The organism is Shewanella sp. KT0246, assembly GCF_019654955.1.
GTDB lineage: Bacteria > Pseudomonadota > Gammaproteobacteria > Enterobacterales > Shewanellaceae > Shewanella > Shewanella goraebulensis.
The window spans coordinates 1-57,671 of sequence record NZ_BPEV01000019.1 but is presented as its reverse complement, the minus strand read 5'-3'; the positions used below and the strand labels follow the sequence as shown (position 1 = coordinate 57,671).

Annotated in this window: 54 protein-coding genes (1 of these 54 running past the window's edge); 16 read left to right on the top strand and 38 right to left on the bottom strand. The window is 42.1% G+C overall.

Translation table 11 applies throughout. The features are described 5' to 3' along the window. The 12 genes from K5Q58_RS11150 to K5Q58_RS11095 form a co-directional block, all read right to left on the bottom strand. On the bottom strand, positions 1–187 hold the beginning of the coding sequence (locus K5Q58_RS11150; protein ID WP_220754003.1) for a formate dehydrogenase subunit gamma. 803 nt of this gene lie to the left of the window's left edge; 187 of the gene's 990 nt are visible here — the first part of the coding sequence; its start codon is at positions 185–187; its stop codon lies off the left edge, out of view. A gap of 74 nt (positions 188–261) precedes the next feature. Next, positions 262–831 carry a formate dehydrogenase FDH3 subunit beta gene (fdh3B, locus tag K5Q58_RS11145; RefSeq protein WP_220754002.1) on the bottom strand — a complete coding sequence of 190 codons (570 nt, stop codon included), beginning with the start codon at positions 829–831 and terminating at the stop codon, positions 262–264. A 28-nt stretch (positions 832–859) separates the two neighbouring features. Next, entirely contained in the window at positions 860–3,715 is a 2,856-nt protein-coding gene (locus K5Q58_RS11140; protein WP_220754001.1) for a molybdopterin-dependent oxidoreductase, read from the bottom strand. Between the two features lie 17 nt (positions 3,716–3,732). Continuing rightward, positions 3,733–3,930, bottom strand: a complete 198-nt coding sequence (locus K5Q58_RS11135; RefSeq protein ID WP_102527589.1) for a twin-arginine translocation signal domain-containing protein — start codon at positions 3,928–3,930, stop codon at positions 3,733–3,735. An 861-nt stretch (positions 3,931–4,791) separates the two neighbouring features. After that, positions 4,792–5,802 (bottom strand): formate dehydrogenase subunit gamma, encoded by a 1,011-nt coding sequence (locus tag K5Q58_RS11130; RefSeq protein ID WP_220754000.1) that lies wholly within the window; start codon positions 5,800–5,802, stop codon positions 4,792–4,794. A gap of 50 nt (positions 5,803–5,852) precedes the next feature. Further along, on the bottom strand, positions 5,853–6,449 hold the full coding sequence (gene fdh3B / locus K5Q58_RS11125) for a formate dehydrogenase FDH3 subunit beta (protein WP_220753999.1): 597 nt from the start codon (positions 6,447–6,449) through the stop codon (positions 5,853–5,855). Between the two features lie 26 nt (positions 6,450–6,475). Beyond that, positions 6,476–9,325, bottom strand: coding sequence for a formate dehydrogenase subunit alpha (locus K5Q58_RS11120; protein WP_220754057.1), 2,850 nt, complete (start codon positions 9,323–9,325; stop codon positions 6,476–6,478). 17 nt (positions 9,326–9,342) lie between these two features. Beyond that, positions 9,343–9,543: a twin-arginine translocation signal domain-containing protein gene (locus K5Q58_RS11115; RefSeq protein WP_153912917.1), complete on the bottom strand. Its 201-nt coding sequence runs from the start codon at positions 9,541–9,543 to the stop codon at positions 9,343–9,345. Positions 9,544–9,681: 138 nt separating this feature from the next. Next, entirely contained in the window at positions 9,682–10,371 is a 690-nt protein-coding gene (locus K5Q58_RS11110) for a molecular chaperone (RefSeq protein ID WP_220753998.1), read from the bottom strand. A 10-nt stretch (positions 10,372–10,381) separates the two neighbouring features. Then, on the bottom strand, positions 10,382–12,055 hold the full coding sequence (locus K5Q58_RS11105; protein ID WP_259651321.1) for a 4Fe-4S binding protein: 1,674 nt from the start codon (positions 12,053–12,055) through the stop codon (positions 10,382–10,384). 160 nt (positions 12,056–12,215) lie between these two features. Beyond that, positions 12,216–12,845, bottom strand: coding sequence for a DUF3306 domain-containing protein (locus K5Q58_RS11100; RefSeq protein ID WP_220753996.1), 630 nt, complete (start codon positions 12,843–12,845; stop codon positions 12,216–12,218). Further along, positions 12,845–13,309, bottom strand: coding sequence for a DUF3305 domain-containing protein (locus K5Q58_RS11095; RefSeq protein ID WP_220753995.1), 465 nt, complete (start codon positions 13,307–13,309; stop codon positions 12,845–12,847). The genes K5Q58_RS11100 and K5Q58_RS11095 overlap by 1 nt, the downstream gene beginning before the upstream one ends. A gap of 415 nt (positions 13,310–13,724) precedes the next feature. Between K5Q58_RS11095 and K5Q58_RS11090 the strand changes: the two genes are divergently transcribed. After that, on the top strand, positions 13,725–14,573 hold the full coding sequence (locus tag K5Q58_RS11090) for a formate dehydrogenase accessory sulfurtransferase FdhD (protein ID WP_259651323.1): 849 nt from the start codon (positions 13,725–13,727) through the stop codon (positions 14,571–14,573). Between the two features lie 133 nt (positions 14,574–14,706). On the opposite strand, the gene rlmF is transcribed toward K5Q58_RS11090, so the two are convergent. Both rlmF and K5Q58_RS11080 read right to left on the bottom strand, forming a co-directional pair. Further along, positions 14,707–15,837 carry a 23S rRNA (adenine(1618)-N(6))-methyltransferase RlmF gene (rlmF, locus tag K5Q58_RS11085; RefSeq protein WP_220753993.1) on the bottom strand — a complete coding sequence of 377 codons (1,131 nt, stop codon included), beginning with the start codon at positions 15,835–15,837 and terminating at the stop codon, positions 14,707–14,709. Next, on the bottom strand, positions 15,837–16,238 hold the full coding sequence (locus K5Q58_RS11080; RefSeq protein WP_220753992.1) for a flagellar basal body-associated protein FliL: 402 nt from the start codon (positions 16,236–16,238) through the stop codon (positions 15,837–15,839). The genes rlmF and K5Q58_RS11080 overlap by 1 nt, the downstream gene beginning before the upstream one ends. A gap of 78 nt (positions 16,239–16,316) precedes the next feature. On the opposite strand from K5Q58_RS11080, the gene K5Q58_RS11075 reads away from it, so the two are divergent. Next, entirely contained in the window at positions 16,317–16,880 is a 564-nt protein-coding gene (locus K5Q58_RS11075; RefSeq protein ID WP_220753991.1) for a chorismate lyase, read from the top strand. Positions 16,881–16,978: 98 nt separating this feature from the next. Here K5Q58_RS11075 and K5Q58_RS11070 read toward each other — a convergent pair whose 3' ends face one another. The 3 genes from K5Q58_RS11070 to K5Q58_RS11060 form a co-directional block, all read right to left on the bottom strand. Beyond that, on the bottom strand, positions 16,979–19,858 hold the full coding sequence (locus K5Q58_RS11070) for an immune inhibitor A domain-containing protein (protein WP_220753990.1): 2,880 nt from the start codon (positions 19,856–19,858) through the stop codon (positions 16,979–16,981). Positions 19,859–19,860: 2 nt separating this feature from the next. Then, positions 19,861–20,130 carry a hypothetical protein gene (locus K5Q58_RS11065; RefSeq protein WP_220753989.1) on the bottom strand — a complete coding sequence of 90 codons (270 nt, stop codon included), beginning with the start codon at positions 20,128–20,130 and terminating at the stop codon, positions 19,861–19,863. Between the two features lie 243 nt (positions 20,131–20,373). Continuing rightward, positions 20,374–20,967, bottom strand: a complete 594-nt coding sequence (locus K5Q58_RS11060; protein WP_220753988.1) for a YhgN family NAAT transporter — start codon at positions 20,965–20,967, stop codon at positions 20,374–20,376. Between the two features lie 226 nt (positions 20,968–21,193). Between K5Q58_RS11060 and K5Q58_RS11055 the strand changes: the two genes are divergently transcribed. Further along, a complete protein-coding gene (locus tag K5Q58_RS11055) occupies positions 21,194–22,768 on the top strand; it encodes a metal transporter (protein WP_220754056.1) in 1,575 nt (524 codons plus the stop codon). Positions 22,769–22,958: 190 nt separating this feature from the next. Next, positions 22,959–23,726 (top strand): NRDE family protein, encoded by a 768-nt coding sequence (locus K5Q58_RS11050; RefSeq protein ID WP_220753987.1) that lies wholly within the window; start codon positions 22,959–22,961, stop codon positions 23,724–23,726. Positions 23,727–23,760: 34 nt separating this feature from the next. Here K5Q58_RS11050 and K5Q58_RS21150 read toward each other — a convergent pair whose 3' ends face one another. Next, a complete protein-coding gene (locus K5Q58_RS21150) occupies positions 23,761–24,183 on the bottom strand; it encodes a DUF4440 domain-containing protein (protein WP_259651322.1) in 423 nt (140 codons plus the stop codon). 657 nt (positions 24,184–24,840) lie between these two features. Between K5Q58_RS21150 and K5Q58_RS11040 the strand changes: the two genes are divergently transcribed. After that, positions 24,841–25,422 (top strand): lysophospholipid acyltransferase family protein, encoded by a 582-nt coding sequence (locus K5Q58_RS11040; protein ID WP_220753986.1) that lies wholly within the window; start codon positions 24,841–24,843, stop codon positions 25,420–25,422. A 108-nt stretch (positions 25,423–25,530) separates the two neighbouring features. Here the strand turns inward: K5Q58_RS11040 and K5Q58_RS11035 are convergent, their stop codons facing one another. Then, complete coding sequence (locus tag K5Q58_RS11035; protein ID WP_220753985.1) at positions 25,531–26,799, bottom strand: mechanosensitive ion channel family protein; 1,269 nt, start codon at positions 26,797–26,799, stop codon at positions 25,531–25,533. Positions 26,800–27,031: 232 nt separating this feature from the next. Here K5Q58_RS11035 and K5Q58_RS11030 point away from each other — a divergent pair, with 232 nt between their 5' ends. Beyond that, positions 27,032–27,577, top strand: a complete 546-nt coding sequence (locus K5Q58_RS11030) for a TonB-dependent receptor (RefSeq protein WP_220753984.1) — start codon at positions 27,032–27,034, stop codon at positions 27,575–27,577. Positions 27,578–27,648: 71 nt separating this feature from the next. Here K5Q58_RS11030 and hutH read toward each other — a convergent pair whose 3' ends face one another. The 3 genes from hutH to hutC form a co-directional block, all read right to left on the bottom strand. Beyond that, positions 27,649–29,193, bottom strand: coding sequence for a histidine ammonia-lyase (gene hutH / locus K5Q58_RS11025; RefSeq protein WP_220753983.1), 1,545 nt, complete (start codon positions 29,191–29,193; stop codon positions 27,649–27,651). Then, positions 29,193–30,866, bottom strand: a complete 1,674-nt coding sequence (hutU, locus tag K5Q58_RS11020; protein WP_220753982.1) for a urocanate hydratase — start codon at positions 30,864–30,866, stop codon at positions 29,193–29,195. The genes hutH and hutU overlap by 1 nt, the downstream gene beginning before the upstream one ends. A gap of 93 nt (positions 30,867–30,959) precedes the next feature. After that, a complete protein-coding gene (gene hutC / locus K5Q58_RS11015; RefSeq protein ID WP_220753981.1) occupies positions 30,960–31,667 on the bottom strand; it encodes a histidine utilization repressor in 708 nt (235 codons plus the stop codon). 218 nt (positions 31,668–31,885) lie between these two features. On the opposite strand from hutC, the gene hutI reads away from it, so the two are divergent. Together hutI and K5Q58_RS11005 are read left to right on the top strand one after the other, a co-directional pair. Next, entirely contained in the window at positions 31,886–33,112 is a 1,227-nt protein-coding gene (hutI, locus tag K5Q58_RS11010) for an imidazolonepropionase (RefSeq protein WP_220753980.1), read from the top strand. Positions 33,113–33,316: 204 nt separating this feature from the next. Continuing rightward, entirely contained in the window at positions 33,317–33,688 is a 372-nt protein-coding gene (locus K5Q58_RS11005; protein ID WP_220753979.1) for a metalloregulator ArsR/SmtB family transcription factor, read from the top strand. 109 nt (positions 33,689–33,797) lie between these two features. On the opposite strand, the gene arrB is transcribed toward K5Q58_RS11005, so the two are convergent. The 3 genes from arrB to K5Q58_RS10990 form a co-directional block, all read right to left on the bottom strand. Next, positions 33,798–34,502: an arsenate respiratory reductase iron-sulfur subunit ArrB gene (gene arrB, locus K5Q58_RS11000; RefSeq protein ID WP_220753978.1), complete on the bottom strand. Its 705-nt coding sequence runs from the start codon at positions 34,500–34,502 to the stop codon at positions 33,798–33,800. Between the two features lie 11 nt (positions 34,503–34,513). Then, the gene (gene arrA / locus K5Q58_RS10995; protein ID WP_259651320.1) at positions 34,514–37,078 is read right to left on the bottom strand and encodes an arsenate respiratory reductase molybdopterin-containing subunit ArrA; all 2,565 of its coding nucleotides are present in this window, start codon (positions 37,076–37,078) and stop codon (positions 34,514–34,516) included. A 370-nt stretch (positions 37,079–37,448) separates the two neighbouring features. Then, positions 37,449–37,892, bottom strand: coding sequence for a dCMP deaminase family protein (locus tag K5Q58_RS10990; RefSeq protein ID WP_220753977.1), 444 nt, complete (start codon positions 37,890–37,892; stop codon positions 37,449–37,451). A 207-nt stretch (positions 37,893–38,099) separates the two neighbouring features. Between K5Q58_RS10990 and mtnC the strand changes: the two genes are divergently transcribed. Further along, on the top strand, positions 38,100–38,780 hold the full coding sequence (mtnC, locus tag K5Q58_RS10985) for an acireductone synthase (protein WP_220753976.1): 681 nt from the start codon (positions 38,100–38,102) through the stop codon (positions 38,778–38,780). A gap of 94 nt (positions 38,781–38,874) precedes the next feature. Here mtnC and K5Q58_RS10980 read toward each other — a convergent pair whose 3' ends face one another. Next, on the bottom strand, positions 38,875–39,885 hold the full coding sequence (locus K5Q58_RS10980) for a Solitary outer membrane autotransporter beta-barrel domain (RefSeq protein ID WP_220753975.1): 1,011 nt from the start codon (positions 39,883–39,885) through the stop codon (positions 38,875–38,877). After that, the gene (locus K5Q58_RS10975) at positions 39,885–41,141 is read right to left on the bottom strand and encodes a hypothetical protein (protein ID WP_220753974.1); all 1,257 of its coding nucleotides are present in this window, start codon (positions 41,139–41,141) and stop codon (positions 39,885–39,887) included. Before K5Q58_RS10975 ends, K5Q58_RS10980 begins: the two co-directional genes overlap by 1 nt. A 153-nt stretch (positions 41,142–41,294) precedes the next feature. Between K5Q58_RS10975 and K5Q58_RS10970 the strand changes: the two genes are divergently transcribed. After that, positions 41,295–41,726 carry a thioesterase family protein gene (locus tag K5Q58_RS10970; protein ID WP_220753973.1) on the top strand — a complete coding sequence of 144 codons (432 nt, stop codon included), beginning with the start codon at positions 41,295–41,297 and terminating at the stop codon, positions 41,724–41,726. 111 nt (positions 41,727–41,837) lie between these two features. Here K5Q58_RS10970 and K5Q58_RS10965 read toward each other — a convergent pair whose 3' ends face one another. The 7 genes from K5Q58_RS10965 to K5Q58_RS10935 all read right to left on the bottom strand — a co-directional run bounded on the left by K5Q58_RS10965 (position 41,838) and on the right by K5Q58_RS10935 (position 48,493). After that, on the bottom strand, positions 41,838–42,251 hold the full coding sequence (locus K5Q58_RS10965; protein WP_220753972.1) for a thioesterase family protein: 414 nt from the start codon (positions 42,249–42,251) through the stop codon (positions 41,838–41,840). Positions 42,252–42,363: 112 nt separating this feature from the next. Beyond that, positions 42,364–43,152 carry an Mbeg1-like protein gene (locus tag K5Q58_RS10960; RefSeq protein ID WP_220753971.1) on the bottom strand — a complete coding sequence of 263 codons (789 nt, stop codon included), beginning with the start codon at positions 43,150–43,152 and terminating at the stop codon, positions 42,364–42,366. An 84-nt stretch (positions 43,153–43,236) separates the two neighbouring features. Continuing rightward, positions 43,237–43,848, bottom strand: a complete 612-nt coding sequence (locus tag K5Q58_RS10955) for a GyrI-like domain-containing protein (RefSeq protein WP_220753970.1) — start codon at positions 43,846–43,848, stop codon at positions 43,237–43,239. 148 nt (positions 43,849–43,996) lie between these two features. Continuing rightward, positions 43,997–45,790, bottom strand: coding sequence for a long-chain fatty acid--CoA ligase (locus K5Q58_RS10950; protein ID WP_220753969.1), 1,794 nt, complete (start codon positions 45,788–45,790; stop codon positions 43,997–43,999). 117 nt (positions 45,791–45,907) lie between these two features. After that, positions 45,908–47,233, bottom strand: coding sequence for a hypothetical protein (locus tag K5Q58_RS10945; protein ID WP_220753968.1), 1,326 nt, complete (start codon positions 47,231–47,233; stop codon positions 45,908–45,910). Then, on the bottom strand, positions 47,230–48,075 hold the full coding sequence (locus tag K5Q58_RS10940; protein ID WP_220753967.1) for an ABC transporter ATP-binding protein: 846 nt from the start codon (positions 48,073–48,075) through the stop codon (positions 47,230–47,232). The genes K5Q58_RS10945 and K5Q58_RS10940 overlap by 4 nt, the downstream gene beginning before the upstream one ends. A gap of 43 nt (positions 48,076–48,118) precedes the next feature. Further along, a complete protein-coding gene (locus tag K5Q58_RS10935; RefSeq protein WP_055024132.1) occupies positions 48,119–48,493 on the bottom strand; it encodes a GntR family transcriptional regulator in 375 nt (124 codons plus the stop codon). 92 nt (positions 48,494–48,585) lie between these two features. Between K5Q58_RS10935 and K5Q58_RS10930 the strand changes: the two genes are divergently transcribed. The 4 genes from K5Q58_RS10930 to K5Q58_RS10915 all read left to right on the top strand — a co-directional run bounded on the left by K5Q58_RS10930 (position 48,586) and on the right by K5Q58_RS10915 (position 52,384). Continuing rightward, positions 48,586–50,136, top strand: a complete 1,551-nt coding sequence (locus K5Q58_RS10930; protein WP_374758497.1) for an alpha/beta hydrolase — start codon at positions 48,586–48,588, stop codon at positions 50,134–50,136. A 2-nt stretch (positions 50,137–50,138) separates the two neighbouring features. Then, positions 50,139–50,873, top strand: coding sequence for an ATP-binding cassette domain-containing protein (locus K5Q58_RS10925; RefSeq protein WP_055024131.1), 735 nt, complete (start codon positions 50,139–50,141; stop codon positions 50,871–50,873). Beyond that, a complete protein-coding gene (locus tag K5Q58_RS10920; RefSeq protein ID WP_220753966.1) occupies positions 50,873–52,021 on the top strand; it encodes an ABC transporter permease in 1,149 nt (382 codons plus the stop codon). The genes K5Q58_RS10925 and K5Q58_RS10920 overlap by 1 nt, the downstream gene beginning before the upstream one ends. A gap of 126 nt (positions 52,022–52,147) precedes the next feature. Continuing rightward, on the top strand, positions 52,148–52,384 hold the full coding sequence (locus K5Q58_RS10915) for a hypothetical protein (RefSeq protein ID WP_220753965.1): 237 nt from the start codon (positions 52,148–52,150) through the stop codon (positions 52,382–52,384). Between the two features lie 29 nt (positions 52,385–52,413). On the opposite strand, the gene K5Q58_RS10910 is transcribed toward K5Q58_RS10915, so the two are convergent. Beyond that, positions 52,414–53,421: a GlxA family transcriptional regulator gene (locus K5Q58_RS10910; protein ID WP_220753964.1), complete on the bottom strand. Its 1,008-nt coding sequence runs from the start codon at positions 53,419–53,421 to the stop codon at positions 52,414–52,416. Between the two features lie 117 nt (positions 53,422–53,538). On the opposite strand from K5Q58_RS10910, the gene K5Q58_RS10905 reads away from it, so the two are divergent. Beyond that, positions 53,539–53,718, top strand: a complete 180-nt coding sequence (locus tag K5Q58_RS10905) for a hypothetical protein (protein WP_220753963.1) — start codon at positions 53,539–53,541, stop codon at positions 53,716–53,718. A gap of 227 nt (positions 53,719–53,945) precedes the next feature. Here K5Q58_RS10905 and mog read toward each other — a convergent pair whose 3' ends face one another. Together mog and K5Q58_RS10895 are read right to left on the bottom strand one after the other, a co-directional pair. Further along, on the bottom strand, positions 53,946–54,479 hold the full coding sequence (mog, locus tag K5Q58_RS10900) for a molybdopterin adenylyltransferase (protein WP_220753962.1): 534 nt from the start codon (positions 54,477–54,479) through the stop codon (positions 53,946–53,948). 214 nt (positions 54,480–54,693) lie between these two features. Further along, a complete protein-coding gene (locus tag K5Q58_RS10895) occupies positions 54,694–55,191 on the bottom strand; it encodes an NlpC/P60 family protein (protein ID WP_220753961.1) in 498 nt (165 codons plus the stop codon). Between the two features lie 364 nt (positions 55,192–55,555). Between K5Q58_RS10895 and K5Q58_RS10890 the strand changes: the two genes are divergently transcribed. Continuing rightward, positions 55,556–56,488 carry a LysR family transcriptional regulator gene (locus K5Q58_RS10890; protein ID WP_220753960.1) on the top strand — a complete coding sequence of 311 codons (933 nt, stop codon included), beginning with the start codon at positions 55,556–55,558 and terminating at the stop codon, positions 56,486–56,488. Positions 56,489–56,660: 172 nt separating this feature from the next. Here the strand turns inward: K5Q58_RS10890 and K5Q58_RS10885 are convergent, their stop codons facing one another. After that, positions 56,661–57,626, bottom strand: coding sequence for a LysR family transcriptional regulator (locus tag K5Q58_RS10885; protein ID WP_220753959.1), 966 nt, complete (start codon positions 57,624–57,626; stop codon positions 56,661–56,663). Positions 57,627–57,671: the final 45 nt, after the last annotated feature.

The following is a 57,671-nucleotide window of genomic DNA, read 5'->3' as shown; positions in this document are numbered from 1 at the left end:
GTTGTGCATGGAACTCACTGGTAGATGTGGTACGTCCCTCTACACCGTCTTTAAGCTGTGCCCATAATTGCGCATTGCCATCTTGAACGGTAAGAGATTCTTCACCACTTCCACTAGCGTGTGCGAATGTCATAACACTGAACATCAGTGCGATAACAACGCCAATTTGTTTGAACCACTTGTTCATAATACATCCTCTATGCTATTCGATGCCCGAGTTGCCTCAGGCATCATAGCTAAGCTGACTAACTTAGGCGGAGATTAACCCCAAACACCTTTGTTAGCACCGCGATAAGCAACACGCTCACGGAAGATGGCAGAAACGATTTCTGCATCACCAGCAAGTAGCGACTTAGTTGCACAAAGCTCAGCACACATTGGAAGCTTACCTTCAGCGACACGGTTTGCACCGTACTTCTCACGCTCAGCGTGTGAATGATCTTCTTCAGGGCCACCGGCACAGAAAGTACACTTGTCCATTTTGCCACGGCTACCAAAAGCACCAGACTGAGGGAACTGAGGAGCTCCGAACGGACATGCATATAAACAGTAACCACAACCGATACAAGTATCTTTGTCGTGAAGAACGATACCGTCTTCTGTTTTGTAGAAACAATCTGCAGGACATACAGCCATACAAGGTGCATCACTACAGTGCATACAAGCAACAGAGATAGACGCTTCGCCTTTAACACCATCATTGATGGTTACTACGCGACGACGTTGAATACCCCACTCTAGAGCAGAGTCGTTTTCGTTTTTACAAGCTGTGACACAACCATTACATTCAATGCAGCGCTTGGTATCACATAAAAATTTCATTGTAGCCATTTGGCAATTCTCCTAGCTTAAGCTGCAATTACGCTTTTTCAATTTGACAAAGCGACGCTTTGGTTTCCTGCATTTGTGTTACAGGGTCATAACCATAGGTCAGTGCAGTGTTAGCTGATTCACCTAATACGTAAGGTACAGTGCCTTCTGGATAGTTAGGTGCAAGGCTTTCGCCGTGCATTTCACCCGCGAAGTGGTATGGCATCCAAGTTACACCAGGCTTAACGCGTGGAGTGACCATTGCTTTAATCTTGATGCGTCCGCCTTCAGCACCTTCTAACCAAACTGTATCGCCATCACGTAGACCACGATCAGCTGCATCTGCAGGGTTAATTTCAACAAACATTTCTTGTTGAAGTTCTGCTAACCAAGGGTTAGAACGAGACTCTTCACCACCACCTTCGTACTCAACCAGACGGCCTGACGTTAATGCAAGTGGGTACTTAGCAGAGTTGTCATTGTCTTGAATTGACTTGTACAGTGTTGGTAAACGATGTACTTGCATATCAGCGTACGTTGGGTACTTAGATACTAAGTCACGACGAGGCGTGTATAACGGCTCACGGTGAACAGGTACTTCATCAGGGAATGTCCATACAATACAACGAGCTTTAGCATTACCGTAAGGGATACAGCCGTGCTTCATTGCAACGCGTTGGATACCACCAGAGATATCAGTTTTCCAGTTTTTACCTTCTGCGTGAACTTTTTCTTCAGCAGTCAGTTCGTCAAACCAGCCAAGCTGTTTAAGCATGTCTGCAGTGAACTCTGGGTAACCGTCAGTGATTTCAGCGCCTTTAGAGAAGCTGCCTTCCGCTAACAAGTTTTTACCTTTGTATTCAATACCGTAACGGGCACGGAAGTTACCGCCGCCGTCAAGCACGTGCTTATGCGTATTGTAAAGAATTTGAGTACCTGGATGCTTCTGCTCCGGAGTACCCCAACAAGGCCAAGGTAAACCGTAAGTTTCGCCTTTAGCAGGTCCGCCAGCAGCTTCAAGAGTCTTGTTGCTGAACGTGCCCCAGTTTTGAGTGTGTTCTTTGATACGCTCAGGGCTTTGACCTGACATACCAATAGTCCACATACCGCGGTTAATTTCGCGAGTAATGTCTTCAATGACTAGTACATCATTTGCATCTTTAGCGATACGCTTAGTGTACTCATCAGCAAAACCAAGCTTTTGAGATAGACGATACATAATCTCAAGGTCAGTTTTTGATTCAAATAATGGCTCAACAATCTTTTCACGCCATTGTTGTGAACGACCAGAGTTAGATACTGAACCTTCAGTTTCAAACTGAGTACAAGCTGGTAGCAAGTACACGCCGTTTTGACGACGGTGCATAACACCAGCCATTGTTGGGAAAGGATCCACAACAACTACTGTGTCCATCTTGTCTAGTGCTTCACGAACATCATCTTGACGAGTTTCAGTGTTAACTGATTGACCCCAGAAGAAGCCCATACGTACACGGTCTTTTTGAGCTAATTTTTCAGGCGTTTCTAAAACACCATCATGCCAGCGAGAACAAGGGATACCCGGAGTGTTCATTGGAACACGGCCAAGGTATTCATTTTGGTCAAAACGGCTAGAAACCCAATCTCTATCTAGGTCCCAAACGTTTGTCCAGTGATCCCATGCGCCAGAAGTCAGGCCGTAGTAACCAGGTAAGTTATCGAATAACAAACCTAAGTCAGTTGCGCCTTGAACGTTATCGTGACCACGGAAAATATTTGTTCCGCCGCCTTTAACACCCATGTTACCTAGTGCTAATTGAAGGATACAGTAAGCACGAGTGTTCGCATTACCGACGTGATGCTGAGTACCACCCATACACCAAACAACAGTACCTGGACGGTTATCTGCCATCATTTTCGCAGCTTGGTAAACTTCTTCTTCGCTACAACCAGTGATGTCAGCAACTTCTTTCGGTGGGAACTTTTTCACTTCTTCGCGAATTGTTTCCATTTCGAAAACACGTTCTTGGATGAACGTTTTGTCTTCCCAACCATTTTCGAAGATGTGCCAAAGCATACCGTAGATGAATGGAATATCAGTACCAGGACGAAGACCACAATGTAGGTCAGCGTGCGCTGCAGTACGAGAGAAACGAGGGTCAACAACGATAATCTTAGCGTTGTTTTTCTCTTTCGCGATTAAGATATGCTGCATTGCAACTGGATGCGCTTCAGCCGGGTTTGCACCGATGAAGAAGATTGCATTTGCATTCTGGATATCATTGAAAGAGTTAGTTTGCGCACCGTAGCCCCAAGTGTTAGCAACACCAGCTACCGTGGTAGAGTGACAAATACGTGCAGAGTGATCGACGTTGTTCGTGCCCCACATTGCCGCAAATTTACGATACATGTAGCAGCCTTCGTTCGAGAACTTAGCACTACCCATAAAGTAAACTGAATCAGGACCTGACTCTTCACGAATATCAAGCATTTTGTCGCCGACTTCGTTGTAAGCTTGTTCCCAAGATAATTTTTTCCACTTGCCATCAACAAGTTTCATTGGGTACTTAAGACGCTTTTCACCGTGACCATGTTCACGTAATGCAGCACCTTTAGCACAGTGGCCACCAGCATTAAATGGGTGATCGAAAGCTGGTTCTTGACCAGTCCAAACACCATTTTGTACTTCTGCGTATAAACCACAACCAACAGCACATGCAGAACATACAGTGCGTTTGATTTCAGTAGGTGCATCATGCGGTACATCATGAGCTTCAGCTCTACGCATCATACCTGTGCCCATTAATGAAGCAGCGGCGATACCACCAGTTGCAATACCTGCATTCTTCATAAATTGACGACGGTTGATACCGAGCGACTTGGTAGCAGCTTTAGGAGCTGCGGTAGACTTGCGAGTTAACTTCATCGCTTATTTCTCCTGAATTATCCGCGTAAGCTATCGTAGTAGCTACGAATATGCGCAGTTTCTTTGTAACCTTTAGCATTTTTGCTGCTAACGTTACTCTCGGTTGCTTGAGCCACACTCACACCTGATACAGCGATAGCTGCAGTAGCAGCGCTACCTACGGTGATGGCTTTCAGCAAAGATCTGCGGTTCAGATCAGGCTGTTGCTTCTTCATCTTTACTCCCGGTTTAAATCACATCAACTCTTTGGTTGATGCCCTCATAGGCCTTTTCGACTTTTCAAAACAGTTGTTAACAACAAGTTAATGAAAGTAGACCGAAAAGGTAAAAACACTTCTAAATGAATAATGTTCCAAAATTTACCGGGCTAATATATAGAGAGATAAGTTGAAATAAATTGATCTGACCCCTGTTCATATTCCAAAAAACGACACAAAATCGACAAAGCGTTAACTGAGTCATACTTTGAAATGGGTATCTCTCAATAGTCCTCGAACGGGCCTTGAAGCAGGGAGGAAACGATTGTTAAAAACCTTAACATCTCATCAAGTTAGCACTGTTTGTCATACTTTATTGGTAGTGATAACTCTTCCTATTTACATATAGCATTTAGTGCTTAAAACTAGATAGAATAGTACTTTTAGCTATTAAAAATAAACAGAGAATAGGGTTAATTACCTTTAATGAATCCATTAACAATCAAATGACGTTCTTGTTTAAATGAAGCTAAATCGAGAGAGGTTATATGTCTTAGTTCAAAGCCAGAAACAACAATATTTTTGTGCCTGCACTTCTGATGAAAAACATCAATCTAGATAAAGGTCACTTTTTGAAATAAAGTCAATGAGAGATATGCCCAAAGCATATTTATCGGGAGTCTTTTGCTCATGAATATGGGCCGTTGAAAGACAGTCTGTTTACAAAGTAAAAACTTAATCAGTAATACTCACCATTAGCTGTACTTGAAAGCTTATCGACACTTCCACAAAAAAGAAGCTTCCAAATAAAAACACCCCAACGAGATAATCTCAGTTGAGGTGTTTTTTACTGCTTAAACGTTAAAGGCTTTAGCTAATTTACTTTTGGTATTTCAACGTACCATTGGCTTTGATTTCATCGTACCAAAGATTATGATGCTGGATTGCCCAGTTTTCATCACAATACCCAGATACCATAGATTCCATACCGCCTTCACTTAATGCCGTTGCCATCCAGATGTGCACAATCGTAAATGCAATCAAAATAGCAGCGCTCACACCGTGAACGAGTAATGCAACCATCGAGGCTTCACGTGGTAAATCCAAACCAGGTAACACTAACATCATGCCAGATACACTGATAAATAGACCGAACAAGACTAATGTCCAGAACCACATTTTTTCACCCGCGTTAGCAAAACCGCTATCAGGGTGCTTACCTTTAAATGGACCAAAGTTGATGTAACCACCCACCACTAAGAACCATTTGATGTCATACATTTTAATGGTTTGAAGTGGCATCCACTTAACGATACACAGTAACCAAGATACGATAAATACCGGACCAACCCAATCATGTACAAACTTACAAAAGGCAATCACTCCCGCCCAAATGCTGTCGCTTACGTACGGTTGAATTGCAAATTTACCCAGTATGATCACTAAGCCTGTCAGCATTAAGGTTAGACAAGCAATGGCCATAATCCAATGTAGCCAAATGTCTGCTTTTGACCAACGCTCGACCATCTTGCCAGAGAAGCCTTTGCTTAATTTTGCCGGGCCATTAACAAAGTAAAATATTAAAAAGGCACCAAATACACCAACCAGAGCAAGTGCTACTCCTGGAGTAATGTAGTTATCCCTAATTAATCGACCTTCGTTGCCGCCAACATTAATCAATACACCTGGTTCAATACCTTGAGCTGTCGTAAAACCGCTGTCTCCAGCCTTAACTGCTCGCCATAAATCTGCCGGGTTTTCTTTCCCTGCCTGCTGCTTACTTGATTGTTCATCTGCCGCTAAAGTTGTGGTTGAAAACCCTAACCCCATCACCAGAACCAACAGAGCAAACAAGCTACGCAGTGATTTGTTTAACTGTTTGTTCAACATTGTCACTCCTTGCTTGGTTACGGACCAAAGCCCGCAACCTTTTGCACTGCCTATACCAAATCACCTGTTTTAGGATCATAGCCCCAAATGGTATTCGGGTTACCACGTTTCGCCATACGCTCGCGATAAATGGTCGATACAATCTCAGCATCACCAGCTAACAATGCTTTGGTTGAACAAAGCTCTGCACACATAGGTAATTTACCTTCAGCAATACGGTTCGCACCGTATTTCAGGCGTTCAGCTTCTGAATGGTTCTCTTCTGGGCCACCGGCACAGAAAGTACACTTATCCATTTTGCCTCGGCTACCGTATGCAGTCTTTTTCGGGAACTGTGGAGCACCGAAAGGACAAGCATAAAAACAGTAACCACAACCGATACAAGTATCTTTGTCATGCAGCACAATGCCGTCGTCAGTTTGATAAAAACAATCTGCAGGACAAACGGCCATACAAGGTGCATCTGTACAGTGCATACATGCAACTGAGATTGATGCTTCGCCTGGTTCACCATCATTGATAGTAACCACACGTCGACGTTGAATTCCCCACTCTAGAGCGGAATCGTTTTCGTTCTTACAAGCTGTGACGCAACCGTTACACTCGATGCAGCGTTTTGTGTCACACAAAAATTTCATGACTGCCATAGTGGCTTATCTCCTCATCAAGTTAATTAGGCTTTGCTGATCTGACACAAGCTAGACTTAGTCTCTTGCATCTGAGTCACAACATCATAACCGTAGGTCATTACGGTATTGGCAGATTCACCAATCACATAAGGAACCGTTCCTTCTGGGTAACTCTTCTCTAGGCTCTTGCCTTCGAAAACACCCGCGAAGTGGTATGGCATGAAACATTCACCAGCAATGACTCGTGGAGTCACCATAGCTTTAACTGTGATTTTAGCGCCTTCTGGACTGTGAACAAATACGTCATCACCATCACGTAAGCCGCGATCTGCTGCATCAGCAGGGTTAATCTCAATAAACATTTCTTGCTGTAATTCTGCAAGCCATGGATTTGAGCGCGTTTCTTCACCACCACCTTCGTACTCAACTAAACGACCCGTTGTGACTGCTAATGGGAAGTCTTTAGCAAAGTCTTTATCTTGAATAGACTTATACAGAGTAGGAAGACGTGCAACCATACGGTCTTCGTAGGTTGGGTACTTAGACACTAAGTCACGACGAGGGGTATATAAAGGCTCGCGATGGATTGGGATATCATCTGGGAAGTTCCAAACAATAACACGCGCTTTCGCGTTACCGTAAGGGATACAACCGTGATTAATCGCTACGCGTTGGATACCACCAGAAATATCTGTTTTCCAGTTTTTGCCTTCTGCGTGAACTTTTTCTTCAGCGGTTAAATCATCCCACCAACCAAGCTGCTTAAGCATGTCTGCGGTAAATTCAGGATAACCGTCTTGAATTTCACTGCCTTTCGAGTAAGAACCTTCTGCAAGAATGTTATTACCTTCATGCTCAACACCGTAACGTGCACGGAAGTTACCGCCACCATACTTAACTTCACGTCCAGTACGATAAAGGATCTGTGTACCTGGATGTTTGTTTTCTGGTGTGCCCCAACAAGGCCAAGGTAAACCGTAAGTTTCACCTTTAGCTGGGCCGCCTGGTGCTTCTAAGCTCTCGATATCGAACGTGCCCCAGTTTTCTTGGTGCATTTTCAAACGCTCAGGGCTTTGGCCTGTGTAACCAATGGTCCACATACCTTTGTTGAACTCTCGAGTCATATCTTCAATCAACGGCTCATCACCATTCACTTTGATATGTTTACAGAATTCGCCTTCGATACCCCATTTTTTCGCCAGCTTATACATAATAATGTGGTCAGCTTTTGACTCAAATAATGGTTCGATAACCTGTGTACGCCACTGTAGTGAGCGGTTTGAAGCCGATACAGAACCGTAAGTTTCAAACTGAGTTGCTGCTGGCAATAAGTAAACGCCATCAGTACGCTCGTGCATAACACCCGCCATTGTTGGGAAAGGATCCACAACAACTACTGTGTCCATTTTGTTCAATGCTTCACGCACTTCACGACCACGAGTTTCAGTGTTTACAGATTGGCCCCAGAAGAATGACATGCGAATGTTATCTTTCTGAGCAATCTTAGATTTGTCTTCAAGTACACCATCATGCCAACGAGAACAAGGGATACCTGTTGAGGTCATAGGATCTTGACCTAAACGTTGCTCTTGATCGAAACGGTTTTTAACCCAGTCATATTCAAGATCCCACACATTACACCAATGTTTCCAAGAGCCTGTTTTCAGGCCGTAGTAACCAGGTAATGTATCGAATAATAAGCCAAAGTCAGTCGCACCTTGAACGTTATCGTGACCACGGAAAATGTTAGTACCACCACCTTCAACACCCATGTTACCAAGGGCTAATTGCAGGATACAGTATGCACGCGTGTTAGCATTACCAACGTGATGCTGAGTACCACCCATACACCAAACCACAGTACCTGGTTTAGTTTCAGCTAGTAATTTAGCCACACGATGCATTTGCTTTTCAGGTACACCGGCAACATTCTCAACTTCTGCAGGATTCCACTTTTTCACTTCCTCACGGATACGTTCCATACCGTATACACGTTGGTCGATGAAAGTTTGGTCTTCCCAACCGTTTTCAAAAATATGCCACAACAAACCATAAATGTAAGGAATATCCGTACCAGGACGAATATGCACGAACTCGTCAGACTTAGCTGCAGTTCGGGTGAAACGAGGGTCGACTACGATAATTTTCGCGCCGCGCTCTTTACCTTCAAGGATGTGTTGCATTGAAACTGGGTGAGCTTCACAAGGGTTCGAACCGATGAACATCATCGCTTTCGATTTACGAATGTCATTAAATGAGTTCGTTTGCGCACCGTAACCCCAAGTGTTTGCAACACCGGCTACAGTGGTAGAGTGACAAATACGTGCAGAGTGGTCGACGTTGTTCGTGCCCCACATTGCCGCTAATTTGCGGTACATATAAGCTTGTTCGTTAGAGAACTTAGCACTACCCATGAAAAATACTGAATCTGGACCAGATTCTTGACGGATATCTAAGGCTTTTTGGCCAACCTCTTCAATCGCTTGTTCCCAAGAAAGTTTTTTCCACTTTCCGCCTTCCAGCTTCATTGGGTATTTAAGACGTTTTTCACCATGACCATGCTCACGTAATGCAGCACCTTTTGCACAGTGGCCACCAGCGTTAAATGGATGATCGAATGCTGGCTCTTGACCAGTCCAAACACCATTTTGTACTTCAGCATAAATACCACAGCCCACTGAACAGTGAGAACAAATAGTACGTTTTACTTCAGTTGGTGCATCATGTGGTACATCTTTGGCTTCTGCTTTACGCATCATTCCAGCACCAAGCATTGATGCCGCAGCAATACCGCCTGTAGCGAATGTAGCTGACTTCAAAAATTGGCGACGATTCAGTCCAAGTGCAGGTTTATCTGCTACTTCAACTTTCTCTGTTTTGCGGGTTAATCGCATCACATATTCTCCTTTAATTACTTACTACGTAACGTATCGTAGTAACTACGTACATGGCTTGTTTCTCTATAACCATCACTTTTACCCACAACTGGTGTGGCTTCTGGTGAGGCGGCTAGAGCTTGTCCGCTAACAGTAGCAACTGCGCCAGCGGCACTACCGACAGCCAATGCTTTTAGCATTTGACGACGATCCATGACGGAAGCTTGCTTCTTCATAGTCTCTCCTTAATAAACGCTTAAATAACAGGGTGGTGACACCCTAGATTGAGTGGGAGTTGCCTCCCGTTTCGGTCTATGCCACTGAATTAACATTCAGCGGCATAAATCTTTGCACCTGCAATAACTAAGGCTAAATTAAGATGCCAATTCGTTAGTTGAAGGTTCAATTTTTTCAACACTTTCTGATGCTGCAGCTTCTGCTTCACTACCAGGGCAGTTCACAGGAATGTCTAAGCTTAATTGCTCAAATTCATTTGCTTCAATTTCAAAAAATGCTTTTGCTAACTGTGCAACAGGTGCGTAAAACGCAGCACTTGGAGTTTTTTCCAATGTGTCACAGAAACGTGCAATCCAACTGCCAATATGACGTTGGTAAAAAGCTAACTGGCGGTAACCAGGCGCTTCTAAAATCAAGGTACCCATGACTTCACATAATGCAGCAACATGATCTTCAGGCTCTTTAACTTCATCTTCACGAGCAAAACCTAATTGCAGTAGGTCTTGACGTAATAATGCTAAAGGCTTGTCCATTAATGAACCTGTCATGAACCAACTACCATAAGGCAGTACTTCACCACGACCCACACCATAGAAAATGTTGAAGTATTCTTCTTCAAGTTCTTTTTCTGTGTATTTGGTTGCAGCAACTTTCAATGCAGCCCAAGCCGCTGTGATGTCACTTTCTTCTTCTGCATCAATTTCAAGTTCTGCTAAAAACGCAAGCAGTTCAGCACTTGGATGACGACGTAATAAGGCTGCTAATATTTGGTAAATATCTGCCCGTAGCTGATCGTTTTCTGAAATTTCTCTAACTAATTCGGTCATATCGGGTCTCTTATCGAAGTTGCTTCTCAGGGTCTTCAAGAATGTCTTCAAACATATCTTTTACGCGGCAATCACCACACATTTTCAAACGCTCAATATTGGCGTTAAATGCTGAGTGACCTCCAATCATATCAATCATGCGATGAACCATAGATTGAGTTGCAAACGCGGTACCACAGCGAATACATTCAAACGGAGGCTCTTCTTTTAGCGTTTGACGTTGCTGACGTGATGCTTGGTCTAAATTGATTTGCGAGGTAATGCTAATCACATCTTCAGGACAAGAACTTTCACATAAGCCACACTGAACACAGTCTTGCTCAACAAAATGAAGCGCAGGTTTATCACCGCCATCAGTCAATGCTTGAGTAGGACAAGTCGCAACACACGACATACACAAGGTACATTTGTCAGCGTTAACTTCGACTTTACCGTATGGGACATTGCTAATCGCAATGCAGGTCTCAGTCGCTGCAGCTTGTTCATTTAAATGATCAATTGCAGCGTATAAGGTTTCACGCTTAGTGCTTGGTGTGAACGCAGCAGGAACGATTAATGGCCAATCTAGGCTAATAGCCAATTTGTCATTCAACGATGCCAATGTTTGGGTATCAATTAAGCTAATGCGTTGAGGCTGACCCATTTCATCTAAAATGGTGTTAGCTAATGACAATTCACCGTTAAGCATTTGCGTCAATGTCGGCGCTGTCGCATCAGTATTTAGAATTAATACCTGACGTGCCCCCCACGCAAGTGCTGACATCCAGTGATCGATACTCGCAACGGTGATTTCTTCCAGTTCCACCGGAATGATATCACCCACTAAATCAGCGGTAATGAGCTCTGCACCGACGGCACTGTCATGGAATAAGATGACAGGCGCAGCTTGTGCTTGCTCAAGGTAACGACTAACTAATTTTTGAATGTAGCTATGAAGTGCTTGTGGCGTTGGTAAATCAAATGCTATGGCACCCGTTGGACAAGCATTAGTGCAACTGCCTGCGCCATGACATAGGTAAGGATCGATTTCGATTTTTTGCTCAATGCTGCTAATAGCATCAGCAGGACAGAAATTCAGACAACGGTTACAACCATTGACGCCATTACGGTTATGAGCACAGATATCACTGTTCACTTTTACATAACGCGGTTTATCAAATTCACCGACTAAATCTGGAATTTGATCCAATGCGTCCGCTAGTTTTTCAGCATCTTGACCAACGTAAAAGTAACCAGGTGGCAGCATTTCAAGGTTTAAACATGGGCTCATGCTCAAATCGAGTACAATATCAAAGTGTGGCTTGCGGATAGCAACTAGGCTCAATTCAGCAGCGTTGCTGTCTTGACCTTCACTTTCAACCGTGACTTGGAATTGCCCTAGAAAGCCTTTTACTGAGATAAGTTTGTTGTAATAGCTTTCGCTATTCACGGCAGCATTCATTACCGCTTCAAGATGCGCTTCATCTTGGCTAGTAATGGCTTCATTGGCCAAAATCACAGTATTGGCCATAGTAGACAATTTGTCTGCAGCTAATCGAGCCAAATCTTCTGGACCGATGACTAACACATTACCTTCAGTTGTGTAACTCACTGTCGGTGGAATCAAGTTTTGAATCACTTGAGTCTGTGCTAATACCTGCTGACGAACTTGTTGTAGTTCAAGCGGGGTTTGACTATTGCTCACATTGCGTTCCTGAACAGTTTTAGTGTGCAAAAGACTTATACTGTGCTGTAAATCCATTAGTCATTGAGGCTTTCATCTTTAAGCATCAATCACATCAGCTCGAAATCTATAAGTTCTTAATCTGACACTAAATAGTGGACATAAAATTATTTGCTTATAACTAAACTTTAGTTTGGGCTTGAAGCGGTTGTTCCGCATTCTGTGCCATAACCAGATCATCACTCTGATTAACTAAGTCAGTCTCTGCGACTAATTCACTCTTCTCATTTAATACTTGCGGGGCTTCAGTTGCATCACCAACTGAGTCATCTCCCTCGCTTGCTAATAACGTTTCATCTTCAGCAGTTTCTTCTTCGTCTTTCATCACGTTTCGGAATACTTTTTTAGCCAACTCAGCTGAGACTTCTGCGCTCAATTTAGGTTGGTTGCTGTAATCAAGAGCATACTCAAGTAGGCCATCAATTTCGTTATACTGCGGTTGTTTCCAGAGCGCCTTTAATGCTGCTGATTTAGCTTCAGGAGAGACATTTGCTCCCATGAAAGAAGCAAAACTGCCACCCACTTCAATTTTCTCTGGATCCGGTAAATCTTCTGCTTCAAGTATTTTGTCTGCTTGATCAGCATCTGATGCTACCGTCTGGGTCTCAAGATGTTCACTGCCATCTGTTGACTCAGTTTGCGCTGACTCAGCGAGTAACTCTTTATCAGCTTGCTCTTGTGCTGCTTCAGCTTCAACTTGCTCTCTACGTTCACTCCAACGCGAGAAAAAACCTCTAGGCTTATCGCTCATTAATGACTCCGAAGGTGATCTACGCTTGGGCCTTGCCCTTTACGACGATTTACATGCTTACGTCGCTTAGCTGATATCTCAACTTCTCCATGACGAGTAATAAATGCTTCGACCCAGCAAGCTAATGCTTCTGGCATAGGTACATTCAGCACAGGGGTTTCTGACTCCAAACAACCTGCTGCCACGTTTTGGTCGCAAGAGATTGCTGCTGGAACTAACGATTCATCAGCTAATTCATCACAAACGATATATAACATGGTGTTGTCCATATCGAGATTGATTCGGTAACTGCCACGCTCATCTTTATGTAATTCAAATAAAACTAATTTCGCCCCTTCAGGAGCTTCATGTGTCGCAGGAAGTAATTGGTCAACTTCCCAAGTGACAGAGGGCCAGCGACCAACCATCTTCTCGACTTTCTTTAGCGAAACATACATAGGCCAAACATCTTCAGTGTGTTGCATAAAAGCTTTGCCCTTAAAAACATGAACCAACGAGGAATAAACAAAAATACAATAAATACATCAAGTTGATTAACAACTGTGTGACTTAAAATATTGAAATAAACAGGCTTATTCTTCTAATTAGTGATTAAAATGCAAAAATGATGCCAGATAAAATGAAACCAAAAATTTGACCTAGATCGCTTAATCAACTCTAAGAGTAGGACAATTTGTCCATATTGCTAAATTTACTAGGACATAAGGCTACGTTAATTAGCTGTTACTGATTAACTTTAGTGTTAGATCACGCATTTACAATCTACTTACTGTGAGAGGAACAAAAGTTGCTATGCTGATATTCAGTTAGTTTTAATCACGATTCTCATCTTTTAGCCGATGATGGCGATAGATGACACAGTCAGAGGCCACAATATCAATGACGCAAACCAATACACGCACCAAAGCCCCACTAAAACTGGTCAAAACCCAAGCTGAAGTACCATTAACTCTGCCCGTTAAAGCCATAAATGAATTAGGTGAGAGCATTGATAAATTTGTCGCCTGTGAAAGACCACTAACGGTTTACTTGAATTGGCAGCCGATTGTGACTTTGATGACATTAGGGGCTAAGCCTGAGTCATTAGCACTAGGGTATTTAAAAAACCAAGGGTTTGTGAATGATGCGAATTTGCTTGAGTCGATTATTGTTGATTGGGATGTCAATTCTGCTGCGATTTTAACTCAAGAAAAAACAGCCGATTTAGATGAAAAACTTTCTGAAAAAACAGTAACATCAGGTTGTGGCCAAGGCACCGTCTACGGCGGCTTCATGCAAGGGCTTGATGACATCAACTTGCCTAAACCTGAACTTAAGCAGTCTACTCTGTATAGCTTACTGAAGAATATTAATGCCTACAATGACACCTACAAAAATGCTGGTGCAGTGCATGGCTGTGGTATTTGTAAAGACGATCAAATTCAAGCATTCATTGAAGATGTAGGTCGTCACAATGCTGTTGATACTTTAGCTGGTGACATGTGGTTAGAAGGCGAAAGTGGTAACGATAAAATCTTTTATACCACAGGTCGCCTTACATCAGAGATGGTGATCAAAGTGGCTAAAATGGGTATTCCTGTACTGCTTTCTCGTAGTGGTGTCACTCAGATGGGGCTTGAACTAGCACAGAAGATGGGCATTACCATTATTGCTCGTGCTAAAGGTCGTCATTTCCTTGTTTATCATGGCGCCGAAAACATTGATTTTGATGCCAATAAAGAAAAGTAAAAGTATATCTAAAGGTTAACAACCTCCATTATATGAGGTTGTTAACTCGGGTAAAGAACTGATTAGCTTTAAAATCTCCGTCAGTCATGTCACTGCTTTTTATTCACTAATTTTGCACTAACTGAATGTGAACTCACTGCATATTTCTAAATTTAGCCCACTGTCTTCGCTGAACCTCAGTCAAAAAACTCCAAGCTAATACTCGAGTAATTTTGTTCCCTTGCTGCATTTCAATGGTTTTGACACTGTCTGCAGATAGCTTTTCTAGCAAAGCATAACAAGGCTTTAAGTTTTCTGACTTAGAGACTAAAGAACTGAACCACAGACACTGCGAAGCAAACTGTTGGCTTTCAGTAATCATATTGGCTAAAAACTGTTGCTCACCACCTTCGCACCAAAGCTCAGCTTTCTGACCACCAAAATTCAAACTGCTTGCCGCTTGTTTGTTAGCGTTTGCAGTTTTGGTTGCTTGCGGCTTGTTTACGCCTTTCTTAGCTCTGTTAGCTGCTAAATTGATATTCTTTTTAATACTTCCTTGCGTTGCCTCTTCTAACGAACGATGAAAAGGGGGGTTACACAAGGTGATATCAAAGCGTTCATTATCGGCAATAATACCGCTAAAGATATGGTTAGCGTCAGCTTGCAGTCGCAAGCTAAGCTTTTGGTTAATCAGTTGATTTTTATCAGCAACACCAGCTACAGTCGCAATTGAAGTAGGATCAATGTCGCTTGCTACAAACTGCCAGCCATACGATTGAATGCCCAATAATGGATATATGCCATTAGCTCCTGTTCCAATGTCTAGAGCCTTTACTTTTTGACCTTTTGGTACCTTGCCATTCACACTTAATAGGTCAGCAATATAGTGCAAATAGTCCACTCTACCCGGCACTGGCGGACACAAAAAGCCTTCAGGTATATCCCAGTGCTCAATCTGATAATCGGTTTTTAATATAGCCGCATTAAGAGCTTTTACCGCTTGTGGATCGGAAAAATCTATTGATAAATTACCGTAAGGGTTAGGCCTAACAAAGTGGGACAATTTGGGACACTCTGAAATAAGTTTTGCAAAATCATAGCCTTGATTATGCTTATTTCTTGGATGCAGCGCCTTTGAGATAGATTTTACTTTTTTTGCATTTGTTGGGTGATTCTTTTTATTTTGACTTTTCACATGCTTGGCACTCTTCGCGCGACTTTCGGATTTGCGTGCAGTGCCTTTGGTATTTGTATTAACTGCTTTTGATTTACTTTGAGGTTTCATTAATCGTATAAGTACTTGGTAAATAATAAATTAACCACGATTTGTTGTCCGGTTTCTTCTTCTAAAAGCTTATTAACGGTTTCATAGCACTCACGGCGAATATCTTCACGACCCGTTAATGATTTCACTTTATCTTCAGCTTGATTACCTAAGACTTCAACAATCGCGGCACGCAGTAACGGATCATGATGTTCAATCAATAAAAGGTGATCAGGATCTTTCACCATCAGTTCGACACTTATTTTTACAAATCCTAATTTTTTTCGATTTGAAATGTAATTGGTAACAATGTCTGGCTCAAAACCATAGTAAGCAAAGTTTTCAACCGCTTTTTCATCGGCACTATATACATTCATTGAAAACATCATTGAAAGTAAAATTGCGTATACGTACTTTGCCATAGTTAAACAAACTCCATTATTGATATATGCGCTACCGTGATAAACTGCACTCGTTTTGTACATTGTAACGAGTAAAGAATGACAGTGACCAGCCTAAGCTTTCCCTACGGTGAATCAATCCAATGGTTTTCACCTGAGAAGTTCCATTCTATGCCAAAAACAGCCCTAAAAGAATGGTTACTTGCCACGGGCAGTTTAACTCAAAAATTAAGAAGCTGTTGCCAACATTTTGAAGTCAAAGTTCTTGGTGAGCACCTTACTGCTCCATTAGCTGGTGAATGCCCTAATCAAAGCCGAGTTTGGGTCCGAGAAGTATTGTTATGTCTTGATGGTGAGCCATGGGTATTTGCCCGCACATTAATACCTGAAAGCTTATCGGCCAGTCAGCAACATAACTTTAAAGGATTAGGTACTAGGCCTTTAGGCGAACTGTTGTTTTCAAGCGACAATATTACTCCAGGCAAAATCGAAGTTGCAGAGTTTGAAAGTTGCAGCAAATTAGCCAAGCTTGCCACCAGTTTATCTCAAGAAGTGGATTCACCACTATGGGGACGTCGCCGCTATTTCAATTTAGCTGAGCAAGACATTATCGTCAGTGAAATTTTCTTACCTGCCGCTGTCGCTAAAATTAATCTGGGATAAGCCTTTGTCTCAAAGCTTATATAAACCTATAACTTTCAGCAAAAAGAAAGGCATGGTGTTCACCATGCCTATTTCTATCTAGTGATGGACTTCGAACACTAAATCTTTCTTTTAATATTGAGTCTGTTGCGAGTTAATAAACTCAGTATCAATAAGGTGAACCAGCCTAAGCTACCACCGCTACTGTCACCACTATCGACGTTTTCTTCGGTTACAACTATCGGAAAGGTTAAGCTTACTGCATGAAGGTGTTGATTGCCTTTTTCATCTGTTACTGTCAGTAAGATGGTATAGCTACCATCGGCAGCATAGGTGTAATCAGCTGGATTTTCACCAGTTACAGTATTGCCATCCCCCATATCCCATGAGTAGTTCAAATCACCAAAGCCACCAGAGGTATTATTGGTCAAACGAACTGTCATATCATTATCGCCCACTATTGTAATGTCAAAGTCAGCTGCTATAGGAATGACTACCTCAACGATTCGACTATAAGTAGCAGTCTCACCTGCTGAGTCTGTAACGGTTAGTGTGACGACAAAACCATCTGAACTCGTATAAGTATGTGTTGGGTTTGCTAACGTGCTTGTTACACCAGCCTCACCAAACGCCCATGCATAAATGTAATCACCCTCACCACCTTCAGCGTTAGCGGTGAACACAGCTGTATAATCGCTGACAACAACATCAAAGCTTGCTTCCAGTGACGTTTCGCCTGGGTCAGTGATAACAACACTACGTTTAAATTCAACCGTCGCGGTATCACTGTTGGTCGATTGCGCCGTCACATTCATGGTTAAACCTAGCTCTCGTAATATCATGCCTGACTGCGGTTGTAATGGTGCACTATAGTCACGACTATCATCAAACAAGCTGATATTGCTTAGGTGTGCGTCTGACGGATACGTAGTCTGTGGGTATAAGCTAAAGCTCGCATCGCGAATTTGCACATCAGTTGAGCCATTCGTGATTAAGTTTTGATCCGCATCAACCAGACCAATTAATCCGTAACCTGCATGCTCAGTAACGTTATTGTCCTCATAATTCTCATTCTCAAGCCATAAGAGAACACCTGACTCATAGCCGATATTAGCTAAGCCTTCATCAATTCCTTGATAGTTTCTAAGTTGGACAATATAACGTTGCGGCAAGCCTGGTAAGCTGTCATCTATTCGTGCAAAACCATCTAGGGTAACTGCATCAGCAGATTCTGCGCCGTCTTGATAAACCACACTTCCTTGATGGGTCAACGCGATATCATCAATGGCTATCCCGTATCCACCAACGGCTTCATCAGTGATGTAATTAATTTCAACTTGTACATTTTGACCCGCATAAGCAGCTAAGTCGTAGGTCAGCTCGACCCATGAATCAGCACCACTAGCTGAACTAATATCACTCGATAAGCCTGAAATATAATGGGAAACGTTACTGTAAAGAGGATTAGAAGCGGCCGTGTGATTACCTTCAATAGCAACACCGTTAATTAATACTTGGGTATAGTCATAATCCACCTCAATATCCCAATGGGCTTGGAATGACAGTAATAATGGCGTCCCTTCTGGTACATCAAGATTAAAATTCATGGTGTTTGTCATTAAATGACCTTTACCTGAGTGGTATTGATACTCACCTGTCAGCGGTTGCTTAAAATCTACTGAGGCAGTTGGCAGTGCGATTGACAGTTGATTCACTGCATCAGCATTGACCGCCGAAACTAAATCGGCCGAAAAGCCTGTTTCACCAATATCAGCCCAATTGATGGTTTGTTCGTTAACCCATTTACCTTTATAACGCTGTTGCAGATAAGAACGTGCATAAGGGCTGAAGCCGGAAGGCCTAGTACCAGCAATATAATTGCCTGCCGTTTCTTGGCCAACCCAAGAGCCGCCAGACATTAATGACCAGCTACCGACAGGAGAGCCAGAGCCTGCTGTGCCTGAGGTGTCATATTCATCAGGTAATCCAAGATCATGACCGAACTCATGGGTAATCACCCCAGTTGCTGAATCAATTGGCTGAACGGTATAGCCATAAACTTTCATTGATGTGCCTGGCAGCGTACTACCAAACGTGCTCACACCAACATAGTATCTGTGAGACCAAATAGCATCTGTACCTAGCACACCACCACCAGCCTCTTCACCGACACTTGAATGAAAAATAACAATATGGTCAATGATGCCATCAGGCTCATCAAGATTGCCGTTATTGTTGATATCGTAAGGATCTTCAATATCGTATTGAGCTAACTCAGCGGTGGTCATTCCTGCCACAGCCTTTGTCACCGCTTCCATTACTAACTCAGGCGCCGCTTTATCATCATCGTTATTGTTGGCGTCATTGCCGCCATAAAATGCAGCGTTGTTATCTGCAGTCACCCAACCTTTCACTTCACCATCAAAGGTAAATGTTTCGCCCGATGCTTGATCAAAATACTGAAATGCAGTTTCTAGATTCTCACCATTAGGCCCAGTAAAACCCGTTTTCGAAAATAAAATGTCTTCGTAGTGCTCCACAGAATAATTGCTGTAATACATCCCTGTATCGGCAGAAGTCAGCCTATTGTCGTTGTAAGGCAAGTCAGGAAAATCAACCAATACAGCAAGCACATTAACCGCTTTTTTGATGTCGCTATCGGCGAAGGCAACCACAGAGCTAGCATTCTGTTGCTGTTTAGTGCGCGCAATTTGATTAACTCGTTTTGTTTGCTCTGCTGGCACAGCATGGTTGTTAGCACGGGCTTTACGGGTAAAATTCTGCAGTGCTATTTGTTTTTCGCCATCAGATGCATCGACGCTTAATTCACCGCGTTTGGTTAGCCAATAAATAATTTGTTGTGGGTTTATCACGCCAGCATCGGCAGGAGATGTATGTTTTATCGGAGCTGCTATGGAAGATACGCTGAATAATGCCGCCAAAGATAATGCTACCGGTGTAATCAAAGATGTTCGAGGTTGCTTAAATTTATTAGCCATAACTACTTCCCTTGTTTACATTTTTTGTAGGCATTATTGCGTTTCGCTATATATTCATTAACTACAGCTTGTTGCTCTGCTTCAGTCATATCGAGGGTGATATCCCCACGCTCGAGTAAATTATCTCTTATCCCTTGAGTATCAAGTAGCGGCGGAGTGGCACCACACTGTATTTTCGGTGGTTTAACCTCTGCATGAGTGTTTTGAACTGCAGTTTGGTGGCTGCACGCCAGCAAAGAACCGCTTAAAAGTACTGCTAAAATCCGTTTCATAATTCAACTTACAACATTATAGGTTAACCGAACATTAACAGTTATCACTCAGCAGTTACAATTGGGGTGCGAGATTTTTTAACCACATTTACACAACCAATGTTCGCATAAATATACACCAGCCCAATAAATAGGTTAATACCTCTAAATAACAAAAACTTATCGTTAAACATCAGGTACAAAAAAGACCGCTATGGCGGCCTTAATATACGAAAATTATCCCTGTAAGGATCATCGCTAATCTCATGCAGTACTTTTCAAGTAACTCGATACCCCATCAAGGAACATTTGCACCGATATCATTACTAGCACCATTCCCATTAGTCGCTCTACCGCGGTAAGGCCTTTTTCACCCAATAGTCGCGTGAAGACTTTATAAAACAGCAAAATAACCGCACTTACGCCCCATGCAGCAAATAAAGCAATCGTCCAGTCCGTCATTCGTGAGCTATCACTATGAGCAAGTAAAATTAACGCCGCTAACACTGAAGGGCCAGCCATAAGCGGAATAGCCATAGGTACGATAAAGGGTTCTTCACCAGCGGCAAGGCCTACTACACCACCAGGCTGTGGAAATATCATTTTAATTGCAATTAAAAACAATATGATACCGCCAGCAATACTGACCGACTCTTGACGTAAATTTAGAAAATTAAGAATCGCTTCACCAGCGAATAAAAATAGCAGCATAATGGCAAGCGCAATTAATAACTCGCGGATTAGTACTCGGCGACGCTTTTTAGGTTCTATATGCCTCAAGATTGATGCAAATATTGGCAAGTTCCCTAACGGATCCATGATCAAAAATAACATCACTGCGGCTGAAAATATGTCCATTACATTTATTCTATTAATAATTAACAAAGAAACGCTATTGTATACTTAATACAGCTATTTAGGAGGTATGAGCAGTAAAATTAGTTTATTTTTTAACGATTTCTATTAGGCTTTACCGTGTAAATTCTCATGATGATGGATAATCAAGCAACCCAAGTATTAAGTTAAGCTAAATACTAGGATATACTTGATTGTTTTTTCCGTTTCTTAGATTCTTTTGGATTCCATGCTCTATCTTGTCGCTAGTTGTATCGCACTTTTATTTGGGCCGCTTTGTTATCGCTACTTTTCTTCTGGAAGTGGACTACATAAAGGCCTAGATGGATTTATCTTCGTCTCTTTAGGCGGGCTAGTGCTTATCCATATTTTGCCAGAACTGCTTGAACATGGCGGGATCCTCACCCTATTTTTTGTTGTCCTTGGACTTTGGGGGCCAACCGCTAGCGAAAGACTATTTCACCGTTACTCAGATATTACCCATAATGTCACCCTAACCTTAGGTATCGGTGGCTTACTCCTTCATACCATTACGGATGGTGGTGCTATGGTATTAGCCCAGCAAGAGGGCAATTCCATTTTGCTAGCTCTCGGCGTAGTCATGCATCGTTTACCAGTAGGAGTAGCGATTTGGTGGCTGCTGAAACCACAAGTAGGTACCCGATGGGCGAGTGCCGTCCTTGCCGCAATGATGATTTTAACCGGTGTGGGATATTTTACAGGCGAGCAGCTTCTTCAACATATTAGCATCGACAATACCGTTTATTTACAAGCCTTTGTGACTGGTTCAATCTTGCATGTTGTATTGCATCAACCTCACGGAAATCATGATGAAGATCAGCAAGGGCGCTATCAATATCAAGCAGGCATTGGCAGCTTATTGGGTGTCGCTTTACTTGCCGTGTTAGTACTTGTTGATACTGGTGGTCATGATCATGTCCATCATAGTCATGGCTCAGGCCAATTTATTAATTGGTTACTGACCGTTTCACCTGTTGTCATTATCAGTTATTTAATTGCGACCGCTCGCTTTAAAGCTGGATTATCGCCTCAAAATAACAGTTTATCCAGCCGTTGGTTACAACGCCTTGCTGGTCCCGAAGCCCTATTTATTACATTGCTATTGCTTGGCCCTTGGTTTGCTCTGTATCAAGCGATTGGTTTGCTACTTGTAGGATTATTATTAAGTTTAGGGAAAGTCGAACTGACCGACCCTCATGAGAACTTGCCGACTTCATGTTGGCGTTTTGGCTTTGCACATCTCGTTGACCGAAGTGCACCTTGGATTGCATTAAGCCTGATTTTGGCGAATCTGATTGGTCATCCATCAGTACATCTTGAGCACCCAGCATTACAAGTGATGATATTACTGGCAGTATTTTTACCAATGCGTTTCTGTAATCTCGGCGCTGCAGTATTGGCACTCTCTTTAGCTTATAGTGGCTGGAGTAACGTTGCTGTCGCTTTCGCATTGATTGCTGCACCAGTACTTAGTATCAGCCAGCTTAAATTAATGAATTGGACCATGCGCGCGGCATTAACAGCAGTATTAGCCATCGCGTTATTATTTGCAGAACAGTTGTTAGGCGATTGGCATCAGCTATTAATTTTACCGAATAGCATCAATATTGCCGGCGTAGTGATAGTTGGGTTAATTTTCAGCGCAAGCCTACTACGCTTAGGCCCAAGAGAGTTTCTCAGCCGTTTGATGATCAAGTTTAAAGGCCACAACCATGACCACGAACATGCTCACAACCATGGCTCTGACTCTGGTCAAAAACATAACCATAAACATCACCATTAATTGAATGGTTAAATCGCTCATTGCCCTAGCTAACCTTCGGCATTGAGCGTTTGTCTTGGCTAACAACTCATCAAAGGAACCTTCTCCTAGTCATCTCCCAATTCTCCTTAAATGAGTAATCTTCTTTTGCTAATGCTTAGCCTTTAAAAATTAGGTTATGATGTTTTATCACCTTCTTTTGGTAGAGTTTATGTGCATTTTATTTATCGCTGTCGACATGCATCCTAAATGGCCGTTAATCGTTTGCGCTAATCGTGATGAATTCCATCACCGCCCTACTGAGCCAGCTCATTGTTGGCCACAAACAATTAATACATCGCAAATCATTGCTGGTAAAGACTTACAAGCAGGTGGCACTTGGTTAGGCGTAAACAAGCTCGGACAGTTCGCTGCACTTACCAATATCCGTCACAACACTGAAAGCGAAGGCATGCGCAGTCGTGGAGAATTAGTGCTTAAAGCCTTATCGAGTGATACCGATTTTAATGAGCAATGGCTAAAGCAACACAGTGCCAATTACAGTCCATTCAATTTGGTTTATCAGCAAGACAAAAAACTGTGGTGTTTTAATAGCTCCACAGCTGAAAATCTACCTTTGAATAAAGGCTTTCATGCTGTAAGTAATGGCGCTTTAGATGATGTATGGCCAAAGATGGCTAAAGGGCAACAAGCGTTAGAGCAGCATGTATTGAGCCATAATGAGCCAGATATAGAACAAATGCTGAACTTGATGCGTGATGAATCCGAAGCGGACGATGCCAGCTTACCGAGTACTGGTATTGATCTAGAATGGGAAAGGTTACTGTCAGCAATTTTTATTAAGCATCCAGAGTACGGCACACGATCCACCAGCATTGTGATACAAGATGCCCTAGGAAATATCCAATTTACTGAAGTGCGTTTTGATGGCAAAGCGAGAAATTTAGGGCAACAGAAATTCAATATTAAACTTGAATAATTGCCCTAGGATCTAAAGTTTACCTTGATAATGACTAATCTGATGAATGGTCGTGAGTGATAACCCATTTATCATCAATACGCTCTATCAATAAGGTAAATACACCGCTAGGTTTGTCCTTGGCCCGCTCTAGTGTCCAACGTCCAACGACTAACGCTGCGTAGTTACTCAACATTTTGATTTCGCGTACATTGAAGCTGAGTTTACCCATACGTTGTGCTGTTGGGTAACTGCGCTTATAACTGGCAAGAATAGAATCCCAACCATAATTATATTTGCCGTTTGATACAAAACGTAGTTTGTCACTTTTCCAGTAACCTTCCATGTAGGCATCAATATTGCCACTATTCCAAGCCTTCTCTTGGTTCGAAATCACTGAACGAATACGATCGGTTGGGATAGCACTATCAGAATTCACTTCATCTAGTGAAATAGGCGCTGCATCTTCAGGATTAATATCAACCGCGGCTACAGGTGTGATTGGAGTAAATGTTTCAGGCTGTTTTACGACCTCATCTGTGGTGCTATTAACAACATCGTTCACTGTAGCGGCTTCTGGTTCACTGGCTAGTGTTTCTTTAGTATCAACACTATCAACAGGCTCAATTGAACCCACTTCGACTTTTTCTGTGGTCGAGGGCTTTAGCGGCACAGTTTTCAATGCTTGCTCGGTTTGTGTTTGGCTAGCCGTTTCGCTCGCTGCTTGTTCCTTTGCAACCTGTTCCTCTACAACTTTATCTGCTGCAATAGCTTGCGTAATGGTTACCATTGAAAACAGCATACAAATGACATTAATACTGATTATTGTAAGGTGCTTCACACACTCTCCTTGCTCATTGCCTAATCGTCATTTCTACAAACAAATAATCAATTGGCACTTTTGTATTACGGCAATGAATACGATAGGTTAGTTAACTATCACAGCACTGACGTTGATACTCATTAATGGCTCAACTTGTCTTTCTACCTGATATTTTTCAGATAAAAACGACACTGTTGCTAAAACGATATCACCTTGAACACTTACAGTCCTCAATATGATAATCGTAAAATATTTCATTATCTTATCGCTAGATTCTAGCGTATCAGATACAAATAAACTGGAAAATAGTCCATGTTTCGTAAAATTAGTTTATGGCTACTTAATATTAATGGCTGGCGCTTTGAAGGTAGTGCCCCTCGTGAAGGTCAATTCATCATGGTTGTTGGCCCTCATACCAGCAACTGGGACTTTATCATTGGTATTATTGCTCGCTCAGCATTAGGGATAAAAATTCACTTTCTGGGTAAGCATCAATTGTTTATTCCGCCATGGGGATGGTTTTTCAGATGGTTAGGCGGTAGCCCTGTTAATCGCAGTAAGAATAACAATATGGTCGATGCCGCAGTGCAGCTTTTTGAAGCTGATAACCAATATAAATTGGCGTTAGCCCCCGAAGGGACTCGCAGTGCTGTTACCCGATGGAAAACAGGGTTTTATCATATTGCAGTTAAGGCCAAGGTTCCTATCATTACCGTTGGATTAGATTTTTCACGCAAATCTATTGTGCTCAATACTCCAATGGATACGAGCGGGGATATGACCACAGATATGAATCAAATAATGGACTTCTTTAGAGGGATAACGGGACGTCACCCTAAAGTGATCCCCGTGTATGAGCCCAGAATGGAATCATCAGAAACTAAGCCAAACTAGGCTTTGGCTTAGTTTGACTTTAATAGCTTGTTTTTAATCGATGGCTTTTAAAGTACACAGCCAATCCAATAGTTTGAGTATTATTAAAAGAAAAGCAAAAAAGCTCGCTTAATGAACCTCTGCTTCAGGTTTAATACTACGGATGTCATTACCTGTCGGATTTTGAAATGCCTTTAAACCAAACTCAGGCAAAATGGCAAACACATGGTCGAAAATATCCGCTTGGATCCCTTCGTAAAATGCCCAACGGGTATCATTGGTAAATACGTACAGCTCAATAGGTAAACCTTCAGTGGTTGGCGCAAGCTGACGTACCATTAAGGTCATGTCTTTATGAAGCTTATTGTTGTGACGTAAATATGCATCTAAATAAGCTCTAAAGGTACCCACATTCGTCAAGCGGCGACCATTAACAGGCATATCAAAGTCACTGACTTGTTCATTTGAATGAGTGATTTCGGAGATTATTTTAGGGAAGTAATCTTTTAAATAATTCACTTTAGATAATCGCGCCACTTCTTCCGCTGATAAAAAATGAATGCTATTCACATCAAGGTTAATCGAACGCTTAATACGGCGACCGCCCTTTTCAGACATACCACGCCAGTTTTTAAAAGCGTCTGATACTAGAGCATAAGCTGGGATCATCGTAATAGTGTTATCCCAATTACGAACTTTAACCGTGTTAAGAGAAACTTCATCTACCGCGCCATCTGCGCCGTATTTATCCATTTGAATCCAGTCACCTTTGCTCACCATGCGGTTTGCAGCAAGCTGAATACCAGCAACGAATCCTAAGATGGTGTCTCTAAACACCAACATCACTAAACCGGTCGCAACACCTAAACCACTTAAAAAATAAATTGGCGACTGATCTGCAAGTACTGATACCGAAATAATGGCACCAATGAAAAATAAGAATAATTTGGTCAGCTGTACAAAGCTTTTAACAGGTAAACGACGGCTGATTAATTTGACGTCAGCAATTTCGTTCATGGCATCGAGACCTGAATACAATGCGCGAATGATAAAAATCACCACCAGTACACTTAAACTGCGGTCAAGTATGATGCCTAATAATTCCTGATGGGTTAATACAATAGGCACAAACAAGTCGAGAATGAATGCCGGAACTAACAAAGCCAACTTTTCCAATACGCCATAGCGCATGAAAATATCATCCCAAGTTACCGCAGATTTTTGGATGACTGTATTCACTGCTTTTACAAACACTTTTTTAGTGATGTAGTAAGCAATAGTTGCAATCAAAAAACTAGCAAACAGTAAAATCGACGTCGCCAAACTGTCAGAGGGCTGACTATTTACACCCGCTTCCAATAACCATTGGGCAATATCTGTGCGTAACTCGTTATCCACTACTTTATTCCTTTAATGACCTACAAATCATTGGCTAACATACCATATTTCTTGTTTTAAACGATGATAATCAAATATATGACAAAACCTCATTAAGCCACCCACTGACATAAAACAAACTCACAACAACAATAGAACATTCCATGAGATCTATGGTAAATCTACGAGCAAATATTGACCTCTGTTTCTCAAACCCTAACAATAACGCCATCCAAACAGGTAGAGGTACTCAATGAAACAATTCTGGCTTACCATCGCGCTTACTTTTAGCTTAGTAGCTTTTAGTCAACACGCTCAAGCAAACACAACTGATGAAGAGCAAAACTTCACCCCTTCAGTTGCATTATTAGTCGATTACATTGATACCCGTGGCGATATGTTTGGTGTCACTATTGCAGCGAGACACTTTGATCCAGATTATGCTGATTGGGGGTATTACATTGGTTACGCTTGGGGTAGTGAATATGACATTGAAGTGCCCGATCCTGCCGGTGAAGGTTATGCCAAAGAATACATGTGGCGCTTTGGTTTAAGCTACAGTTTAACTCAAGATTTAAGTGTTTATGGCGGTGCTACTGTATTCATTTATGAAGAAAATACCACAGATAATATCGTACCACTAATCGTAGGCGCAGAGCCTGTTTGGGAACGCGACCGCCAAAAAGAATGGGGCGCTGAGGTCGGCATCCGTTACACCTTTATGGAAGGGTTTGTGATTGGCGCGGGTTACGATACCAGCGCAGAAGCAGCGATAATTTCAATTGGTTTCACTATGTAACTTTATTGAAGAACCCTGTTTAAAGGCAATAAAAAAGGACCTGAAGGTCCTTTTTTATTAACTGTCATTCATTAGAAACTAGCTAATAGGCCTGCTGGCAAGTAGCGATTAAAACTCGCGCTGTACAACAAATCAGTAGCATTATCGATATCTGGGGCAAAGAAACGGTCTTTGTCATAATAATCGACCACTTCACGTAGCTCAGCTTTGGCGCTTGCCACGGCATCACTTGGCGCTAAAGGTTTACGGAAATCGAGCCCTTGTGCCGCTGCCAGTAGCTCAACAGCTAATACACCACGAGTATTCTCAGACATATCACGTAAGCGACGCGCCGCAAATGTGGCCATAGAGACATGATCTTCTTGGTTTGCTGAAGTCGGTAAGCTGTCTACAGATGCTGGATGAGCATAAGTTTTATTTTCGGATGCAAGCGCTGCTGCGGTAACTTGAGCAATCATAAACCCTGAGTTAACGCCGCCATTTTCAACTAAGAATGGAGGCAGCTTAGACAGGCTAGAATCAATTAACAGCGCAATACGACGCTCTGCAATTGAGCCAAGTTCAGCAATAGCAATCGCTAAGTTATCAGCAGCCATGGCCACAGGTTCAGCATGGAAATTACCACCTGAGATAATATCGCCAGTGTCTTGGAATACTAATGGGTTATCAGTTACGCCGTTTGATTCAACAGCGAGTACTTCAGCAGCATGGCGAATTTGGGTTAAACATGCACCTAACACTTGTGGCTGACAACGCAGTGAATAAGGATCTTGTACCTTTTCACAATCTACGTGACTAGCACTGATTTCAGACTCATCACCCAGCAAATTACGGAAAATAGCCGCAGAATCAATCTGACCTTTTTGACCACGAGCCGCGTGAATACGTGCATCAAACGGGCTACGACTGCCCATTGCAGCTTCAACACTCATAGCGCCAATTACCGAACTAGCCGCAAATAAATCTTCAGCATGGAATAAGCCTTCAAGGGCTAATGCTGTTGATGCTTGCGTGCCATTTAACAATGCTAAACCTTCTTTAGCAGCAAGCTCAATTGGCTCAAGCCCAGCAATCTCCAGCCCTTCAGTCGCTGTGATGATTTGCCCTTGGTAGCTCATCTCACCTTCGCCTAAAAGTGGTAAACACATATGTGAAAGTGGCGCTAAATCACCTGATGCTCCTACTGAACCCTTTTCAGGAATACATGGGTAAACACCCGCGTTAACTAGCTGAATAAGGAAATTAATCACCTCTAATCGAATGCCCGAAAAGCCACGACTTAATGAATTAATTTTTAACACCATCATTAAACGTACAGTTGCATCTTGCATGTATTGACCAGTGCCCGCAGCATGTGACAATACAATTGAACGTTGCAGTAACTGTAAATCTTCAGGGGCAATTTTAGTGTTCGCCAACAAGCCAAAACCAGTATTAATGCCATACACAGTGCGACCTTCATCCAGCACTTGTTGGACAAGTCCTGCACTGGTGTTGATATCCGCTTTGGCTTCTTCCACTAAGGTAATATGAACCGACCCACGACCAATTTTACGTAACTGAGCTAATGATAAAGTACCTGGGTTTAGTAGTAATCTATGTTGTGTCGCAGTCATTACTTTGCTCCTTGCATTGGTAAATCTAGACCTTGCTCTTTGGCACAGTCAATGGCGATATCGTATCCTGCATCAGCGTGACGCATCACACCTGTTGCAGGGTCATTCCATAACACGCGGCCCAATCTTTGCGCTGCATCATCGCTACCATCAGCCACAATAACCACACCAGAGTGTTGACTGAAGCCCATACCGACGCCACCGCCATGGTGTAATGACACCCATGTTGCGCCACTGGCAGTATTTAATAAGGCATTCATTAATGGCCAATCTGATACGGCATCAGAACCATCAAGCATTGATTCAGTTTCACGGTTAGGACTGGCAACAGAGCCAGAATCTAAATGATCTCGACCAATCACAATCGGTGCTGATAACTCGCCATTTTTAACCATTTCATTAAACGCTAATGCCAAGCGTGCGCGGTCTTTTAAGCCCACCCAACAAATACGGGCTGGTAAGCCTTGAAACTCAATACGCTCACGGGCCATGTCTAACCAATTGTGTAGATGCGGGTTATCAGGAATGAGCTCTTTCACCTTGGCATCGGTTTTATAAATATCTTCAGGGTCGCCAGATAAAGCTACCCAGCGAAACGGTCCAATACCTTCACAAAACAGTGGGCGAACATAAGCGGGAACAAAACCTGGGAAATCAAAGGCATTTTCAACACCTTCTTCAAATGCCATTTGACGGATATTGTTACCATAATCGGTTGTTGCCGCCCCTGCCGCTTGCAGTGCTAGCATGGCATTAACTTGAACTGCCATCGATTTTTTAGCAGCGCTTACTACTGCTGCTTCATCAGTTTTGCGCATTTCAGCAGCTTGCTCTAACGTCCAACCTTGAGGTAAATAACCGTTTAATGGATCGTGAGCAGAGGTTTGGTCTGTCACAACGTCTGGCGTTACACCACGTTCAACCAATTCAGCAAAGATATCAGCTGCATTACCCAGTAAACCGACAGAAACAGGGTTACCAGAAGCATTAGCCTCATCAATGATTGCTAATGCTTCATCTAATGACGTGGCTTTTTTATCCACATAACGGGTGCGTAAGCGAAAATCAATACGGGTTTCATCGACTTCACATGCCAGTACTGAGTATCCTGCCATAGTGCCAGCCAAAGGTTGTGCACCGCCCATGCCGCCAAGACCACCGGTTAAAATCCACTTACCAGCAGCACTGCCGCCAAAGTGTTGTTTTGCCATTGCTACAAAGGTCTCGTAAGTGCCTTGAACAATCCCTTGAGTGCCAATATAAATCCAAGAACCCGCGGTCATTTGGCCGTACATTGCCAAACCTTTCTTATCGAGTTCGTTAAAGTGCTCCCAATTAGCCCAATGTGGTACTAAGTTTGAGTTTGCAATAATCACTCGTGGCGCGTTGCTATGGGTGGTAAATACGCCCACAGGTTTACCTGATTGCACTAATAAAGTTTCGTCATCTTCAAGGCGTTGCAGCACTTCAATAATTTTGTCATAACACTGCCAGTCGCGGGCGGCACGGCCAATCCCACCATAAACCACTAAGTCTTCAGGGCGCTCGGCCACATCTGGGTGCAGGTTGTTCATTAACATGCGCATGGCAGCTTCTGTTAACCAGCTTTTACAGGCGAGTGTAGTGCCGTGTGGCGCAATAATATTGCGGCTAGGATCATGTCTATTATTCATGCTTTTTCCTTTTATTAATCTTCAACCACAACACCATTTAATGAAGTCGTTAATGGGGCTATGGTTTGACTGTATTTATTGTTGTTGCTGTTTTTATTGATTAAACGTTAAATGGCCACCCAAGCTGAACTTACTGCCGGGATGGATTAAACGGGCAAAACTCACCACACCTTTACGGGACCAGGTGCGACGTAAAATTTGTAGGCAAGGCTCAGTTGCTTCAATCGCTAATCGTTGTTGGGTTTGCTCATTGGCAATCACCGCTTCTACGGTGTGGCGCGCCTCAGTTAACGGCGCAACCTTAGATAAATACTCATGAGGCGTCAGCAGATTGAAATCTTGTTTTAAATAATCGGGGATCATGTGCGGATTCACATAACGCTCTTCCACTTGCAAAGGTTGGTCTTGCTCGCAATGAACTAATACCGAGTAAAACACCGGACTACCCTCTGCTAACCCCAATGAAACTGCCACCGCGCCTTCTGCTGCAACTTGGGTTAGTTCTAATTGTTTAACGCTATAGCCATGACCGCGGTCTTTAATTTCGTCAGCAATGTTTCGAATCGCCAACAAAGAAGATTGCGACTTAAGCCCCGCAACAAATGTACCTAAGCCTTGGCTTCGCTCTAACACACCAGATTCAACTAACTCAGTTAACGCGCGGCGAGCTGTCATTCGGCTGCAATCCATTAACTCGGTTAACTGATTTTCAGATGGCACACGATCATTTTCTCGCCACTCGCCCGCTTCAATACGAGCTAGAATGTACTGCTTAATTTGTTCAAATTTTGCTAGTGCCATCGTCTTATCCATTGGTGGTTGTCAATCTAATGTCATCAGTGATAATGGTTTTAAACCGCTCTTTATTGCTGTAAACAACACCGATATCATGAGGATATTGGCGATTAAAGCCACTGACTGACTAAAAACTCGGCTTTAACCTTACCTTGTATATACAAGTAAAAACAAGTATTGTTTTGTCACTATTAGAATAAAATTTTACAGATAATGGAGTTGCTATGTCGTGGGATCATGTTTGGATTGACGTCAATATCGCTACAATGGATCCAACTAATTCAGCCGCTTACGGCGCAATTACCGACGCAGCTTTAGCAGTAAAAGATGGCAAAATTGCTTGGATTGGACAGCGAAAAGATTTACCTGAATTCGATGTATTTGATATTCCAGTCTACCGTGGCAAAGGCGGTTGGTTAACTCCAGGACTTATTGATGCTCATACCCATTTAATCTTTGCTGGTAGCCGAGCCAATGAGTTCGAAATGCGCTTACAGGGCGCAAGCTATGAAGACATCGCTCGCGCTGGCGGCGGTATTATTTCTACCGTAAAAGCCTGTCGTGAAGCTGATGAAGCGGAATTATTTGAGTTAGGTCGCCAACGCTTAAATGCCTTAGCCAAAGAAGGTGTCACCACTGTTGAAATAAAGTCTGGTTATGGCCTCGATACCGACACAGAAGTGAAGTTATTGAAAGTTGCCCGAGAGTTAGGTAAACATCACCACGTTGATGTAAAAACCACTTTCTTAGGTGCCCACGCTATTCCACCTGAATACAAAGACGATGTTGATGCCTATGTGGATGTGGTTATTAATGACATGCTGCCAACTGTGATTGATCAAGGTTTAGCTGATGCCGCTGATGTATTTTGTGAAAATATAGCATTCAACTTAGACCAAACTGAGCGAGTATTAACTGCCGCGAAAGAAGCAGGTCTTGAGATCAAGCTCCATGCAGAGCAATTATCCAATATGGGTGGCTCGGCAATGGCAGCCAAACTTGGCGCAAAATCCGTTGACCATATTGAATACTTAGATGAAGACGGCGTTAAAGCCCTTGCCGCCAGTGGCACCTGTGCCACCTTATTACCGGGTGCTTATTACTTCCTGCGTGAAACCAAAATGCCGCCAATTGATTTATTACGCCAACATCAAGTGCCGATTGTGGTTGCCAGTGATTTTAACCCAGGTTCATCCCCTATTTGCTCAACGCTGCTGATGTTAAATATGGCATGTACCCTATTTAGATTAACCCCAGAAGAAGCGTTAAAAGGCATTACTGCCAATGCAGCCAAAGCATTAGGGATAGAGCACAGTGTCGGCGTATTAGCTCAAGGAATGCAGGCAGATTTTTGCTTATGGGATATCACCACTCCTGCACAACTGGCCTACTCATACGGCTTGAATCCGTGTAAAGATGTCGTCAAAAATGGCGTAGTGGTTCATCAGTAACTTAATCATTTCGCCAAAAAGTAAAAAGCCGACATTATGTCGGCTTTATTCTGCATGAATACAAAACTACCACTTTATCTTGATTTGCCCTGACGAAAATTCATCACTAAACTTTACTTATCGAGGTTCACTTTCAGCAGCATTAGAATTGACTCAACAAGGTAAAAAACATATGGTAGGCCAAATTTTCAATCAGTATGAATCATGACTTCTCAGTTCGAACCAGTTAGCCTTTTCAAATCCTTAACAGACCCTATTCGCTTATCTATTGTGATGCTGTTGGTTGTTGAGAAAGAGCTGTGTGTCTGTGAATTTACTGAAGCTCTAGATGTCATCCAACCTAAGATATCTCGTAACCTAGCCTTATTAAAATCGGCAGGCATTGTTGTCAATCGACGACAAGGGCAGTGGATTTATTACTCGATTAATGAGCAGTTACCAGCATGGGCAAAACAAGTGTTGACTGATACTTATTCGGGTAATAAAACATTAATTGAAGAAGCGTTATCCAAGCTTAATTTGGTTGGCGAAAATCAGGACCGCCCAAAAATCTTGTGCGGCAGTTCGACTAAGTAACCATTCCTTCGATTCTATTTCAGGCAGAAAAAAGAGATGCAGCTTTAACACCTGCATCTCATTTCTAATCTTCAACACGACTCACTAAAACTTAATTTTGTAATGCTGTTTAATACAAAGTTTTCACGTTAAAACTGCGAATGTAATAAACATTCGGCTTCGTACCTGCATCTAGATTGAGCTGTTGAGTCTTGTTCATTTTAATCAAACGTGACGCTTCACTATTTGGATCGTCAAAGTCACCAAATACTCTCGCGCCAGATGGACAAGCCGTCACACATGCAGGACTTAGCCCTTTATCTAAGCGATGATCACACAAGGTACATTTTTCAGTGGTTCTTCTTGGGCGAACTTCAGGATAGGTATCACCACGCTCAGGGTTCATATATGGAAAAGTTTTAATGTCTACTTTTTTCAATAAAGCATGAGGAGATCCAGTAGCGCCAGCCACTAGAGCTTTATCATCTTGCCACTCACGATGAGGCTCTTGTCTGTTATAGCTAATGACCCCATAAGGGCAAGCTCGCTCACATTTTCTACAACCGATACATTTATCATTATCTTGCAGCGTTAATCCACGTTCGTCTTTATACATTGCACCTGTAGGGCACACGTTAACACAAGCAGCATTGGTACAATGGTTACACATGGTTGGTATGTAACTGTATTGCACGTCAGGAAAACGTCCTTCCGTTTTAGTTATATGATCCGACCATTTAACGCCATCAGCAGTGTTATTTTCGGTTTTACAGGCTAAATCACAGCCACCGCAACCTACACATTTTTGTAGGTCAATTACCATTCCGAGTCTCATAATCTCTTACCTCAGGCTTTTTTTACGTTAATACGAACATGGCCATAGTACGCTGATGCGCCACTTAATCTGTCATATCTATCAGCGATAATGTCGTTGTTTGAACCACCTCTCGCCTCTTTACCAAATGTCTTGCTCGCATGGCGACCATAAGCCCAGTGTCCTTGGCCAAAACATTTTGCTACAGTGCCAGGTCTTACTCCTTCCCATAACGCAACTGTGCAAGTTAACTCACCTACAGGGCTCGATATGACAATCTTGTCACCGGTTTTAAGCCCCAGTTTTTCACCGTCAATAGGGTTGATTTTCGCCGTGTCTTCATTGGCAATATCTCCAGGATCAAGATCTTTAAATTCATAGAACCATGGTGTATTGGCTGAGCGACCTTCTTTACTTAATCGCGCCTTTTGATCCACCAGCAATAATGGATACAGTTTTTCATCACCGAAGCGGTATGGGTCTTCGTAATGCGGTACGAAAGCAACTTTACCTCGGGCTTGGTAATCACATGCCTCCATGACCTCATCAACACTGACATGATGGTTCTTCGCATGTTTATTAAGGGCTTTCTCAAGGGTTTTACTATAAAACTCAAACTTATGGGTCTCAGTTTTAAATTTCCCCCAGCGGCTTTTCAGTTCATAAGGATGGCTGTTCCACACGCCTTTATCGGTGAACTCTTTCCAAGACGTCATGTTATCGCCATATTTGGCAGCACCGTCAGTCCATAATGGCGAAGTCACGTATTTCACTAGTAGCTCACCAAAGTCTTTTTCGCTCTTAGCTGGCTGCTTAGTTTCAGGATCAAGTAACTGTTCATTGATATAGCGCCAAGGCATATCAAAACCTTTATCAGCTAACTTTTTAGCTAATAAATATGGGATTTCTGACTCATCTTCTTTAGTGTTCCATATGCGATCAATTGAAGGCTGTTGCACTGACACTTGATGCACGCCATTACCAATTGAATCTAATACGCCCCACTTTTCAAACATGTGGTGGTTAGCAGGTAAAATGATGTCGGCAAACCAACTAAACTCTGAAATATTGGTGGTCACGTGTGCCATGAAATCAAGCTGACTTAACGCTTCATTCCAACGCTGGCCTTCAGGTGATGAGAAATTAAAGTTGTTGAAGTATGCCAACATGACTTTAATGTCATACGGATCAGCACTTAGCATGCCATTAGGCGTATTGCTGGTGACAACACCACCGCCTGGTTTACCTTTTTTAAGCGCAGGGAAAGCTAAGGTGCCACGTTGATCAATTTTAGGGTGCTTAACCCCTTTCTTAGCCACGTTATCAAGGTACGGCTTAGAGTCAGGGAACTTCTTATTTAGTTTGATTTTATTAGCAGGGAATACTCCCCCTTTATTATCAATGCCACCGAATAAGCCATTTAATGCATGACAAGCAAGTGAAGTGTAAGTTCCGCGGGTATGCATCACAGCCCCACGTGATGTCCACACTTGTACTGCAGGTGCAGCTTTGCCCATATCGCGCGCAATATTGATAATGGTATCAGCAGGAATATTAGTGACAGACTCTGCCCATTCAGGAGTGTAATCTTTTAAGCTAATGTTCCACCAATCAACCACGCCATGAGTATGTAACTCATTAAATGCTGCAGCATCGACTTCTTGACCGGCAATGAACTGGTTTTGCTTATTAGCAAAGTCCCCCACAAATGGCTTATGCCACAGACCTTCAGTTAATGCCACATGAGCAATGGCTAACGCTAATACACTGTCTTGTGACGGCTCGATTGGGATCCATTTGTGAGCCTTACTGGCTGATACCGATAAACGAGGGTCTACTACGACCACTTTTGCGCTATCTAGCGCTGCGCCCCAAGTTTTTGAGTAATAGGAAACTTGGCGATTACTCGCAATGGGGTCGGCACCAAATGAAAGAATAAATTTAGCATTTTCAACATCATACTGGTTATAACCCCAGTTACCATCTTGGTAGTATGGCCCCATTTTATGGGCTTCTGCACATATTGAACTGTGGGAAATATTATTTGGAGAACCAATCATTTGAGTAAGATGTTTATACATCAGCTCATTGATATGGGAATAGCGACCACGCAATAAAGCATATTTATGAGATTCGTCGGCAGCTCGAAGCGCTAGAATTTTATCAGCCAGTAAATCTAAAGCTTCATCCCAAGAAATCGGTTTGAACATAGGATCATGCTCTTTGCCTTTCTTAGGGTTTGTTCGCATAAGCGGTGTTTTCACTCTATCTGGATCATAGACTTGCTGAAGACTAAGGTGCTGCCTTGGGCAACTTGCTTCACCGTGCACTTTAGAATTAACGTTACCTCTTAATTTAATCGCACGCCCGTCCATCACATAAACTTGCTTGGCACACCAAGAAGTACATCCTTGACACGTTGTACCTACCCACTGACCAGTACCAGTAACTGTATCTTTACTTGGTAGCTCTTGCTCAATTCCCTTCATTACAGGTTCAATTGAACTCGAACTACTACAACCTATTCCAGATAGTGCAGCACCTGCTGCAGAGGTTTTTAACAACGCTCTTCTACCTGTATCTATTTTATTGCTCATCTCAATCCCCTTGAACACACTACATATCATCAACTGCATATACGCTTATTTATATATATACATTTGTAAATGAGCATTTAGAAGACAAATTAAAGGGCATGAATCACAGAATATAAATTTAACAATGGCTAATGCTTGAGCTAACTTTGCAACATTTAAACCTTAAACAATTGAAACAAAAGTGAAATATATGATGAGGAATAAAAAGCAGAAAGAATAAGCATTGGCTTAATGAATATCCCTTTAGGAGTATTAGTTGACTAATTTAGTGCGGAATAGAATGTTGAAATAAAACGCAGATATAAAAAAACCGACTTAACGTCGGCTTAATCACACAGAGATATGAAAAGAAAAAAGGCAACTCTCAATGCTATTCAAGCTCATGAACCGGCAGCCAGTTCACTTTTACTCCTGCTTGCAAAAACATATCTTGGCTGACTTTAATCTTATCGCCCCAGCGAGATAAAAAGTCCTCACTTTGCTCTGGGCAATACACACCCGTAATACCGGTTTGAATGATTTTAGCGGCGCAGTTAGGACAAGGAAAATGGGTAACCCAGATATCACAATCGCCTAAATCGCGCTTAGCGAATAAGATGGCATTCTCTTCTGCATGCAAGGTTTTCAATAACTTCATTTCACGATCGTCAGTTTCTGCGCTATCAGAAATCCCATGGGGATAGCCATTAAACCCGACAGACACGATACGATTATGTTTAGTGATCACCGCGCCCACTTGTGTTGACGGGTCTTTACTCCATGAACCAACAAGTTCAGCCATCTGAAAGAAACGTTTTGCCCATTTAGAAATCATAGCCTGTCACCTTTAAGTGCTTGGTTTAATTATCACTGCTTTGTTTATGCATAATACCTAAACATAACAGCATTGGCAGCTAATAACAGTGGAATATCATTGATTTGAGTAATCCTTACCTTTGTTGTTCAATTTGACTAGCCATCAGACCTAATAAAGCTTAGGATCTTGGTCAAGCACATTTAAGGATTGGAGTACGTAGACATTATGGGTATTAGAGCGATTATCGTAGATACAGCTGGCACCACGACTGATCTAGATTTTATTCAAGATGTACTATTCCCGTATTCAAAAAAAGCCATGGGTGATTTTCTTGATAAAAATCAACATAACCCACTGGTTGAATACTGTATCAGCGACGTTCGCGACCTTGCACTAGAGCAAGACGCCTCTGTTGAACGCGTAACAGAAATCCTATCCCAGTGGATTGATGAAGACCGTAAAGCAACGCCACTCAAAACCCTTCAAGGTCTTATTTGGAAGCAAGGTTACGCAAGCGGTGAGTTTACCGGTCATATTTACCCAGATTTCATCGATGCTATTCCACGTATTGAAGCAGCTAATATCCGTATTTACAGCTTCTCTTCAGGTTCAGCTGAAGCGCAAAAAATGTTATTTAGCCACAGCGATGCAGGGGACTTAACACCTAAGTTTAATGGCCATTTTGATACCCGTACGGGGAACAAATTAGACAAACAAGCTTACTGCAATATCCTCAATACCGTTAGTTTGAGCCCGAAACAAGTCTTGTTTGTTTCTGATGTGGTTGAAGAGCTAAAAGCCGCCGATGCTGCCGGGCTACACACTGTGCAAATGGTACGTTTTGATAATCAAAAGACCGCTAAGTTTACTCAAATCAGCGATTTTTCTGCCCTGAAAATTGATTAATTATCCCCTATTTAGCAACAAAAAAACGACCTTCAAGGTCGTTTTTTATTGGCCATCATTCAGGCTCGATTAAATATCTTCATTCAACTCGTTATTAAATATCTTCATTAAACAATAGCACCAAGCTACCGCCACTTAACGCACTATCAATATTCACCGTAACTCCAATTCCTACATTAGTTAACCATGAAGATAATGCAGGAGTTTCAACAATCCAGCCTAGTCCTGTTTCGTAATAATGATTGGTTCCCATGGTATCCACTGCATCACCGGTTAAGTCAATTCGCTTAAACAAAAAGCGCATTTCATTGCGATAACTCATAAGCTCTGGCAGTGGATAATGATAAATAAACGTATTGCTAAACCGGCTAACCTCAGGCGATCCCGATTGAGCAGACCCGTCTGCATGAACGATATTACCGAGGGCATAATTATAACGGCTAATAAACTGCCATTTATTATTCCAAAGATGACCTTGATAATGCACTTGTACTGAAGGGTCAATCATCCACGCATCATAAGAGGTATTAAATACCTGCCCATCAAATAACTCGCGATAGAACTCTATATCAGGGCTATAATCAAAGTCATTACGATACCAAATGTAGTGACCACCCAATCCAAGTTGCATCCCCCAGTTTTCAGATAAGCTATATTTCCAACGCTGTTCTGCTGATAATAAATAACTCTTTTCGTCTAGCTTTTCGGTCATGTTTGCTTGATCAGAAAGCAGTAAAGATTGTTTCGAATTGATGTAAGAGAACTTAACAAAGCTGGCCATTTGCCAATCAGGGGTTAATTCAAGCCATTGACTTTCCCATGGGATCGAGTAAACGCTCAACTCTTTACGGCGCTGAATTGATTCTTTAGACCCTGTATCAATGTTGTCCAAGTCAACGATATTGCTTGGGTCAAAATTAACCACTCCCAAAGACACTAAACTGGCATCCGACAATACAATTGCAGTGGCAATATTACCTTTGGTCACATCACTCAATTTTTGATCAAGAGCACCGTCAGCATTGGCAAAAGACGGGGCACTTATTAGCCCAAAAGCATAGCTAAATACAATACAGTTTAAGACTAAACGCATTGGCTTATTCATCATTCGCTCTTAACCGGAAATGCGGGTGAAACACAAGCTTTTACCAAAAAGTCATAACCGTATCGACTATCCTCTTCATCGGATGGAATGATTTCTAATATCTCGTAGTCATTTAACTCAACCACTTTACTATCCGCTTGAGATTCACAGCGAGAAAACTGGTTACCCTCAAAATAGTAAATAAAATTAGCAATCGTCATTCTCACCATCAAGCGATAACTCTCGCGGATAATATCGTACCGTCGTTCAGCGACTTCATCTGCCCCAACACTCAAACGTTTCACTTCATTTTGCTGCACTTGTTTAATTGATTGCTGAACTGCATCCTCAATCACCTTTTGAGTGCTCGCGGCGATATCTGGAGGAGTATCTTTGTTAGAAGTCGAAGTCACAGAACCAGGAACAGAAACAGGTGCATGCACTGGCTCTGTAGAGCTAAGGCTTTCTATGTCATTATTCTCAGCGGCTAAAGTTGTTTCTGTTTCTGCCTCTCCCTTAACCTCTCCCTCAGCCTTAGCTTCAACAATTTTCGCACCAACGGCTGACAGCTTTTGCAAACCAGCATCAATATCTTCAGGTTTTTCACCTGTTTCCTCTTCTAACAATTTGATCATTTTGGCTCTGGGATCACTACTTTCAAAGGTGTTTTCAATATCACTTAATAAATACAGGTTAGCTAACACCACATACGCCAATATCATTCGTAGCAATATAGTGCGTTTTCGATAATGCTCACTATTAGTAAAACGTATTGATTTAACACCAAGCAAGCTAAGTAGTGGCATCAACACAAAGTAAATTGGAATTACCGCTTGCAGCAGCATTAACGCCACTCCGCTCACCAGTACAAACCATACTGGCATATAGAGCAGAATAACGAGATTGTGGGTATAGGTTAAATGATCAGCATCAACGCCTGATACTTCATTAACAACGGATGCAGCCCACACTAATGAGAAGTTAGCGATAATGGCATAAAACAACAACAAAAAAGCTTTACCGGCTAAACTATGCCAAGTTTTAGTAAACAATGGCCAAAACTCAATCATCATTGCAATCATGGCAATGATCCCCACCATCGTCACTCCATCGGTGGTAAACATCAAAAGGAAGGCGATGAAGTACAGCTTTTGCGCCACAGTCAACTTATCGATGATGGTCTTAATATAACTGAGTATCACTCGGGGTAAGGCCGATACACTCACAACAGGACGATAAAGTAGCTGCTGTAATCGTGGGTAGTTAAAGGAGTTCAAGCGGCACATTCCATAGCAAATAGTGGTTTAACATTATCAAAACATATTGCCTAATTGATAGCAAAGCATTCCATGCTTGTTGAACTAGGTTTTGCCTGTTAACCTGAATAAAAATCAAACAAGCGTTTAACTTTATTAGGGAGTAAGATTTATATGGACCAGTTTATTCAGCAACATGCGATTATTACTGAAATTCCAGTAGCATGGGGTGAAATGGATGCACTCAATCACGTCAACAATGTGGTGTATTTTCGCTACTTTGAAACCGCTCGAATTGATTTTTTTAGCCAGATAAACATGATGGCCGAACTTGAAAAAACCGCCGTTGGTCCTGTTTTAAGTGAAACCCACGCGCGTTACAAACGACCAGTGACATTCCCTGATACGTTATTAGTCAGCGTCAATATTAGTGACGTAAAAGAAGACCGCTTTATCATGCATTACCGTATTTTCAGTAAGGCGCAACAAGCGGTAACAACAACTGGCACTGCCAATGTGGTGATGTTTAACTTTAAAACGGGACAAAAAGCCAAGTTGACACCAGAGTTACTTGATGCGTTAAATCAACACTTAGAACAAGCATAAACGTCAGGTTTTAGCTAAGAATTTACAGGGTATGCCACCCAAGATGAGCTAGAAACTTTGATCTGTGCGCGAGCTTTTTATTACCCGCTCGCGCTTTATCACCCATTAACCTTAAGCCGTCATATCTCCAGTTAATGCCGCCAGTTGTTCCTTCACTTCAGCAGTCATCGGTTGGCTTTTTTCAGCCTGATAATCGTAATGCACCATAGTGGTTTTAGCCTCAGCAGTTTGGCGTCCGTTTTGCCAGCAACTTTGAGCAATCTCGAAACTACTGTTGCCCACTCGGCTGATATGAGTTTTAACGAGTACATCTTGGCCGTAAAAGGTTGGCGCATTAAATGCGATGTTAAATCCTGCAATGATCATGTTCCATTTTGATAAATCTTGGCCTGGATTAACGATTTCAAAAATCGGATCTCGTGCCGCCTCAAACCACACAGGAATGACTGTGTTATTAATATGCCCCAGTGCATCGGTTTCACAAAAACGTGGCGTTAGGGTTAAGCTAAATTGGGTTTCTGACATGCTGACCTCTTGTTATTATTGGCTTTATTGGCTATTACTTAGTTTTATAACTTGTTTAGTAAATAACAAAACTGCTCGCAGTGTAAGTCAGCCAAGAGTTGGGGTCAAAATATTAGATATCATCAAAGAAGTCTTTATTGCGAATGTATTTATGCATGTAATGAAAGGCAAACGGTGACACTATCCAGCTTACAAAGCTCAACAAAAAGCGTTTTATCGGCGGCGTATTTTCATAGACACGTTCGTTGTGCAGCCAGAGCATTTTACCCACATGAAAGAAAATCCCCGGAAGTGGCGGCAAAAAAGTCACTACGTCGATATCACAGCAAATACGATAAGTACGTCGTTGTAATAAATACGCTTTTTGGAAGCTCTTAAAACCAGGAGAAGGCTGGCCAAAGGTCACCACACGTTTGATTGAGTTGGGATATAAGCGCTCTAATCGATCAGCAGCTAATATCGCCATCGCGCCACCTGATGAATGCCCCGTCAAAGAAACCCGCTTACCTGCGACTATCAAGGGATAGAGCACCATCTGTAATTGGGAGAATAAACTGATATTAGGATCGTAATGCGGCTGTATAGGATTAGTTTTTTGCTCTAAAAGGTAATCATAGCCTGCATGAACATGGTACTTACAATCGTTAAACTGTTTCGCTTTAGGCCAGCACTGACAGTTAATCAGCCACTCATTGAGGGTTTGCGAGCCTCGAAACACCACTAACACTTCTTTTTTATCTGCATGCCACATTATCCGAGCACAAATATTTCCCCAGCGATTGGCGATATCTCGATAATGTTCATGAGAGAAACCTAGCTTTTCAGGCGAAAAGTCATCTCGATAAGTGACTTTGCATAGCACAGCATAACGTTCATATTGATAGCGTTTTAATTTTTTCAAAGTAGCAGGTTCAGTTAAGCAAACTGAATTGAGAATATAGCCCTTTTATGACACTACTGTGATGGCTTACTGTTAACGTTAAGCTTAAATTTTATATGGTTGCCTAATAACAGTTTTCCAGTTGTCAGGGGCTGCACGACGAATGTCGGACAAATATATCTCGTGATGTTTACCCGATAAGGTAAACCCAGCAGACTCAATAAAGCCATGTACTTTAGCAACTGTTGGGCCTTCTTCTGAAAAGGGCCCCACATGCAGAATCTGCGCGCATGAACCTTCACTGAAAGATGCAAAGCGTACCAATTCTATCGCCGCTAAATCCTTTTTCAATTTCACTTGGCTGATGGCCGCTTCAACTAATGCCTTATCAACCCAATCAGGCTGCATAATCATCATGGTCCATTGCCAGTTATGTTTATTATCATTGATAAAGTCATCCATATCCTCAGCCCACCATAAACCTTCAAGTGGGAGTACACCGTAATCAACGTCGGTGACGCCCTTTTTGATCATAAACTTAATAGTATAAGCGGCTGAATATAGTGCCTCTATAGCCTCCGCATACTGTGGGCTTCCAGGCTCACCTTTGCCGACTACCATCAAGTAATGCATTGGTGGCACTTCAACACTGACTACCTGTTTTTTCGACGGCTGATATAAGTGTTTCAGTTGTTTCTTAACATCGATTTTAGCCATGGTTTACTCGGGTAATTTCAGATAAGGCATATAGAACTGATCATAATACCTATAACTGATTGCTGCTTGAATGCTTTCCTTAGAAAGCAGGCACAAAAAAGGGCACCATTAGATGCCCTTTAAAAACTTCATTTAACTCTAGACGAGATTACTTCGCGTACATCGCATCAATCTCATTAACGTACTTTGAGTAAATCTTCTTACGACGCAGTTTCATGGTTGGGGTAATTAAGCCCGACTCCATCGAAAAGGCTTCTGGCAATAAGGTAAATTTCTTAATTTTCTCAAATCCCGCTAGCTCGTGTTGTAGCTCTTTCAAACGTTGCTCAAAATGCTCTACCACTTGGCTATGGCGTAACAGCTCTATTGGGTTTTCAAACTTAATCTCATGTTCTTTGGCCCAAGATTCAAGTGACTCAAACGCAGGTACAATTAACGCCGATACATAGTTACGGGCATCAGCCACAATCGCAACTTGTTCGATGAACGGGCAACAGCTCACTTTACCTTCAACACGTTGCGGTGCGATGTATTTACCGTTCGAGGTTTTCATCAGCTCTTTAATGCGGTCGGTAATGTATAGGTTACCTTCAGCATCTAACATGCCTGCATCACCGGTTTTTAACCAACCATCTTCAAACGCTTCTTCAGTATCTTGTGGACGGTTAAAGTAACCACGCATCACGGTGTCACCACGTACTAAAATTTCGTTATTAGCACCGATTTTCACTTCCATAGCACTCAGTGGTTTACCGTTTGAACCAGACACTCGATTATCAAGCGTATTACACGTCACGGTGGCACAGGTTTCAGTCATGCCGTAGCCACACAAGATTGGCACACCAATACTGTGGAAAAAGCCGCCAACATTAACATCTAATGCAGCGCCGCCAACAGGCATAAACTTAAGGCGACCGCCTAATACATTCTGTAATTTGCTGAATACTAATTTGTTAGCCAGCTTCCATTGCACAGATAATGCGGCGCTGGCTTTCTTGCGACCTTGGCCGACTTCAAACTGTCGTGAACCCACACCAATAGCCCAGTTAAATAGTTTTTGACGTATTGCTGGCGCACTGTTCACTTTGTCATGCACAGCGCTATACACTTTTTCTAAAAAGCGTGGCACGACACATAAGGTATGCGGGCGAACTTCAGCAATCGCCTCTTTAACGCGGTTTGTATCAGCAAGGTAAACATTATGACCACCACGACACAATACATAAAAACTCCAACCACGTTCAAACACATGGCTAAGTGGTAAGAATGCCAATGAGACATCACCCGCTTTAAAAGCAATTTCTGTATCGTGTTGTTCGATCATCGAGGCAATATTACGATAATCCAGCATCACACCTTTAGGATCGCCAGTCGTACCAGAGGTATAAATAAGGGTTAATAAGTCATCAAGATTGGTTTGCGATAAACGCAGCTCAAGTTCAGCTTCGCTTGCAGGCGTTGTCTCTGCAATCAGGATATCGTCAAAATGGAAATGCTCATCTGAGGCCAGCTTAACATTGCTGTCAAACACCACGACATGCTCAACAGTTGGACACTGTGCTTGGATTTTACATGCTGTTGCGTATTGACTCTCATCACCTGCAAAAATGACTTTAGCGCGGGCATCATTAACGATGAAAACAGCTTGTTCCATTGGGCTTGTTGGGTAAACAGGTACGACTACGGTTCGTGCTTTAAGTGCGCCAATATCTGCACATGTCCATTGTGGGCTGTTTTGCGCAACGATAACCACTTTGTCTTGGGCTTGTAGACCAAAATCAATTAACAGCTGTGCCACTTTATTAGTAATAGTATCAAATTGGCTCCATGAAACTTTGTTCCAAGGGGCTGCCATCTCAAATCCTTCGAGTGCGATGTTATCTTCTAATGCTGTGCTTTGCTGCTGTAGAAGTCTGACTAAATGAAATTGTTCGAGAGACATTAATAATTACCTTTTAGCTTACAAGTGTTCCGCTTTTTGGCATTCTACTTTAAGCCATACAGAAAAATAAGAGTTTTTAGTCTAAATTAGCGTCAATTCACAGATTATCGCTACATTTTACAAACTGGCAACACCATTTTTCCATAATTTGTTTCTGCTGATAACCAGTAAAACAGCCATTAACAGTAATAACCCTAAATCTCCCCAATAATATCCAAGACTTATAGCATTCTCTTCTCGTAAGGTAACGAGCGACGTCGATAACCATACAGAGCTAAAGATCACGATCAGCATTGAAGAACTTACTTGAAGTACCGAACGGCTCATCGCACCAAAAGCAAGTGCTAAGCCAGATGCCCAAGTAGTACTGGCGACGACATGTAAGCCGACCATTAACGAAATTTGTGAATTAAACTGAGCAGATAACAAGGTAATCAGTGACATAATTGCAATTACGATTATCAACAAACGTAATTGAGAATTAAAAAACTGACCTACTAAACCCGTTTTACCACTAAAGCTGGGCAGCATATATAGGGTTTCAGCTGCCCGCCAACGCTGAACACGTGTCCAGTGAATTAAACAGCACACCATAATCATCAATTGCGACAGCACCATTAATACCGGGACATCAGCTTCCATGTATGCAGACAGAAAAATAGCGGCAACACTCAAAATAGGTACGACAATTAATATCATGCCGAGCATCGGGCCGACAAAGTAGCTTGCAGGATGCAGATAACGACTCAATTTCATAAACCAGCGATTTTGCCCTGCAATAGGACCAATCATCCAACCAGTTTCTAAGCCATTTAAATAAATCGCTCTGGCATCGTCATTCCAGCTTAGACGTAATAATTGTCTATCAATTAAAAAGCCAAGTAGCACAGGCAGAAGCACTAAATAACTCACAATCACTTCAGGTAAATACACGATCACTTCGGGTGCCAAAGGGATAAATACAAACACAAATACCGATAAGTTAAATCGCTGTGGCTTGATTAAACACACATAAATAAATCCCATACCAATACTGAAAAACAGCATTAACGTCCCTATGCTCTCCTGCTCAGTGGACTCAAATACTATGTAGCAAATCAATGACATCAGAATAAAAACACTAATGGCTTGAACCATTACTTGCTTACGGTAATGCGGAATAAGCGCTGCGTGCTCACTAGCAGTCAATTTAATAAACTGCCAAGCAACAGTAGCGGAGACAGATAAAATACACATCCCCAAGGTAAGATTAATCACTTCAACTTTTTCAGGCTTAGTCAGTAACGTCAGTACGGCAAGCCCTAATCCAAGTAAAGCCACCAGTAAGAAGCTCAAACTGCCAAAATCGCGGATCCATATCGAGTAAAAACCTTTATATGGATTACGAAATGCACCTTTATTCGACTTGGGCTGTAAGTTGCTCATGGGCTGTCGACTATTCATCGGTGTAATTCCATGAATAGTTGCTCTAAATTGAGCGTGGTTTTGTTTAATGCGCCTGTTATTTCAACTTGATCAGCATTGTCCACCAGCACTTGTTGTTGATTTCGATTCAATACCCTTACACCATCAGGTAAGGTTTGGTTTTCAGCAAGCTGTACTAACATCACTTCTTCACGTAACGCATCAATTTCTTTAAATAGTACGAGTTCACCTTGTTTAATTAAGGCTACATGGCTGGCAACACGCTCTAAATCTGAAGTAATGTGTGACGAAAACAACACGGCAGAACCTGACTCTAAAGCAAGCTCAAACAAGTCCCCCATAAACTGACGACGAACGATAGGATCTAAACTGGCAACGGGTTCATCAAGGATAAGTAATTGAGGGCGATAGGCCATGGCCATGATAAGTGCTAAGGATTGACGTTGACCCACTGATAATTTTTGCACTTGTTGGTTAGCTTCAAGCCCAAAGCGATTTAACCAATCTAACTCGAGCGACTTATCCCATTCAGGGTAAAAGCTGCTGTGCAGTTCAAGCGCACTAGCAATGGTAAAACCCTCATAGCCAAATGGTTGCTGAGGTACGTAGCCAATTTTAGACTTTGCCTCGATAGATAGTTCAGCTGCTTGCTCACCTAAAGCCGTAATTTCGCCCGCATCAATGTTCAGTATGCCTAATGCAGCACGCATTAACGTCGATTTACCCGCACCATTTTGACCTAATAAGCCTACGACCATGCCAGCTGACAAGCTAAAACTTAACTGTTTAAGCACCACATTATCGTCAAAACACTTGTCGACTTGGTTGAATTTTAAAATTGCCTCAGTACTGATATCCATTTAACGTATTCCTTGTTAACTTACTGCTGTTATGGCTTTTTTATTATTGTTTCCACTGAGTTGCCACTAACGCTTGCAACTCCTCAAGGCTGATACCTAATTGCTTTGCTTGATTGATTAGATCAAGTGCTTGGGGGACAAGTAATTGCGGACCCGACGTGTCATCGTTAGATTGCCTATTCGCGACTCGAGTAGGTTGCCCACGTCGACGTTCAAGCCAACCTTGCTCTACTAATTGTTGAATCGCTCGTGACACTGTCATTGGATTAACCGCTAGGTGCTCAGCAAGTTGTCTCACCGAAGGCAACACTTGGTCCACTTGTAATTGGCCACCCACAATTAACCGTACAATTTGCTCATGCAATTGTCGGTAAATGGGTTCGCCACTACTGGGGTTGACTTTTATTAGTTCTAGCATTAGCCTTTACTTACTGTATTAATACATTGATACACCGATACACTAATGTTAAGTTACCACAATCATCCTGAAATGCAAAAAGGAAAGATGTAATGAACATCGGAAAAGTTATGTTGCAAGGAACCTATAACAAGGTAAGCAATGCCCGTTGGCTGACAACAAAATCAAAGCTGATAAGCGCCGTTCAAGTTGGTTTACTGTCTATGATGAGCTTATCTGCTGCGGCAGATGAAAGCACTGTTGCTATTGAACAAGCTCCACTTTCAGCGTGTTATGTTGATGGTTTATCTGAGCAAGTGCAGTGCGGCTCATTATTATTGGCTGAAAATCCAGCCAAGCCTGATGGCAAGAAAATCACCGTTCATTACGCTGTATTACCAGCGATTAAACCCAGCTTTAAAAAACAAGCCATGCTTGCCATTGCTGGCGGACCAGGACAATCAGCCATTGAAAATGCCGCAGGGTTTGACCGCGTACTGGCTAAAGTCCGTCAAGATCGCGACATTTTATTGATTGACCAACGTGGGACTGGGCAATCTAATATCTTAGCCTGTGATGATGACGATATGTCAGTGCTATCGTTTAATGATGACGATATGGACTATGTGAAAGACACTCAAGCCTGCTTAGATGAAATAGATGCTGATGTCACTCAATATGGCAGCTTAACGGCGTTAACTGACTTTGAAGCTATTCGCCAACACTTAGGTTATGAAAAACTGCATTTATATGGTGTATCGTACGGTACCCGTATGGCGCAGCTATATATGCGTGAACATCCAAATGCGGTCGCCACCGTGACTTTAGATGGTGTTGTACCAATGCAGCAAAGTGTTATCGCTATTGGTGAAGCCATCGATAGAGGCTACGCCCTTCTTTTTAAAGACTGTCAGCAAAACAGTTTATGCGGTCAGCAATTCCCGGATCTTGAACAAGATTTCATCTCTGTCGATAATCAGTTAGCTGAATCCCCAGTCAAGACACAAGTACGCGATCCACAAACTGATGAGCTAACCAGCTTTTTGCTGACTCGAGGTAAATTTAACGGTGCGATTAGAATGGCGCTATACATGCCCAACATTCGCTCGTTAACGCCGCATGCAATTCATCAAGCCGCTCTGGGGAACTACCAACCCATATTAGGCATTTACACCTTAACCTCAGATAGCACAGGTATCGCCATGGGAATGCACGCCTCTGTAGTTTGTGGCGAAGACATTCATCGCATCACAACAAGCATGCGCGAACAAGCACAAGACTCTTACATGGGAGGCACCATGATAGAAGGACTAGAGGCAACGTGCAGCGTGTGGAATATGCCGCAAGTAGATAACAGCTTTAGCGATGCTATCGCAAGTGACATTCCTACCCTCTTGCTTTCAGGTGAGCTAGATCCTGCAACGCCACCAAGCTGGGGCGATATGGCCACAGAAAAACTCACTAATGCTAAACATTTTGTCTCTGAATTTGCTACCCATGGCGTGGCTTATCAAAGCTGCGGTAACGATCTCATCGCAGATTTAGTTAGCAGTGGCTCGATAGATAACATTGACGGTAAATGCTTAGAAAAGGATGTCCGTAGAAGCTTTTACTTAAATGCCAACTCAGTTGAAACCCTTTCAGCTGACGCTGAGGAAGAATAATCATGATTACTGTATCGAATTTATCGAAAAAAATTGGCGACGTACAAGCACTGGATAACCTCAGCTTTAGTGCTCATGACGGTCATATTACTGGACTACTTGGCCCAAATGGCGCGGGTAAAACCACCTGTCTACGAACAGTGTTTGGCTTATTAGCGGCAGATGAAGGCCATGCCGAAATCGATGGTATTGATGTTGCCAAAGAGCCGACAAAAGCAAAAGCACAATTAGGTTTATTCCCAGACCCATTTGGTTTATATGAGCGATTATCGCCAAGAGAATACATTAGCTACTTTGCCGAACTCAGCGGCATGTCAAAGGCTGATGCTAAACAAGCAACAGCCAATGTCATCGCGCAATTAAAACTCGAAGATATTGCCGACCGTCGATGTAAAGGTTTCTCACAAGGGCAACGCATGAAAACTGCATTAGCCCAAGCGATAGTGCACCAGCCAACCAACATCATTTTAGACGAGCCAACACGTGGCTTAGATGTCATGAGTACCAGGTTACTGCGAGATATTTTAATTGAGCTTAAAAAAGCAGGCCATTGCGTGTTGTTTTCAAGCCACGTCATGCAAGAAGTGGCCGCTTTATGTGACCAAGTCATCGTGATGGCTAACGGTAAAGTGGTTGCCACAGGTAGCCCAGAAGAGCTTTGCCAACAAACGGGTGAAACCTCACTGGAAGAAGCCTTTATTAAACTCATCGGTACTGACGAAGGAATCGCAGCCTAATGAAAACAGTTATAGCAATGGTTCGCAAAGAACTCATCGACGCAATGCGTGACAAACGCTCAGTAATGGCAGGTCTATATTATGCCATCGGTACCCCGCTGTTAATGTGCGGCATGTTTATGGTGTTGATTGGGCAACTATCGACCCCTGAAGATCTCAACATCAAGATCACCAATGCCGACAACGCGCCTGATCTAGTCCGATTCTTAAATAATCGCGGCATTAACGCTTCAACTGACGAAGGGGTTACAGCTAAAGATGTCAAAGATATCGAGCTCGTCATCAGTGACGATTACGCAGCGCACATGGCGAAAGCAAAGCCTGCTGAAATCACCTTAATCGCCGATAACTCAAATGAAAAGCTACAGCAATCCATTCGCAGAGTTGAAAACCAACTGCAAGCCTACAGCGGTGAAATGGGCAGCTTACGTCTCATTGCACGTGGGATTAACCCCGCTGTTGTGCAGCCAATTAAAGTGGTAGTAGAAGATCAAGCAACGCCAGATTCTAAAGGCGGCTTTATTTTAGGAATTGCCATTTTCACCATGATTTATTCGGTGTTTATCTCAGGCATGAACCTGGCTATTGATACCAGTGCGGGCGAACGTGAACGTAATTCATTAGCACTGCTGTTAAGCCACCCTATTAGTACACGCCAATTAGTACTAGGTAAAATCATTGCAGTCACCTGCTTTGCATTGCTGGGCTTATTGCTGATTTTAATCGTGTCTAAATTTGCCTACACCTTTGTGCCTTGGCAAGAGCTTGGCTTTAGCGTAAATATTTCGCCAGACTTTATGGGGCTAATGCTATTTATTGGCATTCCACTCGCCATTATGGCGGCGACCCTACAATTGTTTGTGTCATTTATGGCCAAAACATTTAAAGAGGCTCAGTCCTATCTCACCATGGTGCTGTTTGTCCCGCTCGCTTTATCAATGGCAGCGAGCTACAACATCGCCCCTGATGTACTGGAATGGTTACCTGTTTCAGGTCAACAGCAAGCCCTAATGGCCTTTATTAAAGGACGGGAAATACCAATGCTGCAATTATTGGTGTCATCTGCAGCCACACTGGTACTGTCAATTGCACTGGCATTAGGGCTAGAGAAACTGCTGAAAAGCGAGAAAGTAGTATTTGGTTTGTAAACGTTAAAGGCATGCATGGGTAAGGTTGAATACCAAGCTTGCTCATCATGCTAATACCAATCTGGATAAATAAGTGATCATTCTTATGCTGATTGGTATAAACCCTCATATAGGAAGGAGTCTGTTATGGAACAAGAATACGCCATTGTAGCTTTAGTCATTGTGATTACTGTTGGCACTACAGCGACTGAAATTTTTAAGCAGTATATGAAGTCAAAAAGCGCTAATAAGTCAGGTCATCAAACTGAAGAAATGAAGTTACTGCGACAACAAAACAATGAACTCAAGCAGCGAATTGCCACTCTTGAGAAAATTGTCACTGAGCCAGAGTATGATTTAAAGCAGCAAATTAACTCACTTTAGTTGGCACTCAAAGCCCAAAAAAAGTATCGCTAGCAGCAGGCATAGGTATTAAATTTTTGTCGATAAGCACGCGGGCTTAAACTGGTAAGCTGGATGAATAGTTTTCTAAACGAGCTAACATCCTCATACCCGACCCGCTCGACAATTTGCTCAATGGCCAATTCTGTTGTTTCTAGCAACCTTTTTGCTTCATCTACTCGAAGGCGCTGCATATAGCTCGCTGGCGTTTCATTCACGGCTTTTTTAAAGCGCCTAATCAACGTGCGCTTGCCTACGGCAAACTTATCTGCAATGTCATCTAACAACCAGTGTTGGCTCAAGTCATCCTGCATCCAACGCTGGACGTTATGTATTAATTCGTCTTTATGCTGTTCAGGATTAATCGCCATTGTCATAAAGGGTTGTTGAGAGCTGCGATTAGGATCGATCAGCAATATTTTCGCCATCTGCTGCGCCATTTGTTCACCCGCTAAAATCGAAATAAGATGCAGCGCCAAGCTTAAATTTGAGGTGGTCGCGCCTGCGGTATGGATATGGCCATCAGACACCACTAATGAATCCATACATAACTTCACATCTTTGAAATTGCGCTCAAACATCTCGCTAAGCCACCACACTGTTGTGGCTCGCCTTTGGTTTAATAAGCCAGATGCAGCAAGCAGTAATGTTGCTGAACAATAAGCCGCAACAGGCTTTTCAGCAGCTGAAAAGCGCGACAGTGGTGCTATTAAAGGCTCAAAATCGGTTAAAAATGCTTGAAACTCAGCCCGATTAGTCACAAAGGCCGAGGCCAGAATAACGGCATCAGCCTGCAAAATATCATCAGGATGCGCTAGCCCTTTGGCGGGTACTTCAAAACCTTGATTGGTTTTTACGTTATGACCGTCAGCTGAAATGACATGACAATGAAACAAGTCTTCTTTGACATCTTGATTAATACGACGCCAATAGGCATTACAAAAACTAAATACATCTAAAAAGCTCACCAGGCCGCTCGCCACCACGTTACCCGCCGCTAAAATATAAATTGTTTTCATCACGACCTCAAAATGTCACTTTTGACTTTATATTTGTCAATAATGACACTTAAAATCAATTTGTCTAGTTTTTATACTGTTAATCACAGTGAGTCATTAGCAGTAAGGACACAAGTCATGAAAAAAGTCAGCCAGCATATTATTGTCAGTTTGAGTTATCTTTTCGTCAGTTGGGGGTTATTACTGTCACTAAACTTCAGTACTGCACCCAATGTATTTGTACATCTCATTGCCATTCCATTTCTTGCCATATTTTCTGGCTATAGCGCGCATTTGATCTTTAGAAAAGGGCTGTAGTCATTAGCTGCAGTCATCCGTTATGTCGAAAATAAGCAACTAGCGATAATTGAGAAGAGCCGCAATAGATAGGCTTACAAGTGCTCATTACAATCATGTGATGATGACTGATAAATGACGGGCTAAGCGCGGTGTAATACAGAAGAGTTAAGCTTTGATGAATGGTTTGAAATGTAGCTATAGGGTGAAGACATAAGCATTTCACCCTATAGTAAACAAATATTAGATTACTTTGCTTTTGGTCTGAACGGCTTGATGACTGACTCATCACACTCTAAGAATGGGCCATCCATTAAATCAATGCAGTATGGAATTGCTGGGAATACGGCATCTAAACATTCACGAATTGATTTTGGTTTGCCAGGTAAGTTAACAATCAGCGAGTCACCACGTAAACCAGCTGTTTGACGAGATAAAATAGCTGTAGGCACAAACTTTAATGATTCAGCGCGCATTAGCTCACCAAAGCCTGGCATCATGCGATCGCAAACGGCTTCTGTCGCTTCAGGTGTCACATCACGCTTAGCAGGACCTGTACCGCCAGTAGTGACAATCAAGCTACAGTTTTGCACATCGGCCATATCAATTAACGTGGCTTCAATATCTGCAGTTTCATCAGGAATTACCTTATAAACAGGTTCCCACTCTGATGTTAAATACTCATTTAGCACATCAATAATGGCTTTTCCCGATAAATCTTCATACACGCCTGCACTTGCACGGTCGCTTACCGTAACAATACCGATTTTAGCTTTGGTCATGACAAAATCCTTAAACTTGATCATTTAATTGCTGTACGTCTAAATAAAAATTAGACTTTAGATGCGGCTAAAATACCACAATTTTACTCTTTAGGCGGAGAGATTGATCAAGAGTTAACAACACAGGTTTGTAGATCTTAGACTTAGGTAAACTTGCTCATCGGGAATAGGCAACGATAAAAGAAAACAGCATTCGCCACCAATAAGATCAGCACTATAAACGACTCGCAAACCAATAGCGGGGTTTCCAGTAAACATTATCCATACTGGAAATCATCACCCCTTTTTTAGTCGACACATGCAAAAAACGATGGCCGGATAAATAGATCCCAACATGGCGTCCACTACCTGTGGTTTTAAAAAACACTAAATCACCACTTTGCAGATCACTTTTTGCAATACGGTTGCCCAAGCTGGTTTGTCCCCGCACCGTTCTTGGAATACTTGATCCGATAAGATCTTGATAAGCAACATACACCAGCCCAGAACAATCTATGCCTTTTGGAGACAACCCGCCTAAACGATATGGCGTACCTTGCCATTGCTGATGAAATTTCAGTAACTGCACTTCATTCCAAAGTGTACCTTCAGCCTTAACGGGGATCCTCTCTTGACTAGCATCGCCATGGGCCTGCGAGCTATTTGTATCAGGCTGACTCGCACATGCTGATAAAAACAGACCAATGCACATTACCAGACTCAATCTGAGCATGCTTTATTTCCACCTATCTACTAGTTAAAAACTAGCATAAACCCATGCTAGAACAAGAAGTGCCAGTGTAATACCGTTTTACTTGAAATTCAGTGCTAAAATCAGCAATTTCCCAAACGCGATCAACTTAACAACTAAACAAAAAACCACCAACACTTTATATATTATTGTCACCAAAAACATACAAATCAATAAACTGCATCTCATTTGTATTTTTTATCTAGCTGAATAATATAGTGTTTAGGTCATACAATAGTGCCAAAATACCTCTAAAGGGGTAATCTGTGAGTTGAACACGGTTTAGACACTGATTGTTATGATAAGTTCCCAAAATCGGAATAACTCAAGCACTTGGTAAAAATGAATGCAAAAGCAACTATCAAGATTAGATTATTTTACTCTTAAGGTCCTTATTGGCCTCTTTGAGTTCAAAAATGGCAGTGTGGTTGCCGAAAAGCTCAACAGCACTCAGCCAAAGGTCAGTCGCGCACTTAGTACCATGCGTGAAGTAATCCATGATGAGTTATTTATCAGACAGCAATATGGCTTACAGCCTAATGCGATGGCCGAACGTCTTTACCCTCTCGCAAAAAATATCGTGTCTGCCTATGATCAAATGGCTGACGTGGCTAACACAAAGCCAGAGCATCATCGTATGTTGCATATTGGCGCCCCAGAACAAATGTCGACCTTCATCTTAAAGTCGATTGAAGAAGCCAGTGAGATCCTCGGTATAAGCCACACGGTAGATATTCACCCTTGGGTTGAAAATGTGGAGCAAATGATTGTACAAGGCAAACTGGACTACTCCATTTCTTCTCGTGAATTTCAACACGAAAGTGTCATCAATAATAAGTTAGGCGATGTTGAATTTTGGTTTTTGGTAGTACGTAAAGATCACCCCATTCTTCAAGGTGAAATTACCCTAGAGGCGATTCTGAGCCATAGATTAGTCTTCATTCATAATGGGCCGACTTCAGAGCTCAATGAACTCGTTAGTCGCTGTTGCGAAACTGTCGATCTTAAAGCCAATATTAGCTTAATTACTTCAAGCTTATTAATGGCATTCGAGCGAGTCGTTCACTCTGATGATGTCTGTTGGGCACCATCAGTTTTTCCGTTTGAATTAAGTAAACAACGTGATGATGTAGAGCTAGTTGATATGACTGAATTCTATAAAGAACACTTTAAAAATATTAATAATTTACGTCACCCCAGTCATTTTTTGCAATTTCATGAAACGCATCAAAATGAATTTACTTCTCTTTTATCTAGTATTATGCAAGATAACTTATAGTCATATCAAAATTTATATAAAAACCTTAGTATTGATAAACTAACTAAAAATGGCAATATTAAATAATAGAATTAGCTATTTCAGATTTAATTTATTTTTATATATAAATTAAACCAAAAATAAAAAGCCACTCATCATTGAGTGGCTTTTTATTTATAAACCCTCAGCAATTTTAATGCAAAGCGGAATGAACTAACCCTTGAATTTTTTCTGATAACCACTGGAAATTAGTTTCATGATTATTCTTGTTATAAACCATATATAAGGTTGGTGGTTTGACTTCCATAAACAACCTTTCTGATTCAACTTCTGCTAGCCGACAAGCATGCAAGCCAGGCGTCGTATTGATCATGTTATATATAGAGCTATAAGGCAGTAACGCAACTGCGTTAGTTTGTCTTAGGTATTCGAATAAGCTAGAAACACCATTTAAATCCATTTCTGTATTTAGTGATATCTGTTTACGGTAGCAATACTCTTGAAACGCACTCATTTTCTGTTCCGCATCACCAACATTACTATTAACGTATGGGTATTTGGCAATTGACTCTAAGGTAATTTCTTCTTTTAGAATTGGATGTTTCTCATCACAAATCAAAAAAAGTTTATTTAATTTTTTTAACGGTAATACAGCTAAGTTATCATCTATACTTTCGAGATTACCTATCGCTTTACTGCAGCAGATACCAATATCAATATCCCCAGAAACAATATGATCAAGGGAAGACTTATTCCAAGCAGAGATATTAAAATTGACATCTTTACCTGCATCTCTAATAGATGTTAATAGCATCTTAGGAAAAGGAAATGACACTAAATCAGGAGCGACAATTTCAAAGTTATGAACATTATCAGCAATAGCCTCACCATGCAGCTGCTGCAGGCTATTAGAGCATTCCAAGATCTGCTTAGCAATGGGATAAACCTTGCCTGCGAACTCGTTAGGTACTAGGCCATACTTCTTACGTATAAACAGCTCATTGCCAAAAATTTCACGAGCATGTTTAAGGCAACGGCTTATCTTGGGCGCTGGTACGTTCAATTTATTAGATACATATGTCGCGGATTTGTTTTCATAGAGATTCACTAGAATATTAATGCTTAATAAATCTAGGTCACTATAGCTAATATCTCTCATCTAAATACCTCCCAATGATAAGTTCAATTTAATAATACCCAATTT

Coding starts and splice junctions, on each gene's coding strand:
- K5Q58_RS10905 (WP_220753963.1), top strand. CDS start 53,539: ATGAAAAAAGTCAGCCAGCATATTATTGTCAGTTTGAGTTATCTTTTC.
- K5Q58_RS11120 (WP_220754057.1), bottom strand. CDS start 9,325: ATGCGATTAACCCGCAAAACAGAGAAAGTTGAAGTAGCAGATAAACCT.
- hutC (WP_220753981.1), bottom strand. CDS start 31,667: ATGGCACTAGCAAAATTTGAACAAATTAAGCAGTACATTCTAGCTCGT.
- arrB (WP_220753978.1), bottom strand. CDS start 34,502: ATGAGACTCGGAATGGTAATTGACCTACAAAAATGTGTAGGTTGCGGT.
- mtnC (WP_220753976.1), top strand. CDS start 38,100: ATGGGTATTAGAGCGATTATCGTAGATACAGCTGGCACCACGACTGAT.
- K5Q58_RS11130 (WP_220754000.1), bottom strand. CDS start 5,802: ATGTTGAACAAACAGTTAAACAAATCACTGCGTAGCTTGTTTGCTCTG.
- K5Q58_RS10890 (WP_220753960.1), top strand. CDS start 55,556: ATGCAAAAGCAACTATCAAGATTAGATTATTTTACTCTTAAGGTCCTT.
- rlmF (WP_220753993.1), bottom strand. CDS start 15,837: ATGAAACCTCAAAGTAAATCAAAAGCAGTTAATACAAATACCAAAGGC.
- K5Q58_RS10925 (WP_055024131.1), top strand. CDS start 50,139: ATGATTACTGTATCGAATTTATCGAAAAAAATTGGCGACGTACAAGCA.
- K5Q58_RS10930 (WP_374758497.1), top strand. CDS start 48,586: ATGAACATCGGAAAAGTTATGTTGCAAGGAACCTATAACAAGGTAAGC.
- K5Q58_RS10895 (WP_220753961.1), bottom strand. CDS start 55,191: ATGCTCAGATTGAGTCTGGTAATGTGCATTGGTCTGTTTTTATCAGCA.
- K5Q58_RS10910 (WP_220753964.1), bottom strand. CDS start 53,421: ATGAAAACAATTTATATTTTAGCGGCGGGTAACGTGGTGGCGAGCGGC.
- K5Q58_RS11100 (WP_220753996.1), bottom strand. CDS start 12,845: ATGAGCGATAAGCCTAGAGGTTTTTTCTCGCGTTGGAGTGAACGTAGA.
- K5Q58_RS11065 (WP_220753989.1), bottom strand. CDS start 20,130: ATGAAACGGATTTTAGCAGTACTTTTAAGCGGTTCTTTGCTGGCGTGC.
- K5Q58_RS11030 (WP_220753984.1), top strand. CDS start 27,032: ATGAAACAATTCTGGCTTACCATCGCGCTTACTTTTAGCTTAGTAGCT.
- K5Q58_RS10990 (WP_220753977.1), bottom strand. CDS start 37,892: ATGATTTCTAAATGGGCAAAACGTTTCTTTCAGATGGCTGAACTTGTT.
- K5Q58_RS11095 (WP_220753995.1), bottom strand. CDS start 13,309: ATGCAACACACTGAAGATGTTTGGCCTATGTATGTTTCGCTAAAGAAA.
- K5Q58_RS10920 (WP_220753966.1), top strand. CDS start 50,873: ATGAAAACAGTTATAGCAATGGTTCGCAAAGAACTCATCGACGCAATG.
- K5Q58_RS11115 (WP_153912917.1), bottom strand. CDS start 9,543: ATGAAGAAGCAAGCTTCCGTCATGGATCGTCGTCAAATGCTAAAAGCA.
- K5Q58_RS11135 (WP_102527589.1), bottom strand. CDS start 3,930: ATGAAGAAGCAACAGCCTGATCTGAACCGCAGATCTTTGCTGAAAGCC.
- K5Q58_RS10970 (WP_220753973.1), top strand. CDS start 41,295: ATGGACCAGTTTATTCAGCAACATGCGATTATTACTGAAATTCCAGTA.
- K5Q58_RS11055 (WP_220754056.1), top strand. CDS start 21,194: ATGCTCTATCTTGTCGCTAGTTGTATCGCACTTTTATTTGGGCCGCTT.
- K5Q58_RS11110 (WP_220753998.1), bottom strand. CDS start 10,371: ATGACCGAATTAGTTAGAGAAATTTCAGAAAACGATCAGCTACGGGCA.
- K5Q58_RS10965 (WP_220753972.1), bottom strand. CDS start 42,251: ATGTCAGAAACCCAATTTAGCTTAACCCTAACGCCACGTTTTTGTGAA.
- K5Q58_RS11040 (WP_220753986.1), top strand. CDS start 24,841: ATGTTTCGTAAAATTAGTTTATGGCTACTTAATATTAATGGCTGGCGC.
- K5Q58_RS11090 (WP_259651323.1), top strand. CDS start 13,725: ATGACGCAAACCAATACACGCACCAAAGCCCCACTAAAACTGGTCAAA.
- K5Q58_RS10940 (WP_220753967.1), bottom strand. CDS start 48,075: ATGGATATCAGTACTGAGGCAATTTTAAAATTCAACCAAGTCGACAAG.
- fdh3B (WP_220753999.1), bottom strand. CDS start 6,449: ATGGCAGTCATGAAATTTTTGTGTGACACAAAACGCTGCATCGAGTGT.
- hutU (WP_220753982.1), bottom strand. CDS start 30,866: ATGAATAATAGACATGATCCTAGCCGCAATATTATTGCGCCACACGGC.
- hutH (WP_220753983.1), bottom strand. CDS start 29,193: ATGACTGCGACACAACATAGATTACTACTAAACCCAGGTACTTTATCA.
- K5Q58_RS11005 (WP_220753979.1), top strand. CDS start 33,317: ATGACTTCTCAGTTCGAACCAGTTAGCCTTTTCAAATCCTTAACAGAC.
- K5Q58_RS11050 (WP_220753987.1), top strand. CDS start 22,959: ATGTGCATTTTATTTATCGCTGTCGACATGCATCCTAAATGGCCGTTA.
- K5Q58_RS10935 (WP_055024132.1), bottom strand. CDS start 48,493: ATGCTAGAACTAATAAAAGTCAACCCCAGTAGTGGCGAACCCATTTAC.
- arrA (WP_259651320.1), bottom strand. CDS start 37,078: ATGAGCAATAAAATAGATACAGGTAGAAGAGCGTTGTTAAAAACCTCT.
- hutI (WP_220753980.1), top strand. CDS start 31,886: ATGTCGTGGGATCATGTTTGGATTGACGTCAATATCGCTACAATGGAT.
- K5Q58_RS10885 (WP_220753959.1), bottom strand. CDS start 57,626: ATGAGAGATATTAGCTATAGTGACCTAGATTTATTAAGCATTAATATT.
- K5Q58_RS10915 (WP_220753965.1), top strand. CDS start 52,148: ATGGAACAAGAATACGCCATTGTAGCTTTAGTCATTGTGATTACTGTT.
- K5Q58_RS10950 (WP_220753969.1), bottom strand. CDS start 45,790: ATGTCTCTCGAACAATTTCATTTAGTCAGACTTCTACAGCAGCAAAGC.
- K5Q58_RS11060 (WP_220753988.1), bottom strand. CDS start 20,967: ATGGACATATTTTCAGCCGCAGTGATGTTATTTTTGATCATGGATCCG.
- K5Q58_RS10980 (WP_220753975.1), bottom strand. CDS start 39,885: ATGAATAAGCCAATGCGTTTAGTCTTAAACTGTATTGTATTTAGCTAT.
- K5Q58_RS11140 (WP_220754001.1), bottom strand. CDS start 3,715: ATGAAGTTAACTCGCAAGTCTACCGCAGCTCCTAAAGCTGCTACCAAG.
- K5Q58_RS10945 (WP_220753968.1), bottom strand. CDS start 47,233: ATGAATAGTCGACAGCCCATGAGCAACTTACAGCCCAAGTCGAATAAA.
- K5Q58_RS11080 (WP_220753992.1), bottom strand. CDS start 16,238: ATGGCAAAGTACGTATACGCAATTTTACTTTCAATGATGTTTTCAATG.
- K5Q58_RS11075 (WP_220753991.1), top strand. CDS start 16,317: ATGACAGTGACCAGCCTAAGCTTTCCCTACGGTGAATCAATCCAATGG.
- mog (WP_220753962.1), bottom strand. CDS start 54,479: ATGACCAAAGCTAAAATCGGTATTGTTACGGTAAGCGACCGTGCAAGT.
- K5Q58_RS10955 (WP_220753970.1), bottom strand. CDS start 43,848: ATGGCTAAAATCGATGTTAAGAAACAACTGAAACACTTATATCAGCCG.
- K5Q58_RS11070 (WP_220753990.1), bottom strand. CDS start 19,858: ATGGCTAATAAATTTAAGCAACCTCGAACATCTTTGATTACACCGGTA.
- fdh3B (WP_220754002.1), bottom strand. CDS start 831: ATGGCTACAATGAAATTTTTATGTGATACCAAGCGCTGCATTGAATGT.